The organism is Pelagimonas varians, from assembly GCF_003208435.1.
GTDB classification, from domain to species: Bacteria; Pseudomonadota; Alphaproteobacteria; order Rhodobacterales; family Rhodobacteraceae; genus Pelagimonas; species Pelagimonas varians.
Map to the genome: position 1 here is coordinate 56,464 of NZ_QKMF01000016.1, position 53,107 is coordinate 109,570.

At 55.8% G+C, this 53,107-nt stretch carries 53 protein-coding genes (1 of these 53 cut by a window edge); 35 read left to right on the plus strand and 18 right to left on the minus strand.

Features of this window, described 5'->3' with window-relative positions; translation table 11 throughout:
- Together repB and repA are read right to left on the minus strand one after the other, a co-directional pair.
- Positions 1-656, minus strand: partial view of a plasmid partitioning protein RepB gene (repB, locus tag C8N36_RS18235; RefSeq protein WP_090270676.1) — the 5' portion only. Its footprint begins 340 nt before the window's first position; 656 of the gene's 996 nt are visible here — the first part of the coding sequence; the start codon lies at positions 654-656; the stop codon falls past the left edge of the window.
- Complete coding sequence (gene repA, locus C8N36_RS18240) at positions 656-1,840, minus strand: plasmid partitioning protein RepA (RefSeq protein ID WP_090270675.1); 1,185 nt, start codon at positions 1,838-1,840, stop codon at positions 656-658. Before repA ends, repB begins: the two co-directional genes overlap by 1 nt.
- A 1,122-nt stretch (positions 1,841-2,962) precedes the next feature.
- On the opposite strand from repA, the gene C8N36_RS18245 reads away from it, so the two are divergent.
- From C8N36_RS18245 to C8N36_RS18260, 4 genes are all read left to right on the plus strand, one after another.
- On the plus strand, positions 2,963-4,798 hold the full coding sequence (locus C8N36_RS18245) for a type II toxin-antitoxin system HipA family toxin (protein ID WP_211318259.1): 1,836 nt from the start codon (positions 2,963-2,965) through the stop codon (positions 4,796-4,798).
- 245 nt (positions 4,799-5,043) lie between these two features.
- On the plus strand, positions 5,044-7,464 hold the full coding sequence (locus C8N36_RS18250) for a tellurite resistance TerB family protein (protein WP_255253624.1): 2,421 nt from the start codon (positions 5,044-5,046) through the stop codon (positions 7,462-7,464).
- Positions 7,457-8,764 carry an ATP-binding protein gene (locus tag C8N36_RS18255; protein ID WP_097806225.1) on the plus strand — a complete coding sequence of 436 codons (1,308 nt, stop codon included), beginning with the start codon at positions 7,457-7,459 and terminating at the stop codon, positions 8,762-8,764. The genes C8N36_RS18250 and C8N36_RS18255 overlap by 8 nt, the downstream gene beginning before the upstream one ends.
- A gap of 9 nt (positions 8,765-8,773) precedes the next feature.
- Positions 8,774-10,948: a DEAD/DEAH box helicase gene (locus C8N36_RS18260; RefSeq protein ID WP_097806224.1), complete on the plus strand. Its 2,175-nt coding sequence runs from the start codon at positions 8,774-8,776 to the stop codon at positions 10,946-10,948.
- A gap of 437 nt (positions 10,949-11,385) precedes the next feature.
- Here the strand turns inward: C8N36_RS18260 and C8N36_RS18265 are convergent, their stop codons facing one another.
- Positions 11,386-14,466, minus strand: a complete 3,081-nt coding sequence (locus tag C8N36_RS18265; protein ID WP_097806223.1) for an AAA family ATPase — start codon at positions 14,464-14,466, stop codon at positions 11,386-11,388.
- Positions 14,463-15,599, minus strand: a complete 1,137-nt coding sequence (locus C8N36_RS18270; protein WP_097806222.1) for an exonuclease SbcCD subunit D — start codon at positions 15,597-15,599, stop codon at positions 14,463-14,465. The genes C8N36_RS18265 and C8N36_RS18270 overlap by 4 nt, the downstream gene beginning before the upstream one ends.
- Positions 15,600-15,670: 71 nt before the next feature.
- On the opposite strand from C8N36_RS18270, the gene C8N36_RS18275 reads away from it, so the two are divergent.
- From C8N36_RS18275 to C8N36_RS18290, 4 genes are all read left to right on the plus strand, one after another.
- Positions 15,671-16,489 carry a BrxR family transcriptional regulator gene (locus tag C8N36_RS18275; RefSeq protein WP_097806221.1) on the plus strand — a complete coding sequence of 273 codons (819 nt, stop codon included), beginning with the start codon at positions 15,671-15,673 and terminating at the stop codon, positions 16,487-16,489.
- Complete coding sequence (locus tag C8N36_RS18280; RefSeq protein WP_097806220.1) at positions 16,479-16,733, plus strand: WGR domain-containing protein; 255 nt, start codon at positions 16,479-16,481, stop codon at positions 16,731-16,733. The genes C8N36_RS18275 and C8N36_RS18280 overlap by 11 nt, the downstream gene beginning before the upstream one ends.
- A 302-nt stretch (positions 16,734-17,035) precedes the next feature.
- Entirely contained in the window at positions 17,036-18,058 is a 1,023-nt protein-coding gene (locus C8N36_RS18285) for an SIR2 family protein (protein ID WP_141468189.1), read from the plus strand.
- Between the two features lie 9 nt (positions 18,059-18,067).
- The gene (locus tag C8N36_RS18290; RefSeq protein WP_097806218.1) at positions 18,068-19,810 is read left to right on the plus strand and encodes an ATP-binding protein; all 1,743 of its coding nucleotides are present in this window, start codon (positions 18,068-18,070) and stop codon (positions 19,808-19,810) included.
- A 137-nt stretch (positions 19,811-19,947) separates the two neighbouring features.
- Here C8N36_RS18290 and C8N36_RS18295 read toward each other — a convergent pair whose 3' ends face one another.
- Positions 19,948-20,694 (minus strand): hypothetical protein, encoded by a 747-nt coding sequence (locus C8N36_RS18295; RefSeq protein ID WP_370739167.1) that lies wholly within the window; start codon positions 20,692-20,694, stop codon positions 19,948-19,950.
- A gap of 428 nt (positions 20,695-21,122) precedes the next feature.
- Here C8N36_RS18295 and C8N36_RS18300 point away from each other — a divergent pair, with 428 nt between their 5' ends.
- Positions 21,123-22,061, plus strand: coding sequence for an aldo/keto reductase (locus tag C8N36_RS18300; protein ID WP_245910961.1), 939 nt, complete (start codon positions 21,123-21,125; stop codon positions 22,059-22,061).
- Here the strand turns inward: C8N36_RS18300 and C8N36_RS18305 are convergent.
- Positions 22,058-22,285 carry a hypothetical protein gene (locus C8N36_RS18305; protein WP_141468187.1) on the minus strand — a complete coding sequence of 76 codons (228 nt, stop codon included), beginning with the start codon at positions 22,283-22,285 and terminating at the stop codon, positions 22,058-22,060. The genes C8N36_RS18300 and C8N36_RS18305 overlap by 4 nt on opposite strands.
- A gap of 287 nt (positions 22,286-22,572) precedes the next feature.
- Here C8N36_RS18305 and phnC point away from each other — a divergent pair, with 287 nt between their 5' ends.
- The 7 genes from phnC (at position 22,573) to C8N36_RS18340 (ending at position 28,858) form a co-directional block, all read left to right on the plus strand.
- The gene (phnC, locus tag C8N36_RS18310; RefSeq protein WP_097806214.1) at positions 22,573-23,388 is read left to right on the plus strand and encodes a phosphonate ABC transporter ATP-binding protein; all 816 of its coding nucleotides are present in this window, start codon (positions 22,573-22,575) and stop codon (positions 23,386-23,388) included.
- A 96-nt stretch (positions 23,389-23,484) separates the two neighbouring features.
- Positions 23,485-24,396, plus strand: a complete 912-nt coding sequence (phnD, locus tag C8N36_RS18315) for a phosphonate ABC transporter substrate-binding protein (protein WP_097806213.1) — start codon at positions 23,485-23,487, stop codon at positions 24,394-24,396.
- Between the two features lie 66 nt (positions 24,397-24,462).
- Complete coding sequence (phnE, locus tag C8N36_RS18320) at positions 24,463-25,338, plus strand: phosphonate ABC transporter, permease protein PhnE (protein ID WP_110767957.1); 876 nt, start codon at positions 24,463-24,465, stop codon at positions 25,336-25,338.
- Positions 25,335-26,648 (plus strand): phosphonate ABC transporter, permease protein PhnE, encoded by a 1,314-nt coding sequence (gene phnE, locus C8N36_RS18325; RefSeq protein ID WP_097806294.1) that lies wholly within the window; start codon positions 25,335-25,337, stop codon positions 26,646-26,648. The genes phnE (C8N36_RS18320) and phnE (C8N36_RS18325) overlap by 4 nt, the downstream gene beginning before the upstream one ends.
- On the plus strand, positions 26,648-27,289 hold the full coding sequence (locus C8N36_RS18330) for an SDR family NAD(P)-dependent oxidoreductase (RefSeq protein ID WP_097806293.1): 642 nt from the start codon (positions 26,648-26,650) through the stop codon (positions 27,287-27,289). The genes phnE (C8N36_RS18325) and C8N36_RS18330 overlap by 1 nt, the downstream gene beginning before the upstream one ends.
- On the plus strand, positions 27,286-27,915 hold the full coding sequence (locus tag C8N36_RS18335) for an LbetaH domain-containing protein (protein ID WP_097806292.1): 630 nt from the start codon (positions 27,286-27,288) through the stop codon (positions 27,913-27,915). Before C8N36_RS18330 ends, C8N36_RS18335 begins: the two co-directional genes overlap by 4 nt.
- 70 nt (positions 27,916-27,985) lie before the next feature.
- Entirely contained in the window at positions 27,986-28,858 is an 873-nt protein-coding gene (locus tag C8N36_RS18340; protein ID WP_097806291.1) for a lysophospholipid acyltransferase family protein, read from the plus strand.
- 44 nt (positions 28,859-28,902) lie between these two features.
- On the opposite strand, the gene arsJ is transcribed toward C8N36_RS18340, so the two are convergent.
- Genes arsJ through C8N36_RS18355 form a run of 3 tightly spaced genes read right to left on the minus strand, consistent with a single transcriptional unit; the run spans position 28,903 to position 32,011 of the window.
- Complete coding sequence (gene arsJ / locus C8N36_RS18345) at positions 28,903-30,171, minus strand: organoarsenical effux MFS transporter ArsJ (RefSeq protein WP_097806290.1); 1,269 nt, start codon at positions 30,169-30,171, stop codon at positions 28,903-28,905.
- Positions 30,168-31,166: an ArsJ-associated glyceraldehyde-3-phosphate dehydrogenase gene (locus C8N36_RS18350; protein ID WP_097806289.1), complete on the minus strand. Its 999-nt coding sequence runs from the start codon at positions 31,164-31,166 to the stop codon at positions 30,168-30,170. Before C8N36_RS18350 ends, arsJ begins: the two co-directional genes overlap by 4 nt.
- Complete coding sequence (locus C8N36_RS18355) at positions 31,163-32,011, minus strand: arsenate reductase/protein-tyrosine-phosphatase family protein (RefSeq protein WP_097806288.1); 849 nt, start codon at positions 32,009-32,011, stop codon at positions 31,163-31,165. Before C8N36_RS18355 ends, C8N36_RS18350 begins: the two co-directional genes overlap by 4 nt.
- A gap of 221 nt (positions 32,012-32,232) precedes the next feature.
- Here C8N36_RS18355 and C8N36_RS18360 point away from each other — a divergent pair, with 221 nt between their 5' ends.
- Together C8N36_RS18360 and C8N36_RS18365 are read left to right on the plus strand one after the other, a co-directional pair.
- Positions 32,233-33,450 carry a glycerophosphodiester phosphodiesterase family protein gene (locus C8N36_RS18360; protein ID WP_097806287.1) on the plus strand — a complete coding sequence of 406 codons (1,218 nt, stop codon included), beginning with the start codon at positions 32,233-32,235 and terminating at the stop codon, positions 33,448-33,450.
- Positions 33,451-33,586: 136 nt separating this feature from the next.
- Complete coding sequence (locus C8N36_RS18365) at positions 33,587-34,057, plus strand: GNAT family N-acetyltransferase (protein ID WP_097806286.1); 471 nt, start codon at positions 33,587-33,589, stop codon at positions 34,055-34,057.
- A gap of 64 nt (positions 34,058-34,121) precedes the next feature.
- Here C8N36_RS18365 and phnF read toward each other — a convergent pair whose 3' ends face one another.
- Positions 34,122-34,835 carry a phosphonate metabolism transcriptional regulator PhnF gene (gene phnF, locus C8N36_RS18370; RefSeq protein WP_097806285.1) on the minus strand — a complete coding sequence of 238 codons (714 nt, stop codon included), beginning with the start codon at positions 34,833-34,835 and terminating at the stop codon, positions 34,122-34,124.
- Between the two features lie 81 nt (positions 34,836-34,916).
- Between phnF and phnG the strand changes: the two genes are divergently transcribed.
- From phnG to phnN, 7 genes are read left to right on the plus strand one after another with little or no spacing between them, the layout of a single operon-like run.
- Entirely contained in the window at positions 34,917-35,372 is a 456-nt protein-coding gene (gene phnG, locus C8N36_RS18375) for a phosphonate C-P lyase system protein PhnG (RefSeq protein ID WP_072629759.1), read from the plus strand.
- Positions 35,372-35,974, plus strand: a complete 603-nt coding sequence (phnH, locus tag C8N36_RS18380; RefSeq protein WP_097806284.1) for a phosphonate C-P lyase system protein PhnH — start codon at positions 35,372-35,374, stop codon at positions 35,972-35,974. The genes phnG and phnH overlap by 1 nt, the downstream gene beginning before the upstream one ends.
- 1 nt (position 35,975) lies before the next feature.
- Positions 35,976-37,064 carry a carbon-phosphorus lyase complex subunit gene (locus C8N36_RS18385; RefSeq protein WP_097806283.1) on the plus strand — a complete coding sequence of 363 codons (1,089 nt, stop codon included), beginning with the start codon at positions 35,976-35,978 and terminating at the stop codon, positions 37,062-37,064.
- Positions 37,061-37,912, plus strand: coding sequence for an alpha-D-ribose 1-methylphosphonate 5-phosphate C-P-lyase PhnJ (locus C8N36_RS18390; RefSeq protein ID WP_097806282.1), 852 nt, complete (start codon positions 37,061-37,063; stop codon positions 37,910-37,912). The genes C8N36_RS18385 and C8N36_RS18390 overlap by 4 nt, the downstream gene beginning before the upstream one ends.
- The gene (gene phnK / locus C8N36_RS18395; RefSeq protein WP_097806281.1) at positions 37,909-38,679 is read left to right on the plus strand and encodes a phosphonate C-P lyase system protein PhnK; all 771 of its coding nucleotides are present in this window, start codon (positions 37,909-37,911) and stop codon (positions 38,677-38,679) included. The genes C8N36_RS18390 and phnK overlap by 4 nt, the downstream gene beginning before the upstream one ends.
- Before the next feature lie 3 nt (positions 38,680-38,682).
- Positions 38,683-39,366 (plus strand): phosphonate C-P lyase system protein PhnL, encoded by a 684-nt coding sequence (phnL, locus tag C8N36_RS18400; RefSeq protein WP_097806280.1) that lies wholly within the window; start codon positions 38,683-38,685, stop codon positions 39,364-39,366.
- Positions 39,363-39,923 carry a phosphonate metabolism protein/1,5-bisphosphokinase (PRPP-forming) PhnN gene (gene phnN / locus C8N36_RS18405; protein WP_097806279.1) on the plus strand — a complete coding sequence of 187 codons (561 nt, stop codon included), beginning with the start codon at positions 39,363-39,365 and terminating at the stop codon, positions 39,921-39,923. Before phnL ends, phnN begins: the two co-directional genes overlap by 4 nt.
- Here phnN and C8N36_RS18410 read toward each other — a convergent pair.
- On the minus strand, positions 39,905-40,576 hold the full coding sequence (locus tag C8N36_RS18410) for a DUF1045 domain-containing protein (RefSeq protein ID WP_097806278.1): 672 nt from the start codon (positions 40,574-40,576) through the stop codon (positions 39,905-39,907). The two genes, phnN and C8N36_RS18410, sit on opposite strands and share 19 nt — an antisense overlap.
- Between C8N36_RS18410 and C8N36_RS18415 the strand changes: the two genes are divergently transcribed.
- The 10 genes from C8N36_RS18415 to C8N36_RS18460 all read left to right on the plus strand — a co-directional run bounded on the left by C8N36_RS18415 (position 40,575) and on the right by C8N36_RS18460 (position 49,129).
- Positions 40,575-41,768, plus strand: coding sequence for an alpha-D-ribose 1-methylphosphonate 5-triphosphate diphosphatase (locus C8N36_RS18415; protein ID WP_176527116.1), 1,194 nt, complete (start codon positions 40,575-40,577; stop codon positions 41,766-41,768). The two genes, C8N36_RS18410 and C8N36_RS18415, sit on opposite strands and share 2 nt — an antisense overlap.
- Positions 41,769-41,874: 106 nt before the next feature.
- Positions 41,875-42,744, plus strand: coding sequence for a phosphate/phosphite/phosphonate ABC transporter substrate-binding protein (locus C8N36_RS18420; RefSeq protein WP_097806277.1), 870 nt, complete (start codon positions 41,875-41,877; stop codon positions 42,742-42,744).
- A gap of 31 nt (positions 42,745-42,775) precedes the next feature.
- The gene (locus C8N36_RS18425; RefSeq protein ID WP_245910963.1) at positions 42,776-43,555 is read left to right on the plus strand and encodes a phosphonate ABC transporter ATP-binding protein; all 780 of its coding nucleotides are present in this window, start codon (positions 42,776-42,778) and stop codon (positions 43,553-43,555) included.
- Positions 43,548-44,381: a phosphonate ABC transporter, permease protein PhnE gene (phnE, locus tag C8N36_RS18430; protein WP_097806275.1), complete on the plus strand. Its 834-nt coding sequence runs from the start codon at positions 43,548-43,550 to the stop codon at positions 44,379-44,381. The genes C8N36_RS18425 and phnE (C8N36_RS18430) overlap by 8 nt, the downstream gene beginning before the upstream one ends.
- Positions 44,378-45,022: a class I SAM-dependent methyltransferase gene (locus tag C8N36_RS18435; protein WP_097806274.1), complete on the plus strand. Its 645-nt coding sequence runs from the start codon at positions 44,378-44,380 to the stop codon at positions 45,020-45,022. Before phnE (C8N36_RS18430) ends, C8N36_RS18435 begins: the two co-directional genes overlap by 4 nt.
- A complete protein-coding gene (locus C8N36_RS18440) occupies positions 45,023-46,228 on the plus strand; it encodes an alpha-D-ribose 1-methylphosphonate 5-triphosphate diphosphatase (protein WP_097806273.1) in 1,206 nt (401 codons plus the stop codon).
- Positions 46,183-47,463, plus strand: coding sequence for an MFS transporter (locus C8N36_RS18445; RefSeq protein ID WP_097806272.1), 1,281 nt, complete (start codon positions 46,183-46,185; stop codon positions 47,461-47,463). Before C8N36_RS18440 ends, C8N36_RS18445 begins: the two co-directional genes overlap by 46 nt.
- Complete coding sequence (locus tag C8N36_RS18450; RefSeq protein ID WP_097806271.1) at positions 47,423-48,238, plus strand: sugar phosphate isomerase/epimerase family protein; 816 nt, start codon at positions 47,423-47,425, stop codon at positions 48,236-48,238. Before C8N36_RS18445 ends, C8N36_RS18450 begins: the two co-directional genes overlap by 41 nt.
- Before the next feature lie 34 nt (positions 48,239-48,272).
- A complete protein-coding gene (locus tag C8N36_RS18455; protein ID WP_097806270.1) occupies positions 48,273-48,770 on the plus strand; it encodes a GNAT family N-acetyltransferase in 498 nt (165 codons plus the stop codon).
- 152 nt (positions 48,771-48,922) lie between these two features.
- A complete protein-coding gene (locus C8N36_RS18460; protein ID WP_097806269.1) occupies positions 48,923-49,129 on the plus strand; it encodes a hypothetical protein in 207 nt (68 codons plus the stop codon).
- Positions 49,130-49,136: 7 nt separating this feature from the next.
- Here the strand turns inward: C8N36_RS18460 and C8N36_RS18465 are convergent, their stop codons facing one another.
- The 7 genes from C8N36_RS18465 to C8N36_RS18495 all read right to left on the minus strand — a co-directional run.
- Complete coding sequence (locus C8N36_RS18465; RefSeq protein ID WP_097806268.1) at positions 49,137-49,655, minus strand: GNAT family N-acetyltransferase; 519 nt, start codon at positions 49,653-49,655, stop codon at positions 49,137-49,139.
- 16 nt (positions 49,656-49,671) lie between these two features.
- Entirely contained in the window at positions 49,672-50,250 is a 579-nt protein-coding gene (locus C8N36_RS18470; RefSeq protein WP_211318260.1) for a GNAT family N-acetyltransferase, read from the minus strand.
- Entirely contained in the window at positions 50,240-50,722 is a 483-nt protein-coding gene (locus C8N36_RS18475) for a hypothetical protein (RefSeq protein ID WP_097806267.1), read from the minus strand. Before C8N36_RS18475 ends, C8N36_RS18470 begins: the two co-directional genes overlap by 11 nt.
- Positions 50,719-51,279 carry a hypothetical protein gene (locus tag C8N36_RS18480; RefSeq protein ID WP_097806266.1) on the minus strand — a complete coding sequence of 187 codons (561 nt, stop codon included), beginning with the start codon at positions 51,277-51,279 and terminating at the stop codon, positions 50,719-50,721. The genes C8N36_RS18475 and C8N36_RS18480 overlap by 4 nt, the downstream gene beginning before the upstream one ends.
- Entirely contained in the window at positions 51,251-51,880 is a 630-nt protein-coding gene (locus C8N36_RS18485; protein WP_097806305.1) for a DapH/DapD/GlmU-related protein, read from the minus strand. The genes C8N36_RS18480 and C8N36_RS18485 overlap by 29 nt, the downstream gene beginning before the upstream one ends.
- Positions 51,877-52,734: a phosphonate ABC transporter, permease protein PhnE gene (gene phnE, locus C8N36_RS18490; protein ID WP_097806265.1), complete on the minus strand. Its 858-nt coding sequence runs from the start codon at positions 52,732-52,734 to the stop codon at positions 51,877-51,879. The genes C8N36_RS18485 and phnE (C8N36_RS18490) overlap by 4 nt, the downstream gene beginning before the upstream one ends.
- Positions 52,731-53,107: PhnE/PtxC family ABC transporter permease (locus tag C8N36_RS18495; protein WP_146227665.1), on the minus strand; the 377-nt coding region annotated here is incomplete at its 5' end. The genes C8N36_RS18495 and phnE (C8N36_RS18490), both read right to left, overlap by 4 nt.

Consider the following 53,107-nt stretch of genomic DNA (forward strand, 5'->3'; position numbering starts at 1 on the left):
ATGAAGGCGTCTGCAAGCGCCGTCCACTTCGGACGGCCTGACTTTTGGGCAGCGCCGATGGCGTCGCCGACATCGTCTGGAACATTCTCGGTGACTTTGGTGAGATGGGACAATCCGGGCGCTGACAAGCTCAAGACTTGCCGCACCGTCTTTGTGTTGTGTCCCGCAACCTGAATAACGGCTGCGAAGCGCGCTTTTTCATAAAACGACAGATTGCGGCGTGCAGCATTCTCGAGGCCTTTGGCAAGTAAGGCTGAAGCGTCATCAAGGTCTTCGACATTGGCGCGAACCTTCAGTCCCAACTCACGACAAGCCTTGAGGCGGCGGCGGCCATAAATGACCTCGTATCGTCCGTCGCTACTCGAGCGGCGCACAAGGATGGGCACCTGTTGGCCTCCCTCTTCGATGCTGGTCTTGAGGGCTTCGAACCCGTCCCCCCCTTCATCCGAGTTTACAGCTGTAAACCCGTCAAGACGGTCTTTCGGACCCCATTCATCAATCAGCTTTGGATCAATCTCGCGGATGGCGGATAGAGAGCCTTGGAGAGCACCAAGTGCCGGAGCGCTGGTATTTGGTTTGCGCTCAGAGGTGCGTGGACCGGAATCTGCAATCGTCTTGGCGATGCCGGAGAGACCTTGAAGGGATTTACGGGCCATTAGCTACGCCCCCATGATTGGTGGATCATTGCTTCAACCTCTTTGCCGATCGCATCCATTGAGTTTTTCGCGCGATCATAGGTTGCGCGGGTCATTTCTGATTTCACGACCTCGTAGATCGATTGTTTGAGCATGGTCGCGTCGCTGATCGCAGTGCTTTTGAGGGCTGTCGCGCCCATGACGCGATCTTGAAAGAGCGCGCGCATAAAGGACGTGAGCTGTTGTGATGGGACGTCTGTCGGCTCATCGCGTGTGATCAGGAACTTAAAGTGATCGTATTGCAATTCCGCGCCTGCTTCTTCGATGACGCCCATATAAGCACCCGCCAGTTCCAAGAACTGTGCGGTTGAGGAGACGTCGAGCATGGATGGCGTGAGGGGTACAATCAAAGAGGTCGCTGCGGCCATGCCAGAAATCGTCAGGAAGCCAAGCTGAGGCGGGCTGTCCATTAAGACGACATCATACTGGTCTTCGACTTGAGCGAGCGCACTTCTTATTCGTGTGAAAAACGGCTGATCAGGGCTCGAGTTTACTGCTGATTCCGTTTCAAACTCTGACAGGAGCAGGCGGGAAGGGGCGAGAGACAGCCCTGGAAAATAGGTTTCGACGATTGTGTCGGCAAAGGGCACGGGATCGTCGTACCTAATGGCATCATAGACAGTTAGTCCGTCAAATTCGATCTCTGGGCTGATTCCGCACATGGATGTCAGTGAGCCTTGGGGGTCTAGATCAACAGCCAAGACCTTATAGCCTTGCAGTGCGAGAAAATGGGCCAAATGGATTGTCGTGGTACTCTTACTCGAGCCGCCCTTGAAGTTCATCAACTGCCAGACTTGTAGCTTATCTCCATCCCTCCGGCCGGGAAGATAGCGACCCTTTTTGCGGGAGGTTTGTTCGAGGATCTGGCGGGCATTCCAGATGTCGCGCGCGGTATAGTAGCGACGTCCAGCGCGGATCTCTTGAGGCTCGGGCAGGGTGCCTTCACCGTGCACTTTGCGCATGAATTGACCCGATACACCCAAGAGTTCGGCGGCCTCAGGCGCGCTGAACAGGCGTAGGGATTTCGTGTTGTCGGGCGCGAAGGCCGACAACAAATGTTCGCGGATCGCCGTGGTGAGGCGCTCTGAAATATCGGTTGCCAGCTCCGACGGTCGGTTGGTAACGATTGGTGTCACGGGAATCATGTGGTTGCCCCAAATTGCTCAATATGGCTTTTTTCGCGCCACTTGGGGGTAAAAGCTGCGATTCACAGCCTTAAGTCAATGCTTTTTTGCCTATTTAGTGTCTAATGTGCCGTCATCCGCTATATGGTGCAGCGTAGTGGATCAGTTTACAGCTGTAAACTTTGAGCGTATTTGGCTGGTTTCTCCACTTTTCCGCGGACGAATTTATCGTTGATTTGGGTTGCTGTTGTCCCCGGCTCGCGAAGCTGGGGTAAGTAACTCGTATGATTTAGATGGTCGTATCGGAATAGGGCAGGGGGGCTGCTTCGCATGCCGGTGGTCCGCGAGAGTGAAGAGGTGATGGACCAAATTGCTCCGCTGATGTGCCAGTATCCTTGACTGAAGAGTCTGATCCAATCTCTTGCGGTAGCGGAATCATCAGAGACCTGTTCGCGTTTGGGGTGAAACCGGCTCGGATGAGGAGCCGTTGGGTCCGGAAGCAATCGCTCGGTCCGTGTAGATGCCTTCTCACAATCGGATTGGTCGGCGCAGAAAAGCGTGATCAGTGGGGAAAGCAGATTCGGAATTGGCCTTCCAGATGCCAGAGTTGCACAGGTGCGCACGGATTTTAGATTGAGCCGAATTCTGTTGAGAGTGCTTTTCTGGTCCGGCCCGCGCTCCATTCTATTGCGGCGGGGTAGGGGGCGACTGTGGAGATGTCGGTGGCAGTTGAGCTGATCGACCGGTGCTGCTCCCAGGCACAAGCTCGACACGGCCCTTTGTTTCCGCTTATCAAGTGGTACGCCGTAGCTGATGGTTCGTCAGTTCTGGAAAGCTGCAAGAGACCCAATTTTAATGCAATCACGGCGTTCTCTGCCTCTTTGGTTTGGGACAGTTGGCCTTGATATCTTTTGCCAACTCATTTTTGACGAGCCTTCAGGAAGGTACGTGTACCAAAATTGAACGACCACAACATGGTCTTGGTTGTGGCTTTTGTGCGCGTGGCTACGTGTGAGGCCTCTTCGGAGTGGCGCTTTCGACCTAACTTTCGCGCATGTCATGTGCGGGATAGTTGGAATTTCTTGACGGGTGCCATAAAAAAATCTAACTATCTCGTATCTCAAGTGCGCGAAAGTTAGATTATTGCTCTATCTCATTGGCGAAAACCTCGACAAGGACCGTGCTCACTACCAAGCTGAGACAGGAAAACTTGTTCAACTTATGCGAGGCATCTATGTCGACGCCGACGCAGACATAGATGCAATTGTTCTGCGGAATGCGGTGCGGATTGCGCATTATCTTTATCCAAAGGCGTATCTCTCGGCAGCCAGCGCCACTCTGCTCGCACCTACGCGAGATGGTCGCTTATTCATAAGCGGGAAACGAAATCAGCGTACTCGGATCAGGTCTCTGGAGATCATCCAGAACGTAGCGCCAGATCAGCCAGCGGTCGCGACTGCCATTGTCGATGATGGGGCAGGGGAGTTCAAAGTCGCCGTCTCGTCGATGCGGCAGCGATTTCTTGAAGCTTTTCGGCAACGCAGCGAGCACGCCAGCGCGATTGATGAAGGGATGCGGACCGAGATCGCCGCGCGTCTTATTGAAGAATACGGCAGCCCGTCTGCCGCGGCGGATGCGGTTTGGGCGCTAGCGCGCGAAAACAAATGGTATCGCGAGGGGGAGCATACAGAGCGATATTTGTTGCGTTCTGCTGTTGCGGTGGATGTTCGCAACGAAGCAGCACTGACGTTCTCGGTTGCTTGGCATGGGCAAATCGTCGGTCAGCTGGGTCATGACGGTTTTGAATGGCGATGGCAGCCGCAAGACAATTTCAACTTGCCGCTCGTGCAACAGCGGGTTCCTGGCAGGCTACCCCCCTTCATCCTCTCACTGTTGCCTGAGGGATGGCTCGAGAAGGTTCTCAAAGACAATGACGAGCGTGCGGTTCTGCGCTCGGGCAAACGATATATGTCCAACATTACGATCAGCGAAGACGCAGCCGAGCTCGCATCGCTCCCCGTAGACATGCTATCCGTGTCGTTGTCCCGATATGCCCGCGACGGTTTGTTTACCGGAAACTATGCCGGCCCCGGGCGCGGCAAGCTTGAAGCAGATTTCGAGGCAGGGCTGGCGCGCCTTTATGAGCGGGCGGACACACCGCGCCTGTCTGGCGTTCAGATCAAGGCGCCAATGTATTTGGCGCGGGATGGCCAATTGTCGCCGAGCGCGGGCTTGCCGTTCACTCACATTTTGAAACCGGCGGGAACTAGCGGATTTCAGGCGCTTCCCGTGATTGAGTATCTTGCCATGACTCTTGGCCGTGCTTCAGGGTTGGAGGCACCTGACATCGCTTTGGTAGCAATGCCGGATGACATGCCCCCTGCCTTACTGGTCGAGCGTTTCGATATTCGCACATCGCCAGAGGATGAACGCCGCTTTGCTTTGGAGGATCTGTGTTCGGTCCTCGATCTGCCCCCCGATGCGAAGTATGATGGAACAATCGAGAGGATAACGCGTGCTGTTCGACCGCTGTCGACATCTGCCGGGGAAGATCTTCTGTTGGTCATCAAGCGCGCCTTATTCGCTTGGTTGATCGGCGACGGCGATTTGCACCTGAAGAATTTAGCGCTCCTAAAGATTGCCGGTCCTGTTGCGGATCGCTTCAGCACAATCCGCCTCGCGCCGCTCTATGATGCGGTCACGACGCGGGTGTTCCCGAGTCTTGAACATGATCGCATGGCCCTGAAGCTGAACGGCAAAGATGATCGCTTGCGGCGTCGTGATTTTATGCAGGTGGCGGCGATCGCCGGCTTGGCTGCAACCGGTGTGGGCGAAGAGATTGATCATTTCTTGCAGGGCTTCGCCGAAGCCATAGACGGCGTTTCTCTGCCTGATCTTCCTGGTGTGGACCGTGATATCGAGGAGCGGGCAGAGGCTATGATTGCCCTTTGCAGGGAGCGGGTTGCGGCATTCACCTAAGTATAGCGGCTTTGTACTTCGGTAGAGCAAGGTGAGAGCGCTGAATTTAAAAGGGAAACTGTACTTCTACCTAAGCGATAGTGATTGCATCGCAAATCACGCAATCTAGTGTGTTCCGAAAGAGGGTTTCGTTAATGTCATCAATACTAAAGCTTTTTCGAGTTCTATTTTTTTACGCGCTCTATTTTTTGTTGTGCATGGTTGCCGTAGTGACCGTGTTGCAAGGCTGGCCCGTTGGCGGTCAAATGCTCTTTGCCTTCGGCTTACCTATCGTTTTGGTCTGGTGGCAAGAAAAGAGACGATCCCGAAAAGTGGAAGCCAAAGTGCTTGCAGCGGAAAACACAAACACAAGAGTAACTCAATCCGAGCCAGTGGCCCGCGTAGGTGCCCACGAAAAACGCATCGAACGTGAGCGAGAGAGAACTCGCGAAGCGAAAGCTATTCAATCATCGTCGACAGCGCCGCCCAAACCACCAAAACAGGACTACGCGGAAATCGTGCGTGCCGGCCAGTCTGCGGCACCAGCACTTTCGGCCATTGCGAAGTGGTATGAGAACCCGCGGCCAACAGCACACAAGCCGCAAACTAATTCGCGTAAAAATGGCTGGATACCAGCGGCAGAGACCGCGAGTGTTGCTGCGCGAGATATTGGCGGAATGGTCTATGTCGGCACGCCGCCATTGCTTAATCACCATGGCTATCGCGACAAATGCAGGGCCTACATCGACCCTTCTCTCTCCGTCGCGAGGACAGGGGACGATAGGGCAGGGGAGGGCATGTCATACTGGCCTGGGTATTCTGATATTTCAGCACGAAGCAGGGCGACCTATCTTGAATGGTTGGCAAGTGGCCGTTCTGACCCATCCTATGATCCGGGTTACATGTTCTTGTATTTTTACGGGTTAGAACGGCGATTTTTTGTCGATCAATCCAATGCTGATGCAAAGGATATCATTGCGGAAGTTCGCAGATTGATTTCCGTCTATCCCGAAAACCATTCGGTGAAGCGATACTTGGGAGAATTTCTTGATATCGCGACACTTGCCGAAACTGAGTTTGAGGCGCTGGAGCCGATCTTTGAACGCCAGGGTTGGGAGCTTCCTTTTTCGCTGAAGTATGCGATTGGCGCGCGTCTTGATAAGGGAGAAAACCTGAGCGCGGACTGGGTTCTGAGCTGGTTGATGTGCCATCCAGAAAGCCATTTGCGCACGCCAGCAACGCGGTGCCGTGATGAATTCTTGGCGTTGTTCAAAATCCGATTTGAGGATCGCTTTCCCAGTGGCCTAAAGGTCAGCAAGCCGCGCAAACATCTCAAAGCCACCTATCGCGCAGCCTCAAGCGAGTTTGAAGGAACTCTCAATCCGACAGCCGATGGCAAACCCGTTCCTGATATCTCCGGATTGCGGAAGCCGGTCGAGATTGCGCAGGAAGTTGCAGATGAAGTCATAGACGACCTTGATAAGCTGAGCCGCTATCTTGGTCGGAACCCCGAGGGCAGGGGAAGCATCGAGGCGCACGCCCTTTTGCCACTAGATCTGTGGACCCTGTTCCCGTCGACAGAAATGGAAGCGCTGAAAGAGTGGGCGAGGGGGATCATGCAGAGCGGCGGACTTATTCCGCTGGCCGACGTGATCGAAAAGCTCGAAGGACAGCGCAGTACGAAAATTGGAAAGAGACAGCTAACAGGGGCGGCAGATGCTTTGGCGCGTCTTGGATTTGGGCTCGCACCTGATCCTCGCTTTGCACTGCGTTCACCGAAAGCGGAAGAGCCTGTGGTTTTATTTGATCTTGGTGAGCAGATCGAAAAGCTGGAAGATGTTTCGGCAAGCTATCAGACCGCGTTGATGGAGTTGGCCCTTGCCTCGTTTGTTGCCCATGCTGACGGGCGTATCGCCGAAGCTGAACGCAAAGCGTTGGAGACCCAAGTTGCATCTGTTGAGGGGCTGAATGAGCAGGAAAGGCACCGGCTTCAGGCAAACATGGTTTGGTTCCTTGCCGTGCCGCCTGACATGACGCTGCTGCGCCGCAAACTCAAAGATGTTGGTGTGGAAGACCAAACGGCGATGCGTGCGGCCTTGGTGGGTGCGGCACACGCCGATGGTGTCATCCAATCCGAAGAAGTCGCCAGCATCGAAAAGGTGTACAAGGCATTGGGCCTTGATCCATCACTCGCCTATTCCGACCTTCACGCTGGTGAGATTGCAGACGCGCCACGCACTGTTCGTGCGGCCCAGCCGGGCAATTCTGGAGAGGCCATTCCTGAACTACAAAAGGCAACGGGGCCAGTGCTGGATGCATCACGGATTGCCGCGATCAGATCAGATACGGCGCGGGTGTCTTCTGTCCTTGGGCAGATATTTGAAGCCGAGGAAGAAGCAGAAGAGGGCAGGGACTCCAAGGATGTAACTCTGTTTGCTGGGCTAGATGCAAAACATGGGGCACTGCTGCTGGATTTGGTGGGTCAAGAAAACTGGACCGAGGACGCGTTCGAACAGCTTTGTGGGAAGCATGGATTGATGCCGTCTGGTGCATTGGAGGCCATCAACGAGTGGGCCTTTGAAACTCATGATGAAGCCTTGCTGGACGAGTATGATGGTTACGACGTGTCTCCGGAAATTGCGGATACGGTAAAACAAAAATTAGAAGGGGAGGGGCGTCATGTCTAAATTGAAGCCACGTGAACGCGATGCAATTGTTCAAGCTTTGCGTGCGGGGGTCGTGCCAAAACTGGGCCTGCGTCATATTCAGGTAGGGCGCGTTCGCGAGATCGAAGAACTTGTGAAGGACATGGAACGTATCGCGGACGGCGGCTCCGCCATCCGTTTTGTTATCGGGGAATATGGATCCGGCAAAACCTTCTTTATGAACCTGATCCGTTTAGTGGCTTTGGAAAAAGGGCTGGTGGTGATGTTCGCTGATCTTGCACCCGACCGGCGTATTCACGCGACAGGTGGACAAGCGCGCGGCCTCTACGCAGAGATGGCGCGCAACCTGTCAACGCGCACAAAGCCCGATGGTGGTGCTTTGGCCAGTGTGGTTGAGCGGTTTGTCAGCCAAGCGCACCGAGACGCCGAGGAAAAAGACGTGCCAACGGGCACCATCATACGTGAGCGTCTGAGCCATTTTGAAGAACTTACTGGCGGCTTTGAATTTGCAGAGGTCATTCGCCGGTATTGGGAAGGCCATGAGAACGGGGATGACGAACTTAAGTCCGCTGCTCTGCGTTGGTTGCGGGGAGAATTCGCAACCCGCACGGATGCGCGCAAAGCACTTGGCGTGCGCACGATTGTCGATGATGCGAGCGTTTACGATCATCTCAAGCTGATGTCGGCATTTGTGTGCGAGGCGGGTTACAAAGGGCTGCTTGTCGGCCTTGATGAAATGGTGAACCTGTTCAAGCTGACATCGTCCCAAGCGCGCAATGCGAATTACGAGCAGATTCTTCGGATTCTGAACGACGTACTTCAGGGCAGTGCCGAGAATCTTGGCTTCTTAATGGGGGGCACGCCAGAGTTTTTGATGAACACGCGCCGTGGGCTTTATAGCTATGAAGCCTTGCAATCGCGGCTAGCGGAAAACACCTTCGCCCGCGATGGGCTCGTCGATTTGTCGGGGCCGGTTGTGCGGCTGGCCAGCCTGACGCCGGAAGATCTGTTTGTTCTGTTGGCCAATGTCAGACGCGTGATGCAGGACGATGAAACGGCTTTGCCTGATACAGCGCTTGAAGCCTTTATGAACCATTGCTCGGACCGGATTGGAGAGGCCTATTTCAGGACGCCGCGCAATACCGTCACTGCTTTTGTGAACTTGCTGTCAGTGCTGGAGCAAAACCCAAGTGTTGAATGGAGTGACCTGATCGAAAAGATCGACGTCTCAGAAGATCGAGGCGAAGACATGAGCGACGTGGAGGAAACGACTGGTGCTCAGCCAAGTGGTGACGACGATCTGATAAGCTTCAAACTCTGAGGCGTGAGGATGAGTAGCGCCTTTGACCAACTTGCCCGCCCTGTCCAGAAGTGGATCAGGCAGCAGGGGTGGCGTGAGCTGCGGGACATTCAAGCGCGCGCAATTCGGACTATTTGCGAAAGTGACAAGGATCTCATCGTCGCGGCATCGACGGCCGGTGGTAAAACAGAGGCAGCTTTTTTCCCGTTGATCTCTCAGGTGCTGGATGCGCCAGCAGAGGGTGGCGGGTTCGACGTGCTCTACATCGGGCCACTCAAGGCGCTGATCACTGATCAAGCGGGGCGGCTGGAAGGCATCTGCCAAGAGGTGGAGCTTCCAGTGGTGCCGTGGCACGGCGATGTGTCGCAATCAGTCAAAACGCGCGCGATGAAGAATCCCAAAGGGATTTTGCTCATCACGCCAGAGTCGCTGGAGGCATTGTTCGTCCGTCGGGGCCTGGAAATCGCGCGCCTGTTCGGTGCAACCCGAGCTGTGGTGATTGATGAGTTGCACACTGTGCTCGATAGTGAGCGCGGGGTGCAATTGCGGTCTTTGCTGACACGTCTTGAGTTGGCAATCAAAAGGCCCATCCGCCGGATTGGACTATCTGCGACGCTTGGGGATATGGATCTCGCCCGCGCTTATCTGCGGCCTGACAATGCGGAACACGTTACATTGATCGAAGCAGACGGCGGAGAAGCGGAACTGAAACTTCAGCTGCGTGGATATCTTTCCGGTGGAGAAGACGACAACACCCCGTCTGCAACAGACGCCGTCGCAGCGCACTTATTCGAGCATCTCCGGGGAAGTGACAATCTTGTTTTTGCCGGTGCCCGTCAACGTGTTGAAATTTACGCTGACCGACTGCGTGATCTTTGCGAGCGAGAACATCTTCCCCAAGAGTTTTATCCGCACCATGCTAGCCTTTCACGCGATCACCGCGATTTTGTCGAACGGCGCCTGAAAGATAACGGCAAACCGACCACTGCTGTCTGCACGTCCACACTGGAGCTTGGCATCGACATCGGCGATGTGACCTGTGTCGCCCAAATCGGCGCACCTTTCACTGTCGCAGCCCTGCGGCAGAGATTGGGACGTTCAGGACGTAGGGAGGGCCAGCCAGCGATCCTGCGACAATACGCGGTAGAAACGAGGCTCTCTTCGGATAGCAGCTTTGTGGATCGTCTGAGATTAGGCTTGATCCGGTCTATTGCGATGATTGATCTGTTGCTGGAGGGCTGGTGCGAACCACCAAAGCCGCAAGCGCTGCATCTGTCGACACTTGTGCATCAGATCCTATCCGTAATCGCACAGCGGGGAGGGGCCCCAGCAAATGTTCTTTACAGCGTGCTGTGTCGCGAAGGTCCGTTTCGGCAGATCAGCACAGCAATGTTTACGGATGTGCTGCGCGCGCTCGGTCATCCTGAAACTGGCTTGATAGAGCAAACGGACGGGGGTTTGTTGCTCTTGGGCCAAAACGGAGAGCGGCTAGTCGAGCATTATAGCTTCTATGCGGTGTTCAAGACGCCCGAAGAATACAGGCTGGTTTCAAACGGGCGGGAACTTGGGACATTGCCGGTCGACAACATCCTTTCACCCGGGATGATGCTGATCTTTTCAGGGCGCCGCTGGTTGGTTCAGGAAATCCATGATCGTGAGAAAGTTATCATGGTCAAACCCGCCAAAGCAGGTGTGCCGCCTGTGTTCGGTGGTGACCCGGGCGAGATCCATGACAATGTCATCGCGCGCATGTTCGATGTGTTGAAAGCTGATACCAAGCCCCTCTACATGGACGCGAATGCGCTCGGAATGCTTGAGGAGGCGCGGCTGAACTATGCGCAGATGGGGTTTACTGACGCGTCCCTAGTCAATTTGGGCGAAGAAACCTCAATCATCGCAACACGAGTAGGGACAATGAAAACGACAACCTTGGCGCTTGCGCTGAGAGGGTTTGGGTTTTCTGTCGAACAGTATGATGGCTTCCTTCAGGTGGAAGCCGGTGAAGAAACCCCGCCAATATCTGAAGTTCTCAAGCGAATTGGAGATGGTGAAGATGTTGACCTGTTCGCTGATGCTGGCAATCTGTTGACCGAGAAGTTTCACCCGTATTTGACGCGCGAATTGTTGGAACTTGATGCGATTTCATCCCGCCTGGAACCCCGAGTTCTAGCTGCACTGGTGAGAGTCTTCGCTTCTCAATTCTAGGCAGTCGCGAAAAGGCCAGAACAGCTAGAGAGCGGAATTTCAGACTTGGCCTGACGTACAGCTACAGTTTTCGCGATTTCAGTTCGGGTGCCATGAAAATGGTTTGACCGAGCCATTTTACTGACCGTCAAGAAGCTATTGCAGCGCGCCAAAAAGATCTGGAGTGTCCTCGTCGCGTCTCCTACTAAAGCCCTCACCGAGATGCAGGCAAGGGTGTTTAATGCGCGTCAGGCCTTTACCGCCCTCGAAATGAACCCAGCCCCCTTTAGGCATGCCAACGCTTACGATCAGTGCACCGCATATAGGACAAGTTCGCCTGAGGGATGCGCCCTTCCCAATTCCACGATCGCCCAGAAGAGCCCAGCCGCCGCGGACAAAGATTGTTCGCCCCGTTGATAGTCGGCGGGTGTGGGCTTTCCGATAATACCACCGGTCCGTCATCCCAGACCTCTTCTTTCCTCGACCCGACTGCCGCTTGGGGTCGAACGTACGTAGAAGCCTTGTGGTATGGCCTCCTGCACCAGTCCGACATGCGAGATCAGACCCACGGCCCGACTGCCCTCTGTTAGCGCAGCAAGAACCTGGATCACTTGGTCCAGCGTGCCCGCCCCATTCTCAGTGTCGAGGCTACCGAAGCCTTCGTCGATGAAGATTGTATCCATCCGGATTTTGCCAGACAGGCTCTCGACTACATCGGCGAGCCCAAGCGCCAGGGCCAGTGCCGCGATGAATGTTTCACCACCGGACAGGGTAGCCGTTGGACGCGCCTTGCCGGTGTTGATGTCAAAGACCTCGAATTCGAGCCCGCGCTTGCCGCGCCCACCCAATGCCTCGAGCCCGCGTGCAAGCCGGTAGCGCCCGCGTGTCATAGGGTCGAGCCTCATGTTCGCCGCCTCGAGCACCTGGTCGAACATGGCGCCAATCGCGAAGGTCTCTAGCGTCATCTTGAAATCGTTCTTGCCATTGGCCAAATCGGCCAGCCCCCGAAGTGGACCGGTTTCGGATTCAAGCCGCTCGGTTTCGGCCAAGGCTTCGGCCAGCGACTTCTTGAAGTTGGTCAGGGACGATACATCTGTCCTGGACGAAGAGAGCCCATCGTTGGCGGCGTTCAACTCCTGGGTAGCGTTGTCGAGTGCCAGCTGAAGCGGGGCGAGGTCCGGGCGCTCGCGATCCACGCAAGCAGCCGTAGCGTTCTGCCATGTCGTGCGCGCTGCGATCAGGCCCTCACGATGATCGGACACCGTCTTTCGGTCGCTTTCGAGGGTCGGGAAATGCGCTTTGCAAGCCTCATATCCTGCTTTGTCCAGCCCGACATCGGCCAGCCGAGCGCCAAAATCCCCTAGCGCCTTTTCCACGCGCTGCGCCTGCACGTCGCGCGCCCGCTTTGCTGCTTCAAGTTGCTCTTGCGCACGGGTAAGCGCTTCGCTGGCCGCTCGGTCCTTCTGCGTTGCCAGTTCCAGCGCCTCGGAGAGTTGCTTTTGCTCGCTTTGCAAAGCATCCCGCCGTGCGACAACCGCCTCGGGCGTGCGCAGACCTTCCGGCAGGGCCTCGACCACTGTATCGCGCTTGGCGCGCGCGCCAGCAAGAGTGGTCTCAGCCTGTCCTGAAGTAGTGCGCGCCGTAGCCTCGGCAGCTTCGGCCTCGGTCACTTTCCGTTTGAGATCGGCCAAATGCTGCGACATCGCGTCAAGATCGACGGCTTCTCCAAGCGTGGCGATGGCACCTTCTAGCCGAGTGATTTCAGCTTCGAGTTCCGCCACCGTACGCTCGGGCCGTTCCTGTTCGTCGAGCGCCAGCTTCTTTTCATCAAGCCACGTTCGGCAATTGCCGAGTTCGGTTTCCGCTCGAACCCGGGCCTCGGCTGCAGTTCTCGCCTCAGCCTGCGCGTCGCGAAACGCTTCGGTCAAACCAGATTGTTCGGGCGCGCCATGGGCCGGCGCAGGATGATCGTGGGAACCACAGACAGGGCAGGGCGCTCCTTCGGTCAACTTTTCGGCCAGAATGATCGCCTGCGTGCGCGAAAGCCGTGCTTCTGCATCAGTCAGGGTCGCCTCGGCAGCCTGTGCCGCATCGGTCTTACTCACCAGCTCGCTCGATGCCGCTTCGACCTTTCGTTCCGCATCCGCGACAGCCCCCTGCGCCTTTGCATGCACCGCTGCCTTGACCCTTTCGCGGTCGACCTCGGCCAGCTCACCGGTCAGCTTGCTCCGCGCCGCTTCAGTCTTTCGCGCTTGTTCAAGCGCCAGATCGGTCGCATCACGCTGAGTTTGGAGCTTTTCGCGGGCCTCTAAGGCCTCGGTCATCGCCCTCTTCGCTGAGACTTCTTCCTGCGCAGCCTTATCAAACGCTTTCTGTAGCTCCGCAGCCTGCCCGACCTGCTTCTCAATCGCTTCCAACTTTGTCAGGTCGGCCTGAACCTGCTTCCGTCGCTCCTCGTCAGACTGCACCTCGACCAATTTTTGCGCTGCTTCTTCCTTCGCCCCATTGGCGGTATCGAGCTCCGCTTCAGCGTTGGAAACAGCATCCACCGCAAGTCGTCCGTCGTGTTCCGCATTGTGCCAAGCCGTCTCAAGATCACGTGCTTGCAAGGCATTGCTGACTACCTCTACCCGCCTGGCCAGCGCATCAATCTCACCCGTTTTCGCTTCTAGGCTGTCAAATGCCTTCCGCGCCGTATCGACGGCAGCAAAAGCCTTTTCGATCTGTTCGCCTTCGGTCAGAGCCTTGCGCGCGGCTTCGTTCGCCGTCTCTGCGATCTGCTGAATTCCCTGCTTCTCTGCTACTTTAGCGTCCGCCGCAGAAATTCCTAGCTCCAGTGCCTCAGCGCTCTCGAAACCGCGTTCCTCAAGCCGGGCCACATAGAGTGCACGCTGGTCGCGCAACGCTCGTTCTGCCTCTGAGGCTTCTTCCTTCAGCCGGGCGGCGAGATCGCGATAGATCTTCACGTCGAAGAGATCTCGTAATATCTCGACCCGCGCATCAGTTTTTGCAGCAAGGAACGTCTCGAACTTGCCTTGCGGCAAGAGCACGATCTGTCGAAACTGATCTGCCCCGTAACCCAGCAGCGCCTCGACCTCTTTTCCAACTACCGAGACCTTCTTTTCAGCAATGACACGGCCTGGCTGGCTCGGGCCAAGCGTGTCCACCGGGATCCCGGTGACGTCGAAAAGCGAGGCTTCTGCGGCGTCATCTGTGGTCCCTTCGCCTCGCGCCTTCGGACGCTCTTGCGCCGGACGACGACGGATCAGGTAGGTCTTGGCACCCAGTTCAAAGACAAATTCAACTTCTGTAGGTAGATCAGGCGCAGAGTGATCCGAACGCAGCGAACGTGGCTCCTGATCGGTCTTGGTTGGTGCACCGAAAAGCGCAAAGGACATCGCCGAAAACAACGTCGACTTTCCAGCCCCTGTTTGGCCGTAGATTCCGAACAGCCCTGTCTCCAGCGCGGAGCGGAAATCCACCACCTCGGTTGTTGCGAACGGCCCGAAGGCTTGAAGCGATAGGCGAATGGGTCTCATGCCTGCTCCTCCCCGGAGGCTGTTGCGTGCAGCTTGTCCGCGACGATCGCTACTTCGGCGGTATTTGGCTCCCGGCCGCGAACAACCTTCATGAAATCACCGACCATATCTATCGGCGTGACCGCTGCTCGCCCACCGCTAAGCATTTTGGTCTCTGGGGCGCGACCCTGTCGGTCGTAGGCCAGGTGGCAGGCATTGGGGTAGGTCGCGCGCAACCGCTTCATCGGATCTATCAGAGGGTTTTCATCCGTCAGATTGGCCTGGATGAAGTCTTCAGACGGTGTTCCTGCCAAAAGATCCGAGAATGCTCCGGTCAGCGAGCGCACTTGCCGGATAGGACGGAACGCTACGGTACGGATCTCGACTCCTTCAGCTTTGAGATCGACGACAGTCATGGATTTTTCACTTCCCGCCTCGTCAAAACCGAACGCGAGCGGTGCGCCGGAATACCGAATATGGCTCGCGCCTACTTCCTGCGGCTTGTGCAAATGCCCCAGTGCCACATAATCCGCCCCGTCGAAGACATCAGAAGGCACAGTTTCGATCCCGCCGACCCGTGTCAGGGCGCGCTCGGTCTCACCGACCGCGCCGCCTGCAACGAAGGCATGAGCCACTACGACCCAACGCGCTCCTTCGGGCACCTGACCCCTTGCTGCGGAGATCTGGGCCGCGATGACATCTGCTGGCGTGCTGATACCCTCATCCCCGAACACTTCCCGCGCTGCGTATTCGTAGGAAAAGGGTAGCGCAGAAAAGGCGATCTCGCCATGCTCGTCACTCAGCAAAAGCGGAGTCTCGACCGCGTCGGCGATTCCGCGCACCAGCACCCTCGACGCGGTGGAGAAGACAGACATTGCCTCGATCCGGTCGCCAGAATCGTGGTTTCCAGAGATCATCACCACGGCGGCTTCGGTCTCCTCTGCCACGCGCTTGAGGAAGCGATTGAACTGCCGGATTGACGAATTGGGCGGCGAGGCACGGTCAAAAATGTCCCCGGCGATCACAAGAACATCGGCGCTCTCGACCACAAGCGTCTCAAGGAGTTGGTCGAGGATGACCTCGTGATCCTCCTCGAGGCTCAAGCCCATGAATTGCCGCCCTAAGTGCAGATCTGCCGTATGAAGTATTCTCATTTCGCACCGTCAATTATTACACATGCAAAAACTATATGGACAATAGCGGGGAGTCAAGATATCCTTCCCCCATGCCCTTCGAAGACCTCAAACATGCCCAACGTGCGCGCCTGGAATACCTCGACAGACTGTTTTTCTGGGACGGTGCAGCGACTCGTGCCTCCTTGATCAAGCGCTTTGGTATTTCAAATGCGCAGGCCGCTCTCGATTTTCGCGCTTACCTCGCCGAAGCGTCAAATGATGCACTGCACTATGATGCGTCGTCGCGCCAATACCTTGCCCATGACAGCTTTGAACGGCTCAGTGGCAAGGCGTCCTCGATGGAGCTGGAGCAACTCTTGGCCAGCGCGCCATCTCCCGCATTCGATAAATTGCCAGATTTGCAACGCACTCAGGACCTGCGTGTCCTACGGCCGCTCTACCGTGCCTTCAGGGCGAAGGAGGCAACGAGGATAGTTTATCAATCGATGCGAGATCCAGAACCTATGACTCGCTGGATTGCGCCTGTTCGGTTCGCTTCCGACGGGGTGAGACTACATGTGCGTGCCTGGTGCCTTGAGCGGAAGGCCTTTCGTGATTTCCACCCCGCGCGGATAGATCCAGAGCGTTCATTTGAAGCAACCAAACCGGTTGATTCAGTACCCCGTGATGATGATTGGTTCACTTGGGCCATTCTGAAACTCAAACCGCATTCTAGATTGACTGAGGCGCAACAACGCGTGGTCCGTATTGAATTCGGGTTCACCGCAGATGTGCTTGAGGCCAGAACCCGGAAAGCACTTGAGTTCTACACGGAACGCCGATGGGGTCTTGAGCAAAAGGAACCTCGTCTTGAACGGGTCTCTGTCGACTATGTTCCGATGAGCGAGGAGGAGGTCGATGCAAATTGATATGCGCCGTTTTGATCCCTCCCTTAATATGAACCGGTTCTATTCCGTGGAGCTGACCAAAGACCTCTTCGAACAACACGGCGTCCACCGGCAGTGGGGTCGTTTTGGGACTTGGGGGCGGCATCGCCACGATTGGTACGCGACAAAAACCGAGGCTGAATCTGCCCTTACCGATTTGATCAAACAGAAGCTGGCGCGCGGCTATCTGATCAAACTGCCCGTGTCTAAAGGGCAGGGGGTCTGATATGTCGTCGTTTGGAACGTGGTCTCTACAAGGTGTTCCCCAAAAAAGGCTGGGTTTGCATCGGATTTGAGGATCTCGATGAACCCGCAACCCAATGTCAAATGTGCGAAAGCCAGGACATCCGGTATGTTCGCCAACAACTCTTTAATGATTTTTCTCTCATCTGGCCGGGTCGGGCTCAAATGATAAATTGATCAATCTAAGGTTGAGGCTCTGATATTGTTTCACTTCCTATTTTCGGGCAGACGAATATAGTCAAAGGATATATTTTATTCTTTTCAGCTTTTAGGAATTAGCCTCGCGTGACGGAAGAAGAAATCGCCAAGATATCCCAATCTTGTTTTCATGGCTGCCCTACAATCGTCCTTGGCAGCGGAGCATCAATGCCTCATGGGCTTCCCAGCATGGGGGAGCTGAGCACGTACCTTAGCGAGAACATGAAGACAGAGGGCGACGCTGAAGATGATGCTTGGTTGCTAGTTAAGGTAGCGCTGGCCAACGGCGATCACCTCGAGGCGGCTTTGGAGGGAAAAACACTGCCTGCATCGCTAGTGTCAAAAATTGTAAGTCTAACTTGGCGTTGCGTGAACGAAAAAGACATGCAGCTTTTGGACGCCGCCGCCCAGGATGGTAACTTTGCGTTAGGCGGACTCTTGGCCAACATGTTCAGCAGTACGCATAGCGAGGTACATGTAGTCACGACAAATTATGACCGCGTTGCCGAGTTTGCCTGCAACTCCAGGAATGTGTTGTTTCAGACTGGATTTGCGCCTGGTTATATTCAGACGTGGGAAAGTACGGGCCGTGTAAAATTGGTACGCGGGGCAAAGGCCGCCCGCGTCGTCAAGATTTGGAAGATCCACGGATCTCTTGATTGGTTCCGCACCGCCGACGATAGGACGATAGGGTTACCAGTGTTCGAACTGCCGTCCAAAGATAACTACACGCCGCTTATGGTAACGCCAGGGTTAAACAAATACGAAAAGACCTATGAAGATCCGTTTCGAACAACCATCAATGGAGCTGATGCAGCACTAAAGGCAGCTTCTGCTTTCCTTTGTGTGGGCTTTGGTTTTCGAGACCAGCACATCCACCCCAAGCTAATTGAGCGATGCAGGGAGAGGAACGTCCCAACAGTGGTGCTGGCCCGAACGTTAACGGAAGAAGCAAAAGACTTCCTGAAAAACAAGGCGGGCACGAACTACTTGGGAATCGAACGATCTGGAACCGGTAGCAAAGTATACTCTCATACCTGTCCGGAAGGCGCCGATGTCCCAATGCCAGATCTTTGGTCGCTCGACGGCTTCAACAATTTAGTCCTTTAGGAAGCGTAAATGTCCATTTTCAATTTCTCCGACACCGAATCCCTTGGTAGCGTAATTTCAGTCGATACCGCTGCGGTCACTATTCGCGTTGATGACCTGGATCGTCTCAAACGTCTCCAAGTCAACCGACTGGTGGTTCTCCAAAGCAGCAAACCTGGGCAGCATCTAATAGGTATTGTCGTGAAGATTACCCGGAAGCCTGACACTCGTGAACTTGAAGATGCCGAAATTGACGACGACGATCTTGTTCCCAACGAAAACAACCTGGTGAAAGTCACCCTCATCGGCACACTGCTCGACCGAGTCGGCAATGATCAGAACGTGTTTCGACGTACACTTGAGACTGTGCCGGAAATCGATGCAAACTGCTTTTCACTGGATGGCGAGCAGCTTACCAAATTTATGCAAGTCATTTCCGATGTTAAAACAGACGGACCTAAGCTGTCTCTCGGCCATTTTACATTGGATGATGACGCAATCGCCTACCTCAACGGGAACAAATTTTTTCAGCGCCACGCAGTAATTGTTGGCAGTACAGGCTCTGGGAAGTCTTGGACTACAGCAAGGTTGCTCGATCAGATTGCCGAGTTACCACAGGCAAACGCCGTCTTGTTTGATATCCATGGCGAATATCGTCCATTAAAAAGCGAAGCATTTAAGCACCTTCGGATCGCCGGGCCATCAGACATAGAACATGATCGTGGATTAGCCGATGATGTCCTTCACTTACCATACTGGCTGCTGGGCTATGAGGCTTTGCTTTCGATGTTTGTAGATCGCAGTGACCAGAATGCCCCAAACCAATCAATGATCATGACCCGTGCAATCGTTGAAGCTAAAAAGAGCTCTCTTGACCCAGTTAAGCACAGAGAGCTTCTAGAAAATTTCACAATCGATAGCCCCGTGCCCTTCGATATTAACACTGTTCTCAAAAAGCTTAAGGATCTGGACGAAGAGATGGTCCCAGGAGCAAGGGGCGATAAACAGGGCCCATATCATGGTAAGCTCAGCCGATTGATTGGGCGTCTGGAAGCCAAGAGGCATGATCGCCGTCTGGCCTTCCTGTTCCAACCACCAACCGAATGTATGGACATGGCTTGGCTTGAAAAGATGGTCCACGCCATCTCTGCCGGACGTGGCGCACAAGACAACAACGAAGGCGGTATCAAAATCATCGACTTTTCAGAGGTGCCGTCTGACGTGTTGCCACTGATGGTGAGCCTATTGGCTCAAATCATCTTCTCAACCAGCCTTTGGACAAAGTCCGACAAGCGCCACCCGATCGCTATTATGTGTGACGAGGCCCATCTGTATATCCCTGAGCGCATGCAAGCTGACAGTTCTGACGCCGTTGCTGTTGAGATATTTGAACGGATCGCCAAAGAGGGCCGAAAGTACGGAATTGGCCTTGTTGTGATTAGTCAGCGGCCGTCAGAAGTAAATCGCACTGTACTCAGCCAGTGTAATAATGTGGTTGCAATGCGTCTGACAAACAGTGACGATCAAAGCGTTATCAAGCGTCTCTTACCCGATAGCCTTGGAAGCTTCGGTGATTTGCTGCCTGTTCTGGATATTGGCGAAGCACTCGTCGTTGGTGATGCCAGCCTACTGCCAACGCGAATTCGGGTCGCTGAGCCAAAGATGAAACCAGATAGCCAAACAGTCGCCTTCTGGGATCGTTGGAATGAGGATACTCCAATATCGGACACCCAAATTTCTATTAGTTCTTGGCGGAAGCAAAGCTCGTCGTGAGCTGGTGCATCTTTTGAAACAGTTATGCACTTCCAGCGGATAGAATCATTGTGGTTACGGGAACCTTGATTACGGGTAGCTCTGGGTTGAAACGCATAGCTTACTCAAAATATTAACATAATAAACCTTACAAGCCGTTAGTAATTGACCTGTTCGAAGCCATAATTCCCTTCGTAGTCACGCCAATCAACGAAGACCGACCGATGGTAAATGCTCGGGCAATTGTACCCCCATCTTTCAAGGCCAGTATGTGCCTCGGGTAGAGCTGCTGGAGCAGACCGAGCCCATGAAAAATCACCTTGGGTTCCATAGGTGCCGAGGTAAATGGTTGCAGATCGGTTGCAGTCTCCGTCGCGGCCTGACTCGTTTTGGCGTGCATATCGGACATCATAGACGCGGATTGAGCGTACAAAGTTGAATTCTGGGCCGCTAATGTCGATGTCAGCGCGGTCTTGGACCAACTGGAGCGCAAATCCTTCCGGAAGCAGGTTTGGCTTTGGTCCAGCAAGGTTTAAGACGGCATCTTCAGAAGACAGAGGTTCGGTTGCAGGCGACAAAAGCGGTCGCGGGCGATCCTGATTAGTGAACAAAATATCGTAGAAACGACCTCGATTATCCGACGGAGCAACTGGATCATACGATGCGCCCATTGGGCACCGCCAAATCTGTAATGGTGGTTCAATGGGCCAAGGTGTGATCCGGCGGATAAATTCGGCGCGTGCACGGGCACATGGAACTGATGCTGGCCAGCCGCCAGAGAGGCACAGTAAGATTGCGCAGTCGATCTGGTAAGTTTGAGCCTGAACACGATTGGCAAGGCCTACGGACGAACCAACAAGTGCAAGTACGGCCACAATTGAGTATTTTCGAAATGTGCGAAGCATGTGAAGCATCCTATCGAGTAGGGTGTAAGCAGCATGACTCCGTTAGTATATTATTGCAACTCTAAATATATTATTGATAATAATACGCATAATCTATCTTATGTTAAATATATGCTTAAGCCCCTGGTGGTGGCTTTGATCTCAAGTTTGCACACGTTTTGAACATAGGCGGCGGTTAAGTTTTTCAGAGTTATGGCGAATCCGTCCATTCCTCCATTTGGTAAAGACGCGGGTGAAGGGTTCCAACACAAAACTGCGAAAAATGCTGGCGTCGAGCTCATTTGATGATCCGCCATACGACGCCCAAATTACGGAGGGTCTGTCCTACGGAAATATTTCAATAGACTGACAGCCCTCAAAGACGTCACAAAACAGTCATGCAAACGGTCTAAGGTTTCTGCCTATTACTGCATACTCGGAGCGATCTGTTGAAAGAAATCAATGCGCAAGATGGCTCAAAGACATCTACACTCTGTTTCGGATGCATGCAATTTGGCGGCACGGCCGATGCTGCGGCAAGCCAAGCCATGTTCGAAGCGTGCAAAGAGGCGGGCATTAACTTCTTTGACACCGCCCATACCTACACGGGGGGCTCCTCTGAGCGAATGTTGGGCCAGTTTGCAAAACTGGATCGCGAAAAGCTGATCGTGGCAACCAAGGCTGGCTATACCGGTGGTAGCGGCCGCAACAACATTATTCGGCAATTCGACGAAAGCCGCATACGGCTTGGCCTCGACACAGTCGATATCCTCTATTTGCACCGCTGGGACCCGGAAACACCCTTACAAGAGACCTTCGAGACATTGGAAGCTTTGCAGCGATCAGGCAAAATTCGCTATATCGGCGTGTCGAACTTTGCTGCGTGGCAGGTGATGAAAGCCCAGGCGGCGGCAAATATTGTGGGAACGCGCATCGACATAATCCAGCCAATGTATTCGCTAGTCAAACGTCAGGCAGAGGTTGAACTGTTTCCAATGGCACTCTCAGAAGAGATCGCCGTCGCCCCTTATTCCCCCCTTGGTAGTGGATTGCTGACGGGCAAGTATTTTTCTGGCGGGGCGGGGCGTCTTTCGACGGACAAACGCTATGCCGCCCGCTATGGCCAAAAATGGATGCTTGATGCGGCACGAGCGTTGTCAGAACTGGCTGCTGAACTGAGTATTGACACTGCCACGCTTTCCGTCGCCTGGGCCGCACAGAATGCTGCTGTAACAGCTCCGATCATCAGCGCACGCAATGTTGAGCAATTGAAACCTTCTTTGGACGCTAAAGACGTGATGTTGAGCGCGGCAGTTTATGCGCGCATGGAAGCTTTGTCACCAAGACCTGCTCCAGCGACGGATCGGCTTGAGGAAGCCAGCAGTTAGGCTGGTCCGGGAATTTCGCCTTCCCAGTGTTCGCCCATGGCGACAATGCACGATGTTCCGTTTGTGTAGTTCTGTACGATGATCCAGTCACCGTTTCTTTCGGTAACCCATATTTCAAGCAGAGTTTCAGGGTCCCGCAGGCCCCTCCCCTGACGCTCTGCACCCAGAGCATTCGTCAGCATATGCGCCATGCGCGTGCTGTCATCACAACTAACATCGGTCATTTGCGCGTCCGCAAGTGGAGGAAACGAGAAGCAGATAAACAGAGGTAGCGCATAACGAAGAACCATAAGAAAATCCTAATCGCCTGACTTTCAAAATGTAACAGTTTTATGAAGCCTTGTGGATAACTGTGGCGCCAAGGCAATATGTATCAATCATTGCAAAAGCTTGCGCCTTTAGCGTTCGGAGAGCGTCATGTTTCTTTTACTTTTATGTAACGAAACTGACTTAAAACCGTCATCAAACCGTAGTTTCCGCCGGTTACGCCCTCATCAAACAAGGGGGCGATATGCTGACGATTGATAAGCTGACCAAGCGGTTCGGGGATAAAACGGCTGTAGATGCTGCAAACATCTTGGTGGAAAAACCGTCAATGATTGGGATCATTGGCCGTTCTGGTGCGGGTAAGTCAACGCTTTTGCGGATGGTCAATTGTCTGAGCGATGCGTCCGAGGGCACGATTACCTTTGAGGGTGAAGAGATCACAGGGCTGCGGGGAGCTGCGCGGCGCAATTGGCAATCACGATGCGCCATGATTTTCCAGCAGTTCAACCTCGTCCCCCGCATGGATGTCGTATCAAACGTGCTGCACGGCACCCTGAACAAGCGGTCGACCTTTGCGACAATGTTCAATCTTTACCCCCAATCTGATATCCACCGCGCGATCGAAATCCTTGACCGGCTCGGTATTGCGGAACAGGCCCCAAAGCGGGCCGAGGCACTATCAGGCGGCCAGCAACAGCGCGTAGCGATTGCGCGCGCCTTGATGCAGGACCCGAAAATCATCCTTGCCGATGAACCTATCGCCAGCCTTGATCCGATGAATGCGCAAGTGGTCATGCAAGCCCTGCGCCGCATTCACGAAGAAGACGGGCGCATGGTCATCGCAAACCTGCACACGCTTGATACCGCGCGGCGCTATTGCGACCGCGTTATCGGGATGCGCGATGGGCGGATCGTTTTTGACGGCACGCCAGAGCAGCTGACCACCGGGGTCGCACGTGACATCTACGGGGCGGGCGCGGACTTTTCCGAAGCCGCCACTTCCACCGAAATCGAAACACTGGACAGGGCAGAAGTCCGCGAAGTGAAAGCCTACGCCTGAGCCAGTTTCAGCCTGCGCGTCTGCTGCAGGCCACCTTAATCAACCCCGCCCCCAGATAGCCGCATAGCGGTAGGGCAACAAACCACGGAGATAACAATGAAAAAGACCCTCGCACTGGCGCTTGCCGCCTCCACAGCCCTCAGCACGGGCGCTTTCGCCCAGGAAATCACCGAATTCCGCATCGGCATCCTTGGCGGTGAAAATGCGCAGGACCGGATGAATAGCTACCAGTGTCTGGCGGACTTTACGACGGAAGCGCTCGGCGTCGAAACCAAGCTTTTCGCCCCTGCCGACTATAATGGCGTCATTCAGGGCCTTCTGGGTGGCACCATCGACATGGCATGGCTGGGCGCATCTTCCTATGCCGCAACATTCCTGCAGGATCCGGACGCGGTTGAGCCTGTTTTGATCAAGGTCAACCTTGATGGCTCAGTCGGCTACCATTCTATCGGCTTTGCCCGCGTCGATAGCGGCGTTACATCGCTGGATGACATGCAGGGAAAGGTGTTTGGTTTCGGTGATCCAAACTCCACATCGGGCTACCTTATCCCTTCCATCGAGATCCCGCAGTACAAGGACGGTATCACAATGGAATCCGGCGAATACTTCGGTGAAGTGAAATTCACAGGCGGTCATGAGCAGACCATCGTCGCAGTGAACAACGGCGATATCGACGGCGGTGTGACGTGGGCCGACGGTCAGGGCAACTGGGAAGACGGCTATAACTCCGGCGCGCTGCGCAAGGCGGTTGATGCAGGTCTCGTCGACATGAACGACATGGTTCAAATCTGGAAATCCAATGTGATCCCTGAGGGCCCCGTCGTTCTGCGTCAAGCTCTGCCCGATGATGTCAAAGCCACAATGGTTGCGCTGGTTGATGGCCTTTACGAAGCAGACCCGGAATGCGCCTACGGCGTCGCTGCGGGTGACACGCTGGGTTTTCAGCCCGTCACGCACGCGATGTACGAAAGCATCGTAGCGGCACGCCAGTCCGTCATTGGGAACTAAATTAATTTTTATGACGCATCCGGTAGCCCTTTGGGGCTGCCGGTATTTCTTTGTCCGGGGGTCAGGATGGCAGACATATCACTGAGTGGCGCACCACAGAACGTAGACGGCATTCAAGCCAGCTATATGGCGCAGGTACAGCGCCGCAGGCTTTATGGCGGTCTCACACTTTTGATTTTCGTCGTTCTGATGGTTTCCGGGTTCAATGTCGCAGATGACCGCAACGCTGGCGGTTTCTGGGATGGACTGCATCAGATCGGCGATTACCCCGCCGATGTTCTGTCAGAAGCATGGGAAAAGCGCGCCGATCTGCCCGCCCTGATCGCCAAGTATTTTCCTGCCTTGGTAGAAACCATAAACATCGCCGCTGTCTCGACCCTGATTGGTGCAATTGGCGGCTTGTTCCTGTCGCTGCTCGGCACCCGCGGCTTGGCGAAATGGCCGCGTCTGATCCCCTTGTTCCGCCGCATCTCGGATATCATGCGCGCCGTGCCCGAAATCGTCATCGCACTGGTTCTGATCTTTGTGCTGGGCGGTGGGCCCGTTCCTGCAATGATCGCAATTGCCATCCACACGGCTGGCGCACTGGCCAAGATGTTTTCCGAAGTGTCCGAAAACACCGACTTGAAAGCTGTCGAAGGGCTTGCCTCCACAGGTGCTACATGGTCGCAGCGGATGCTTCTGGGGGTGTTGCCGCAGGTCGCGCCAAACTACGTGAGCTACACGCTGCTGCGCTTCGAGATCAACATCCGTGCCTCTGCCATCCTTGGTTTTGTCGGTGCGGGTGGTCTTGGTTATGAGCTGCGCAATTCCATGGCTTGGGGACCGGGCCGCTTTGACGAAGCCGCCGCGATTTTTATCCTCCTGTTCGGCACGATCGTGTTCTTCGATCAAGTGTCCAGCCGCTACCGCAATCGTTTGACTGAGGGACAAGGCCAATGACCACTATTGATCTGGACGCGACCAAGTTTGAGGCCGAAAAGCTCTTTCAGCGCAAACGCTTGATTGGCTTTGGCATCCCGGCGGTCATCGCAGTTTATTTCGTTTATATCTTCTTCGCGTTTGACCTGCCTGGTCTTGCCGGACGCGCCAATATGGAAAACGCCGTGACGCTGGCTTCCGACAGCTGGTCCCATAAGGTCCATGTCACGCGGGATAATCGGTCAGGAGAGATCACTTATGCCGTCGAAGGAGAGCGCAAGGGTCGCTACCCCGAAGGTCAAAGACCTGATTGGGTGACCGGCGATGATGCTATCATCATTGATCTGGGGCGCGAGCATATTGTGCGCTATCTGCCAGACAACCGGACCGAGATCGAAATACCTGGCTTCCAACTGATCGAGGCGCAGGCCGAGGGGCGCACCGTCACGACCAACCTGCCCGATGATCTGCCGGATTGGATTTCCGCCTCGGACCGCCGCGTGGGCATCACCACACCCGAAGGCCGCATTACCTTGACGGGCGCTCGGACCGAGGTTTTCAATTATTTCCCCGGTTGGGAGCTGTTCTGGTTCACGCTCGACAGCCCCTACTACGGGCAGTCCTTGGCCACGATCCTGTTTGGCGACCAGATCGACCCTGCGCGCGGCAATATCACGGGCGCGATATCCGACTGGTGGAACAACGCCATGTGGCGGCACAAGGATGTGGCTTGGGCCATTGGCGAGACGATCCTGATGGCCTTCCTTGGAACGATGGGGGCAGCCATCATCGCCCTGCCGTTGGGCTTTCTAGCAGCCAAACGGTTCTCGCCCTTCATGCTAGTGCGCGCTGCCACCCGCCGCCTGTTCGATTTTGTGCGTGGTGTCGATGCGCTGATCTGGACGGTGGTCCTGGCCCGCGCCTTTGGCCCCGGCCCGCTTACTGGCGCGTTGGCAATCCTGATCACGGATACCGGCACCTTTGGCAAAATCTTCTCGGAGGCTTTGGAAAACGTCGACCAAAAGCAAATCGAGGGCGTCGCCTCGACCGGAGCCAAGCCGCTCCAACGCTATCGCTTTGGCGTCATACCGCAGATTGTGCCGGTGCTTCTGGCCCAAATCCTTTACTTCCTTGAATCCAACACTCGCTCTGCCACCATCATCGGCGCGATCACGGGCGGTGGCATCGGCCTTATGCTGACCCAAGCAATCCAGACCCAGAAAGACTGGGAAGAAGTCGCTTATTATATCGTCCTGATCATCGCCATGGTGATGTTCATGGACTGGTTCTCGGGCTGGCTGCGCGGCAAACTGATCGGGCGGAAAGACTAATGGCCAGCATCCTGATTACCGGTAGCAACCGGGGGATTGGCGCGGCACTGGCTGCACGTGCAGGGGATCTCGGGCATGACGTGCTGCGCGCCTCGCGTGCGGGACAGGGTGGCGATGTCATATTTGATGTCAGCAATCCCCAGCAAGTCCGGGACGCGATATCAGCTATCAACCATCCGATTGATATTGTCATTAATAATGCAGGTATTATCGGACCGGACAGCCCTACAACCGATATGGATTGGACTGCAATGGCCTATACATTTGCGGTCAATGTCGCGGGTGCTCTGGCCGTAAGCACGGCCTGCCTGGATCATTTGCGGCGTAGCAGCAGGCCCCGTATCCTGACAGTTTCAAGTCAGATGTCATTTATGGGATATGCCAAATCGGATCGTATTGCCTACCGCGCCTCCAAGGCTGCGGTAAATAAGGTCATGCAAGGCCTGGCGACGGACTTGCACCCTGACGGCATTGCCGTCGTGCTTGTCGATCCCGGTTGGGTGCAAACCGATATGGGTGGAGCAGAGGCGGATCTGACCCCGACCGAGGTCGCAGCAGGCCTCATCACCTTGGCGGAAACACTTAAGTTTGAGCAGACCGGCAAGTTCTTTCGGTGGAATGGCGAGGAGCGCGCGTTTTGACTACGACCAGATTGAAACCGGATGTCCCCTTTATTCATCCCGACTGCGAGATCACAGATGCAACATTCGGACAATATGTGGAAATCGGACGCGGCAGCCGCTTGGCGCATTGCGCATTGGATGACTATTCATACTGCGACCGGTTTGCCGACATTGCCAATGCCTCCGTGGGCAAGTTCTCGAACATCGCAGCCTTCGTGCGGATCGGTGCCACAGACCACCCGATGGAAAAAGCGAGCCTGCATCACTTTCACTATCGCTCGGCCGATTATTTTGACGATGCGGATCACGATGACGCTTGGTTCGATCACAGGCGGACTCGGCGCACGGTGATCGGCCATGACACGTGGCTTGGCCATGGCGCGCAGGTCCGGCCCGATGTGGTGGTAGGTCATGGTGCCGTTGTCGCAGGCGGTGCAATTGTCACTAAGGATGTACCGCCGTTCATGATCGTTGCAGGTATTCCGGCTGTCCCACTGCGACCCCGTTTCACCTCCAGTGTTGCTGACAGGCTGATGGCGCTCGCATGGTGGGACTGGCCGCACGCACGCCTGCGCGACGCGCTTGATGATTTTCGCACCCTCAGCGCCGAGGAATTTCTGGAGCGCTATGAGGGCACGATCTGACACCAGATGTCACAAAGTTGTAGCGTTGTGCCGTTAGGCAAAGGCAGGCTTATCATAAGGGTCAAAGCAGATGGATAGACGCGACCGTTCTCAGGTTTCCTATTCCAAGTCCGCACAATCACGCTCGGGCCAAGCAGTGATCAAGCTGATCGAGAATGCAACTGGGCGGCTTCATCTGATCCAGCGGGCGCGAGACTATGATGCCGAAATTGCGCAGGGCCGCAGTTTCTGGGAAGTCATGATCAACCGCTATGGGTTAAGCCTTAATGTGGTTTCGGGAGCTATCGCGGATATCCCTGCGGAGGGTCCATTGGTTGTCGTCGCAAATCATCCTTTTGGTATCCTTGATGGGTTAATCATGGGATACCTCCTGTCCACGCGGCGTGGTGATTTCCGTATTCTGGCGAATAGTGTGTTTCAGGATGCGCCCGATCTTAACCGGATTATTCTGCCCATCAGTTTTGACAACACCAAGGACGCGGTAAAGCTGAACTTGGAGACCCGCGCCAAGGCCTTGGAATTTCTAAAGGCAGGCGGCGCGATAGGCGTCTTTCCCGGTGGGACCGTATCGACCGCGGCAAAACCGTTCCAGCGGCCATTTGATCCCGGTTGGCGCCGGTTCACAGCGCGCATGATTACCAAATCAAATGCGACCGTGGTGCCGGTTTTCTTTGACGGTCAAAACTCGCGATTGTTTCAGCTCGCCAGCCATATCCATTATAATCTGCGCGTGGCGCTCTTGCTCAAGGAGTTTCGTCGCAGGGCCGACAAACCCGTCAAGATCGCAATCGGCGGGCCGATCTCGCCTGCAACGATTGCCACATTCTCCGACGATGCGCAGGGGATGATGAACTTTCTCAGAAACGAGACATATGGACTTTCACCCCGAAGTATTGGCCATTTGGCCTACGGATTCGAGTTTGAAGAAAAACACAAGGTCTGACGTGCCACAGCAATTGTGGGGCAAGGTCAATTTTCGTGGCCCTACTATGTCTGAGTGTTCTCCGGCTTCAAGAAACCCACCGTGATCGCCGACGCTGCAACCATCCCTGCCGCAGTGCCCAACATCAGCGCCAGTCCACCTGCTTGATAGGTCAAACCGGAAAGCAAGGTTCCGGCCAGCCGTCCAGCCGCATTGGCCATGTAGTAAAAGCCCACATCCATCGTGACCCGCTCTGCCTTTGTGAAGGACAAGATCAGGTAGGAATGGAGCGATGAGTTTACCGCGAAGACCGCCCCGAAAATCAACAATCCGATGACAAGCGTAAGGGTGAGCCACATCTGCGGCTCTGTGGCAGTGACAGCCGCGCATGTCAGCATCACCGGAACCGCGGCAAGGCCCCAGCCCCATGTGCGGGCCGCGCCAATCAGGTCCACCTCGGACCGTTGGCTTGCCCGCAGGATGCGTGGCGCGTTGGCCTGAACAAGGCCATAGAGAATGACCCAAACGGCCATGAACGTCCCGATCATGAAGAATGCGGCGCGGTTGCCTTCGGTTGTGCCATCCGACAGCACAGCGTAGAAATAGATCGGAATGCCGACAACGAACCAGACGTCCCGCGCCCCGAACAAGAACACCCGTGCCGCACTAAGCCTGTTCACGTTAGGAGATTTTGAAAACACCTCTGAAAATTTCGTGTCCTTGCGTCCCTTAGGCAGCCCCGGCGGCATGGCAATCAAAACGGCCAGCAGAATTGTGGCAAGGATCGCGGCCATGCCCAATACCGCCCAGGCGAATCCAAGCGTTGCCAGCAAAACCGCGCCTAGCAGAAACCCTGCGCCCTTCACCATGTTCTTGGACCCTGTCAGAATGGCCACCCAGCGAAAGAGAGCACCGTCCTGAGATGGTGCAAGCAATTTGACGGAGGATTTGGACGACATCTTGGCAAGGTCCTTGGCCACGCCGCTTGCACCCTGCACAAGCATGACAAAGGCGACCGATGTGCCAATCGCCCAACCCGGATCAAGCTGCGCCAAGGCCAGAAGCGCCAGCACTTGCAACCCTAGCCCTGCATAAAGCGTCGACGTCAGGCCGAACCGCGCGGCAATCCAGCCTGCGCACAAATTGGTGATGACGCCCGCGATTTCATACAGGACAAACAGATAGGCCAGCTGTACCGGAGAGAAGCCCAGCGTATGAAAGTGCAACAGCACCAGCATACGCAATGCACCGTCTGTCAGCATGAACGCCCAGTAGGCCGCCGTGACCGCGATATAGGCCGAAAGGCCTTCGGGGCGCGTGGCGCTTTCGGTCACAGACTGTCCCCGACTAAGCAGGCCACATCCACCAGCCGGTGCGCATAGCCCATCTCGTTGTCATACCACGCGTAGACCTTCACCTGCGTGCCATTGATCACCATGGTAGAAGGCGCATCGATAATGCTCGATCTTTCATCATTGGTGTAATCAGTGGAAACGAGCGGGCGTTCTTCATAGCCCAAGATGCCGTTCAACGGCCCCTCGGCTGCGGCCTTGAACAGGGCATTGACCTCTTCAGCAGTGGTCTCCCGCTCGACCTCGAAGACGCAATCGGTCAGCGACGCGTTAAGTAGTGGCACACGAACGGCATGACCGTTCAGGCGACCCGTCAGTTCCGGATAGATTAACGTGATGGCGGTCGCACTGCCAGTGGTTGTCGGAATCAGGGAATTCAGGGCAGAGCGCGCACGGCGCAGGTCTTTTGCCGGACGGTCCACAATGGTCTGTGTGTTGGTCACATTATGGATCGTTGTGATAGAACCGTGTTTGATCACCAGGTTTTCGTGAATGACCTTTACAACTGGCGCAAGGCAATTGGTCGTGCAACTTGCTGCGGTCACAATGCGGTGGCGGTCCGGTTCGTAGATGTCGTGATTCACCCCGTATACGATATTGGCGGCGTCACCGTCCTTGACCGGCGCAGATATAACCACCTTCTTTACGCCTGCGTCAAAGTAGGGGGCGAGCTTTGCCTCTGTCTTGAAAACACCAGTGCAGTCGATCACCACGTCAACACCCTCCAGCGGCAGCGCGGCGATGTCGCGGGTGCCAATGAACGGCAGACGCTGGCCGTCAATTGTCACGCTACCCTCATCATGGGCGAAATTGGCCTTCCAGCGGCCGTGGACCGTGTCGAACTCAAACAGATGGGCATGCATCTCGGGATCACCCACCGCGTCATTGATCCATGCAATTTTTGCCCCCCGTTCCAGCAGCGGCTTCAAGGCCAGCTTGCCGATACGGCCTAGGCCGTTGAGTGCGTAAACAGTCATATCTGTGGTCCTTTGTCAGTAGATTGGCCAATCGCGTCGACAGCTATTTGCAAGGACAACCGGTCCAACGAAGCAAGGGGCAAAGCTAAAAAAGCAATCATGCGGTTCCGTAGCGCGCCGTATGTCTGGTGGAAGGCGAGACTCTTTTCTGCATCAGAACCATCAACCTTCACCGGATCAGGTAGCCCCCAATGCCCGCTGATGGGCTGACCGGACCACGAGGGGCATTCTTCATTGGCCGCCTGATTGCAGACGGTGAAGACGAAATCGAAATTTGGGGCATCCGCCCCTTGGAACTCAGAAATGTTCTTGGAACGAAGGACTGATACATCATGCCCCTTCTGTTCCAGCACCTCGAGTGCAAACGAATTCAGTTCCGAGCGAGGCTTGGTGCCTGCCGAGTAAGCAATAAAACGATCACCGGCGAGGTCGCGCAAGATGGACTCGGCAAAGATGGACCGTGCAGAGTTGCCTGTGCAAATGAACAGGACGTTGAATTTTCGGTCGGCCATTTGTATGTCTCCGTGAATGGCGGAATAGGCACTTGGGGCGCAAATCTCAGGCCTCCCCCTGCAACAGTCGTGAAGAAGGTAATCGACGGTCTCGCGGGCGGCATCCATGTCGATTGCATAGCGCAAGGACGTGCCAATACGCTCTTGGCTGATCAAACCGGCTTGCATCAGCGCGTTCACATAGGTCGACAGAGTATTCGGCTTTAGCCCAAGCGCCTGCGCCAATTCTGTCGCCGGAACGCAATCGGGATAGCGTCGCATCAGCAGCCGAAACAGCGCCAGCCGTTGGGGATGGCCAAGTGTCGAAAGGCGGTTGGGAATCACTATTTCCATATTTCATGAATATATGAAGTATGATCATTCCAAAAGTGAAGGTTTTGTAAAACTGCGGTTGGATCTTAACCGGCAAACTGCCGCAGACGTGCTTACCGGCGGGTTGTGAGGGATCAGGCCTGCGAATTCCGGCAGATGAAATAATAATTCTTTCACAGAACTATTACGGCCCTGTCACGTTCGTCCCAGTAGATCGCCATAGCGTGATTATGGAGAAGAAAATGCGAAATACTGCTGCTTTTGTTTTGGCGTGCTGTGCGGCTCTGCCCGCCGCGGCGCAAACTGTTGAAAATGTGGAGTATGGTCCGCGCCCTTACTACCTGATTGACCAGATGGAAGAGGGTGCCCTCAAGGACCAGCTGACCCAATGCATGGGGCAGGAAGGGCAAACGTCGTTGTTTTCAATCGGGCACCGTGGCGCGCCTTTGCAATTTCCCGAACATACGGTCGAATCCAATGTTGCCGCTGCACGGATGGGCGCTGGCATACTGGAATGTGACGTAACCTTTACGGAAGACCTGGAATTGGTGTGTCGTCATGCGCAAAATGATTTGCACACCACCACGAACATTCTAACAAGCCCCTTGGCGGATACTTGCGTGCAACCCTTTACACCTGCCAACGGTGATACCTCGGCCTCAGCAGAATGCCGCACGTCCGAGATAACGTTGGCCGAGTTCCGGACACTGACCCCGAAAATGGATGCGGCTGACGCAGCTGCGACGACGCCAGAAGCTTATTTGCAAGGAACAGCAGATTGGCGCACGGATCTCTATTCAGCAGAGCCCGCAACGCTAATGACCCATGCCGAATCGATCACACTTTTCCAGTCTCTCGGTGCGAAGTTTACGCCAGAGCTTAAAGCACCTTCCGTCGAAATGCCGTTCAACGGGTTTAACCAAGCCGACTATGCGCAAAAACTGGTCGATGAATACAGGGCAGCAGATATTCCACCGTCCGATGTCTGGCTGCAGTCCTTCAATCTGGAAGACGTGCTGTATTGGATCGAAGCGGAGCCGGAATTTGGCGTTCAGGCTGTTTATCTGATGGATGAGTACGACACCGAAGGCTATTCCCCGATGGATGCTGGCACGTGGCCGAACACCATGGAAGAGCTGAAATCGATGGGTGTGAACTACATCGCACCTCCGACATGGATGTTGGTCACCACATCTGCGGACGGCGAAATCATCCCGTCCGAGCTGGCTGTTCAAGCCAAAGCAGCAGGGCTTGAGATCATCACATGGACTATCGAGCGATCTGGCCCACTCAAGGACGGTGGCGGATGGTACTACCAGTCAATCTCGGATCTGACAGACAGCGATGGTGTCATGTACGAATACATCGACGCCTTGGCGCAGGATGTAGGCGTTGTCGGTATATTCTCTGATTGGCCTGCAACGGTAACCTACTACGCAAACTGCATGGGGCTTGAATAGGCTGATTGCCCGCTCACTACTTGTATAGCACAGCGCTGGTGCCCCCGTAATGTTAAGTGGGGGCACCTCTTGCCTCTATTCGACTTCCGATATCAGCGTTACGCGCATCACCCTGTAAACCGATTTGAAACGTGAAATGAAAAACTCTGTTACTCCCGATGCTATTATAATGCGAAGCGCTGCACGATCCGACGTGGAACGAATTCTATCTATGGTGCGGGCACTGGCCCATCATCATGGGGATATTCCAGACGTCAGCGCAAAGACCCTGGAGCGTGATATCTTTGGAGAAATTCCTTGGATTTATGCCCTGATTGCAGAAGTTGATGGGAGAGTTGTGGGCTATGCTGCTCTCTGCCCGATGATAAAATTGGAGATGGGTGAGCGTGGCATTGATATGCACCACTTGTTTGTTGAAGCCGAGTTTCGGGGATCAGGCATTGGAAGGCGGTTGATCAATGCATCGATGGCCAAAGCACGCGAGCTAAATTGCGAATCTATGACGGTCGGAACACATCCCGACAATGCAAATGCCCAAGCCGTATATTTGGCCTGCGGCTTTGAACAAAGGCATAGTTTGACCCCGAGGTTCCGTATCTACCTTTAGGCATGGGCCCCTTCTGCCAAAATGGCGCGCAAAACCCGTAAAAGCATGAATAGCGGCAAGGGGATCAAAGCGTCAGTGTGACCCGGTCCCCTGCAAACCAGGTGCGACCGTATTCTACTGGCTTACCGATCGCACATGTATTGACACTTGACGATCTCAGCAAAGGATCGCCTTCGCCAACATTCAAAAGCAGCGCATGTGTTGCGGTAGCGCGAACTGCCGTCAGGCGGGTTGAGGCACGCGTATAGTCGTCGATACCGGCAATACTCAGCGCTCGGGTGACGCTACTTGTTTCTGTCAATGCCGCGGTAATTCCTGGGAGCCTCAAGATCGGGAACAGGCTTTCAAATACGGCAATTGGCTGACCATCTGCTAATGAAAGCCCATGATAAGCACAGACTGGATCGCCCGCCTCGATCTGCAACGCCTGAGCCTCGCCAATCGTCGCAGCGCGCTCGTCCAACGCGAGCATGCGCTTTTCGGGTCTGCGGCCTGCGGCAATCAGATTTTCGTGGAACCGCACCCGATTGCCAATAGGATAGTCGGTCGGCGTGGCCGCGACAAAGGCCCCTGCACCGCGACGGGTGCGCACCAGCCCTTCCTCAACCAATACCGAAATCCCGTGGCGCACCGTGTGGCGGTTCACGCCAAAGCGGTCTGCCAGCGCAGCCTCGGTCGGCAACTTGTCCCCCGGCGCATAACGTCCTTCAGCCAAGTCACTGCGCAATGCATTGGCGATGGCCTTCCAGATCGGGGTTTTGTCAGAACTGTCACGCAAATTTCACAAAACTCTTCTGTCATGAGGACATCAATATGATAAGATATGTATAGTTGTATAGGAAAGAGACAAGTTGTCGAGATGAAAGACACTGTGAGCGAAAATAATCCCCGTAAGGCGTGGATGGGTCTGCTGGCTAAAGCGCCCGAAGGCCGTGTGGCCGCACTGTTGGATGCTGAAATATCGCGCCCTGCTTTTACGTGGCTACGTGCACCAGAGATTGGCAGCACGATGGTCCGCGCACGCGCTGGTGCCACCGGCGCACCCTTCAATCTGGGCGAGATGACTATAACCCGCTGCGCTTTGACGTTGGAAACCGGCGAAGTCGGGCACAGCTATATTCAAGGGCGTAGCAAAGCAGATGCCGAGGTCGCCGCTCTCGTCGATGCGCTTATGCAGACCGCAATGGCAAGCAGGCTGCGCGAGACGGTCCTTGAGCCTCTGGAGGCAGGGATGGCCACCATGAAAGCCGCCCGCGCGGCCAAGGCAGCCGCGACAAAGGTTGATTTCTTTACCATGACCCGAGGAGAAGACTGATGCAGGCAAACACCCTGTCCGGCGGCTTTGCCGATCCAGCCGTCGGGTCAGCCCACGCCTTTCGCAGTGTGATGGAGGCCATGGCGCGTCCGGGTACCATTCAGGATATCGAAGGGGCAGCACCCCCTGCCCCGCTGTCGCCCGCGATGGGTGCCGTTCTGCTGACGCTCTGCGATACGGAAACACCGATTTATCTGGCTGGCGATATGGACTGCGATGCGGCGCGGGCGTGGCTGGCCTTTCACACAGGTGCCCCTTTTGTTGGCCCCGCGCATTGTATGTTTGCGGTTGGCAAGTGGGACGCGCTCGCGCCGCTCGCGGTCTACCCGATCGGCACGTCCGAGTATCCTGACCGCTCGGCTACGCTCATCGTCGAATGTTCCGAGCTTGCCGCCTCAAGTGCAACATTGACGGGTCCCGGTATCAAGGACCAGGCAACGCTTTCCTTGCCGGAAGTGGAAGCGTTTCAGGCCAACCGAACCCTGTTCCCGTTGGGGCTGGATTTCATTTTCACTTGTGGCGAACGCCTCGCGGCTTTGCCCCGGTCAACCGAAGTCTCGCGCTCAAGTAGCGAAGCGATAGCGCAAGTAGGAGCATCCTGACATGTATGTAGCAGTCAAAGGCGGAGAGCGGGCAATCGAGAATGCCCATGCCTGGCTCGCCGAAGAACGCCGCGGTAACACGGATATCGCGGAGCTCAGCATTGCGCAAATCCGCGAGCAACTAAGTCTTGCCGTCAATCGCGTCATGGCCGAAGGGTCGCTTTATGATCCGGACCTTGCGGCACTTGCAATCAAGCAGGCGCGTGGCGATCTGATCGAAGCGATCTTCCTCATTCGCGCCTATCGCACCACTCTGCCGCGCTTTGGTGCGTCCGAGCCTGTCGATACCGGCATTATGGCCTGCGATCGACGCATCTCGGCCACGTTCAAGGACTTGCCCGGCGGGCAGGTCCTGGGCCCAACATTTGACTACACGCACCGTTTGCTTGATTTCAAACTGGCCGCTGATGGCGAGGTGCCCAAGGCTCCATCTCGTGACGCCGAGACAGGCAATGTCCCGCATGTCACCGAATTCCTGAACCGCGAAGGGCTGATCGAAGAGGCCCCCCATGACGATACGCCGCCCCCCGACCTGACCCGCGAACCATTGGAAATGCCCGCCGACCGCGCCCTGCGCCTGCAAGCGCTGACCCGAGCGGACGAAGGTTTTACCCTTGGCCTCGCCTACTCCACGCAGCGCGGCTACGGGCGCAACCATGCCTTTGTGGGCGAGCTGCGGATCGGGTCAGTTCCGGTTGAGATGGACATCCCCGAACTGGGATTTGCCGTTGAGATCGGAGAAGTGATCCTGACCGAATGCGAAACCGTCAACCAATTCACCGGCTCGAAAACCGAGCCGCCACAGTTTACCCGCGGGTACGGGCTGGTCTTTGGCCAGACCGAGCGCAAGGCGATCTCTATGGCCTTGGTCGATCGCGCGCTACGCTGGGAAGAATTGGGCGAGGATAACGTTGGTGCACCCGCACAGGACGCAGAATTCGTTTTGTATCACGCCGACAACATTCAGGCGACGGGGTTCCTAGAACATATCAAACTGCCCCATTACGTCGATTTTCAGTCTGAATTGGAACTGGTGCGCAAGCTCCGTCGCGAAGCGGGTGCGCAACAGGTGCAGGAGGCAGCGGAATGACCGAGTACAACTTCGCCTATTTGGACGAACAAACCAAGCGCATGATCCGCCGTGCAATCCTTAAGGGGCTTGCCATTCCCGGCTATCAGGTCCCTTTCGCCTCTCGCGAGATGCCAATGCCCTATGGCTGGGGAACAGGCGGCGTGCAGGTGTCGGCTGCGGTGCTGACGCCCAAGGACACGTTCAAGGTGATCGACCAAGGGGCCGATGACACCACAAACGCGGTTTCAATACGGACTTTCTTTCAACGCACTGCTGGAGTTGCGACGACCACTGCGACAAGTGATGCCACTGTGATCCAGACCCGGCACCGCATCCCTGAAGAGCCGCTGCACGAGGGTCAGATCCTTGTCTATCAGGTGCCGATCCCCGAACCGCTGCGTTTTCTTGAACCCCGTGAAAGCGAGACACGTAAGATGCACAGCCTTGAAGAATACGGACTGATGCATGTGAAACTTTACGAAGATATCAGCCGCCACGGTCATATCGCCACCTCTTACGCCTATCCGGTCAAGGTCGAAGGACGCTATGTGATGGATCCCTCGCCGATCCCCAAATTCGATAATCCCAAGCTGGGTGATATGGCCGCAATCCAGCTTTTTGGCGCAGGTCGCGAGCAACGTATTTATGCGCTGCCCCCATATACCCAAGTGGTCAGCCTCGACTTTGAGGATCATCCGTTTGAGGCGTCCAAGGCCGATCACCCCTGCGGGATGTGCGGTGCGACAGACAGCTATCTGGATGAGTTGATCATTGATGACTTAGGTGGGCGGATGTTTGTCTGCTCTGACTCCGATTATTGCGAAGCGCGCCAGGCAACGGGCCATAAAGGAAAGGACGCAGCATGACACCTTTGCTTTCCGTTCAGGGCATCACCAAGCGATATGGTGCGCATATCGGTTGCGCCGATGTGTCTTTTGACCTGTATCCCGGTGAGGTTATGGGGATCGTTGGCGAAAGCGGGTCAGGTAAATCCACCTTGCTCAATTGCATGGCAGGGCATCTGACCCCCGATGCGGGACAGGTGGTGTTCGACACCCGCACGGACGGCCCCCGCGACACAATTACGATGTCGGAGCCGGAGCGGCGGATGCTCGGTCGCACCGATTGGGCCTTTGTCCACCAACACGCCCGTGACGGGCTGCGCATGGGCGTCAGCGCTGGCGGCAATGTAGGCGAGCGGTTGATGGCTGTGGGAGAGCGCAACTACGGCGACATCCGCGACAAGGCCACGGACTGGCTGGGGCGGGTCGAGATTGATGCGTCCCGTGTAGATGATAGACCCACAACCTTCTCTGGCGGGATGCAGCAACGCTTGCAGATAGCGCGCAACCTCGTGACGGGCCCGCGTCTTGTGTTCATGGATGAACCCACAGGCGGTCTTGATGTGTCGGTGCAAGCGCGACTGCTGGATCTGCTGCGCGGTCTCGTGCGCGACATGGGACTGTCAGCGATCATCGTAACCCATGACCTGGCTGTAGTTCGCCTGCTGGCGGACCGCCTGCTGGTCATGAAATCAGGCCGCGTGGTCGAGGCGGGCCTGACAGATCAGGTGCTGGATGATCCGCAGCATGCCTATAGCCAGCTTCTTGTCAGTTCAGTTTTACAGGTATGAGCCATGATAGACCTTAGCAACGTTTCCAAAACCTTTACCCTGCACAATCAGGGAAGTGCCGTGATCGAGGTGATCAGCAATGTGTCCTTCGCGGTTGCCCCTGGCGAATGCGTAGCGCTCACTGGGGCCTCTGGTGCTGGTAAATCCACGCTAATGCGGATGATCTACGGCAATTACCTGACGCAGGCAGGTGAAATTCGCATTGGCGGTTTGGACATCGTGCGGTCTGAGCCGCGCGACATCATAAAATTGCGCCGTGATGTGCTGGGCTATGTTAGCCAGTTCCTGCGTGTGGTGCCGCGAGTCCCAACGCTCGATGTGGTTGCAGAGCCTCTGCGCGCTTTGGGAGTACCGGCAGACGAAGCGCAGGACCGCGCATCGGCGCTTCTGACCCAATTAAACATCCCCGAGAGGCTGTGGTCCTTGTCCCCCACAACCTTCTCGGGCGGCGAGCAACAGCGCGTGAACATTGCCCGTGGTTTTGCCCATACCTACCCTGCGATGTTGCTTGATGAACCTACCGCGAGCCTCGACGCTGCGAACCGCGAGGTGGTGCTCTCCTTGATCGAGGACGCCAAAGCGCGCGGCGCGGCCATCATCGGTATTTTTCATGATGAAGCGGCCCGTACTCACGTCTGTGATCGCGAAATTGATGTCGGCCGCTTTACTCCCGGAATGGCTGCATGACGCTTGCCTCAAAGTCTGGGGGACGCCTCATCGCGGTTGTCGGCCCATCGGGTGTTGGCAAGGACAGCGTGATGGCGGGCCTACACGGCGCAATACCCGATTTGCATCTGGTGCGCCGCGTCATCACACGTGCGCCCGACTTGGGCGGCGAGGATTACGATGCGGTGTCTGTGTCACAATTTGAAGCCTTGGTTGAAGATGGGGCTTTTGCCGTGCATTGGCGCGCGCACGGGCTGCACTACGGCATTCCGATCACCGTCAAATACCAACTTGGCAAGGGCACCGATTGCCTTGTCAACTTCTCTCGCAAGGCTCTGGCCCAAGCGGCCGAGATTTTCCCACGCCTCGTAGTTCTCAACATCACCGCGAAACCGGAAACGCTTTCGCACCGTCTGGCCGCGCGGGCCCGTGAGACAGAGGAGGAGATCAGCAAACGCCTTGCCCAGGCTGACAAGCCCTTGCCGGCTGGGCTCAAGGTGATCAACCTCGCAAACGATGGTCCGCTGTCCCAGACCATCGCCCGGGGCGCGGCACTGCTTCAGCCAGTGAGTTTGTAGCGATGGATCACCTCGAACCGGCCATCTTCCCGCTCACCGCACAAAGCGATCTGGTCAAGGACAAAGGGCGTGGGCAAATCGGGCAGAAACCGGCGTACATTCTCGGTCCAAGTTGGGATCGCAGCGTCGGGCAAACGCCCCGACAGGGTCAAGTGAAACCTGAACTCTTCCATCACGTAAGGGTACCCCCACTCAACAAGCAATGCGTCCTGACGTGCACTCAGTCCTGCTGCGCGGCGACGCGCCATCTCCTGCTCCTCGACTGGTGCGCGGAAACCGTCAAGATCACGAACGCAAGTCTGCGCAACCTGCTGTACGGCCTCTGCTCCGCCCTGCGGCGTCAACGCCAGAAACCGACCCATCGTCGTCAGCTGCAAACAATCGCAGATCGCGGGGGCAAGCGATGCCGCCATCTCCGAGGTGGCCTGCTCCAATTCCGCAATTGCGCGCGTTTGGATCAAGCGAAACGGCGGCTTCAACGTTCCGTGAAACCCGTATTTACGCGGTGTCATCGTGATGTCACGCAAACCGCTCAAACTTGGCTGACGCGTCTCACAGCCCTGCACAACATCCCAGCCCAGCCAAGATGCTCCAAAATCGGCCAAGGGCCCATTCGGCGGCACATAGTAAATTGCAAATCGAGAGTATGACATGAATTCCCCTTTTCCCACGTCCTCTTTGACAAAGGCTTGTGACAACGATGTGTCAAGCGACCTATGTCTCGCCAATGCGCAGCTAGTGTTGGAAGATCAGGTATTCACTGGTGCGGTGACAATCGAACAAGGCGTCATTTGTGACATTACTGAAGGGGATCATGTCCCAACCGGTGCCCTGGATTGTGCCGGTGATCTTGTTATTCCCGGCCTTGTCGAACTGCATACAGACAATGTCGAACGCCATATCGAACCGCGCCCAGAGGTGGACTGGCCACATTTGCCCGCCCTGATCGCTCACGATGCAGAGCTGGCGTCCACTGGCATCACGACGGTGTTTGACGCCATGCGGGTGGGGTCCATCCATAGCGGCAAGGGACGCTACATCGACTACGCTCGAAAGCTGGCGGATGAACTCTTGGCAGCCCGCGCCAAAGGGTATTTCAAGATCAGTCATTTCCTCCATCTGCGGGCCGAAATCTGTTCAGAGACGCTGCTTGAGGAATTGGCGGCGTTCGGATCATCAGACCGGGTCGGCATCGTCAGCCTGATGGATCACACCCCGGGCCAGCGCCAATTCCGTGACCTGACCGCGCTGAAAACATACGTCGCAAAGAAGCGCGGGATGAACGACGCAGAGTTTGCCGAACATGTTGAGACCCTGTTGGGTCTGCAAAAACGCCTCGGGGCAAAGCACGAGGTGGGTGCAGTGAAAGAAGCCCGCCGTCTGGGTGCAGTTCTGGCCAGCCATGATGATACCACGGCCGATCATGTTGGAACCTCTGCGGTGAACGGCGTGGGTTTTGCCGAGTTTCCCACAACGGTTGAAGCCGCAGCCGCCTGTCGCGTGCACGGAATTGCCGTGATGATGGGCGCACCCAACCTGATCCGTGGCGGATCTCACTCCGGCAATGTTGCGGCAGAGGCCCTCGCAAAAGCCGATCTTCTCGACATTGTCTCGTCAGACTACGTGCCCTCAGCGCTGCTATTGTCGGCCTTCCGCCTTGCAGATACTTGGAATGATCTTCCCCGCGCTATTGCTACCGTGACCATCAACCCTGCGAGTGCCGTGCGGTTGCATGACCGTGGTGCTTTGAAAACAGGATTGCGCGGTGATGTTCTGCGCGTGCGCAAAATCGGCGAAACGCCTCTGCTCCGCGGCGTCTGGAGCCAAGGCAACAAAGTTGGTTAAGGCTTTTGGAGTCTCGACCGCATACGTCACAAAGGTTTCATGAAACTGTAGCGCCATTGATACGCAGCCCCACTATTCATCGGAATGAATAAACCTGGAGGGTGCTATGAAACTGAAATCTCTTTTGCTGGGTGTAAGCCTTGCCGCTGTGTCTGCCTTTGCAGCGACAGCTGAAACCTGGAAACTTGCCGTCACAGATGTTGAAGGTATGGAACGCCTGCAACTGGAATGGGGCCCGTTTAAGGAGGCGCTTGAAGTGGCCACCGGCGACACATTCGAATTCTATGCAGTAAACTCGCGCACGGCTGCAGCCGAGGCGCTGCGCGGTGAGACCGTGGATTTCGTAGTCTCTGGACCTGCAGAATATGTGGTTATCAACAAGCTGACCAATGCCACGCCGCTGATCGGCCTCGGTCGCCCTGATTATCACTGCGCCATTATCGTGCGCGCTGACAGCGGCATCAACGTGCCTGCTGATCTGGTCGGCAAGTCGGTCGCCTTTGGCGATATCGGTTCGACTTCAAACATGCTTTGCCCCATGCAGGTACTCGCTGATCACGGCGTCGATCCGGTTAATGACATTGAGAAAATCCACACCTCGCGCAACATCGCCTTTGAGGCGTTGAACAACGGCGATATTGACGCGCTCGGCATGAATGCAGGCACTTTCATCGGCGTCCGCAATGGCCAAACGGAGCTGCCTTACGGTTTTTACAAGATGATTGCGCGCTCGGGCGACCTGCCCAATGACATGATCATGGTGGGTGCACATGTGCCAACCGAGGCTGCCGAAGCAGTGCGCGACGCGGTCCTTGGGAACAAGGCGCAGGTCATCGCAGGCATCACGGCTCACGAAGAAAACGACAAGTATGTCGGCATGGACCTCGTTGCGATTGAAGACAGCGCGTATGACTACGTCCGTTCGATGTACACGAATGCGGGATACCCTCAGTTCGACAATTTCATCGGTGACTGATCTTTTGCTGAGAAGTCCAGCAGCACCGGATGTGCTGACTGAGCAAACCGGGGCGGCCTTCGCCCCGGTTTCGCCCGTTGAAATCGAAGCCCGCGCCGTTTCCAAAACATTTGGGGCAACGCCGATCTTTTCCGACGTGAGTTTCCGCCTCGCCCGCGGAGAGGCAACAGCACTTGTTGGTGCCAACGGCACTGGGAAATCGACCCTGCTGCGCTGCCTGATGGGGTTGATCCCAACCTCAGGTGGCACTGTGCATTTGCTGGGACAGCAGACGAATGAAATAGCCGGGCGAGAAATGCGCAACATTCGCGCGCAGGTCGGGCTGGTCTCTCAGAAGCACAACCTGGTGCCCCGACTGTCTGTGCTTTCGAATGTCTTGCACGGTCTTCTAGGCAAGCATCCCGGCATACGCCATTGGAGCCATTCGCTGGCCCCCCAATCCTCTCGGGAAACTGCCATGCAGGCTTTGGAACGCGTTGGCCTTGCTGATTTCGCGCACCGGCGCGCGGATCGGCTGTCGGGCGGGCAATCGCAACGCGTGGCCATTGCCCGCGCCATCGTTGGCGCGCCCAAGGTTCTCTTTGCGGATGAGCCGTGCGCGTCACTTGATCCAAGTGCAGGCGAAGACGTGATGGAGCTGTTCTTCCGGCTTGTCCGCGACGAGAACGTCACGGTCGTTTTTACCTCACACAACATTGAACATGCATTGAAGTACGGCGACCGCGTACTTGGCCTTGCGCAGGGGCGTATTCAGCTTGATGCGACAGCAGCCTCGCTGAGTTCCGCCGACTTGAGAGGTCTTTATGACTGATACCGCGCCTTCCCGGAATGAACGGACCCGATTTGAGCTGGCGCGGTTTGAGCGGCCCTCTGCCATCAGTTTTTTGGGCTATGTGCTTGGACTTGTTATCATCTTCTGGTGCCTCGCCGGTGCCGGCTTCTCGCTTGAAAAAGTAGCCAGCTCCCCACCCCGCTTTGCCGATTTCGCCGCGCGGGCCTTCCCGCCGAACCTTGACCCACAAGTGCTCTCGCGGCTGAGCTGGAAAATGGTCGAGACACTGCAAATTGCTGTTGCCGGTGCTGTCATCGGCGTAATCCTATCTGTTCCTGTCGCACTCTTGACCGCAAAGGGGCTGATCGCCGGCCCATGGGTGAACCAAATTGTACGCACCGGGCTGAGTTTCATCCGTGCTGTACCGGACATCGCCTGGGCACTGGTTTTCGTTGTGGCCGTGGGCCTTGGTCCCTTCGCAGGCATGCTGGCCATCGTGATCGACACAATCGGCTTTTGCGGTCGCTTTTTCGCCGACGACATGGAAGCAACCGACAAAGGCCCCGCCGAGAGCCTAACAGCCACTGGTGCGCGGAAACTCGATGTTGTGGCCTGTGCCACGATCCCCGGCAGCCTGCCTGCTTTCATTTCCACCTCTCTCTTTGCCTTAGAGAAAGCCGTCCGGTCGTCGACTATCCTTGGCCTTGTCGGTGCGGGTGGGATCGGGATCGAGCTTAAAGTTGGATTTGACCTTTTCGATTACCCCACAGCGATGACCGTGATCTTGATGATCGCAGTTGTTGTGATCGGGATCGAGCTCGTCAGCGGCTGGGCCCGCACCAAAATTATCGGAGAACAACGGTGAAATCGGATACAGCAGACCAGCATTGGGATGACCAATGGAAATCCATCGAAGAAGATAGCAAGTGGCTGACGCCCGAGAAGGACGTGCAGGAATGGGCGGCTGGTCTGGCACAAGGCGCACGCATTCTTGATCTGGGGGCGGGCGTGGGGCGTCACGCGCTTTGGCTAACAACCCAGGGCTTTGACGTGATCGCGTTGGATGCCGCACCCGGCGGGTTGGCAGAGATTGAAAAGGCCGGTGGCGTAGAAACAGTTCTTGCCCGCATGGATGCGCTGCCGTTCAAGGATCACACCTTTGACCACGTGCTCAGCTGGAACGTGATCTACCATGGCGATGAAGACATCCTGCTGCGCACCATTGCCGAAATTCGTCGCGTGCTGAAGCCCGGCGGCAGTTATATGGGCACCATGCTGTCCAAACGCCGCCTGCCGCATGAGCAGGCAAAATACGCAGGTCGTGAAATCAGCCGCAACGCATGGGTTTTTGATGCGCCCGGTACCGACAAAATGCACCCGCACTACTTTTGCGCCTCGGCAGATCTGTTGGCCCTGTTTTCGGGCTTTGAATGCCTGAGGCTTGAGGACCGTGAACACGAAAAGCCGGGGTCTTTCCACTGGCACCTGACAATGGAACGATTTTGAATGATTACCTTTGAAGGCGCACAGGTCTACCTGCCCGGCGAGATCACCGAAACGAATGTTTGCATCAGCAATGGCAAGATCGTCGAATTAGGTGGCCCCGCGCAAGGCGAGGTGATCGACGCACGTGGATTGATATTGGCCCCTGCCCTGATCGACGTACATGGCGATGCGTTCGAACGCCAGCTGATGCCCCGTCCAGGAGTTTTCTTCCCAACCGAAACGGCGCTCATCGACACTGACCGTCAACTTGCAACCAACGGGATCGCTACTGCTTATCACGCCATCACGCTGGGATGGGAGCCGGGGCTGCGCGATGTGGCACGCGGCCGCGAACTCATGCAAGCCATGTGCGATCTGGCAGCGCGGCTGACCGTGGAAAACCGTGTACAGCTTCGGTGGGAAACCTTCGCGTTCGAGGCTTTGGACGTGGTCGAATGGGCGCTTGCTGGGCCACTATTGCCTTCCGTGGCATTCAATGACCACACGTCCATGACCATGCGGGCCTATGACGTCCCAATCCAAGACCGCGCTTTTGAGCTGTCCCCGGATTTTTCAATCGCGTCTCTAGACGACGCGCGCATGAAAAAGCGCACCGCTTCCAAAGCCCACCGCGCAGGGCTGAGCGAAGAAGACTATATCGCGCTCCTGGGCCGCGTCTGGGATCGGCGCAGCGAGGTGCCGGACGCGATCGCATCGGTTGCACAGATGGCCCGTACAGCGGGAGCGCCCATGCTAAGCCACGATGATACACGGGCGGAAACCCGCGCCTATTTCCGCGCGCTTGGCGCAGGAGTGGCGGAATTTCCGATGGTGATTGAGGCGGCAGAAGCGGCCCGCAAAGGTGGTGATCCGATCATCTTTGGCGCGCCGAATGCCGCCCGTGGAGGGAGCCATATAGGCTCGCTTGGTGCGGGTGACATGGTGGAGGCCGGTCTGTGCGATGCGCTCGCTTCCGATTATTTCTACCCCGCCATGCTGGCCGCAATTGCCAAGCTTGACGCAGAGCGCCGCGCAGATCGGCTTGCGCTTTGGTCGCTCGTCTCAACTGGCCCCGCACGGGCAATGGGTTTGCCCGACCGGGGCTGCATCACTGTTGGTAAGCGCGCGGACCTTGTTCTGGTGGATTGGCCCGACGGCTCTGTCCCGGCCATTCAGGGAACATGGGTTGCGGGCCGTTGCGCCTATCGCGGTATACCGGCTGGATGAACCTGCCAAGACTGAACCGCGATTATATTCCTGCCATTGGACTCGGCGTAACCCAGATCATGGGCTACGGGACGTTGATGTACGCCTACGCCGTGCTCTTGCCAGAAATGGCCAATGATCTTGGACTGACTCTGTCAGAGGTATTCGGCATTCTGTCGCTGGGCCTTTTCTTTGGCGGCCTGGTCTCACCCATTGCCGGAAAACTGGTGGACCACTGTGGCGGTCGCTGGGTGATGACACTGGGGTCAATCGTAGCCAGCCTTGCGCTGATAGCGATGAGCCAAATTGAAGGGCGGATCGGGTTGTTTGTGCTGATCCTGGTGGCCGAAGGCGCGGGCATGTTCGTGCTGTATAATGTAGCTTTTGCCAGTGTGGCGCGACTGGATCTAGGCGTTCTGCCGCAACGCTCAATTTCTGTCATCACGCTGTTTGGCGGGGTCGCCTCGACTATTTTCTGGCCGCTGACTCTCGCGCTGTTTAACCGGTACGGTTGGGAAACAACATGGGTGATCCTCGGCTTCAGTGCCTTGCTGATCTGCACACCGATCCACTTCTTTGTCTTACGCGGGCCTGAACGCGAAGCCGATGCACCCAAGCCTGACAATGCGCCGGACTGGCCCGAACTGACCGGACACCTGCGCAAGCAGGCAATGCTGTGGATGGTCGTTTCTTTCATTTTTTCAGGCTACCTGATGGGCGCTGTTATGACACTTTGGGTGACCAATGTTCAGGACTTGGGCCATACGGCAGCCATGGCAGCCTTCGCCGGTGCCGTCATCGGCCCGTTCAAAACCGTGGGCCGGTTTTTTGAGATGTTGGTCAGTCGCAGCATGTACCCATTGGTGACCTATGCGCTTAGCCTCGGCCTGATGTTTTCTGGCTTTGTCGTCCTGTTGATCTTCGGATTTACGTTAACTGGACTACTGCTTGCGGCCGCACTTTACGGAATGGGCGACGGGATCAAAACCATCGCGCGCGGTACCCTTCCTTTGGCGCTCTTCGGTGCCAAAGGTTACGGCGCACGACTTGGGTGGATCTCCTTCGTGCAAATGGGGATCAACGCCTCCGCCCCTTTTGCTTTTGCATGGACCACACAAACCTACGGCGGCTGGTGGTCTTTTGCTGTCATGGCCCTGTGTCTTTGCTGTGCCATCGCTACCTATATGTTTATTCCCGACCCAAGGACCCACAGACATGACCCCGCTCAAAATAGGCGCCTGCCTGAAAACATCTGAGATTGCAGACCACCGCGATTGGCTGTTTGATGCCGCCCGCGATATCGAACTACAGGATTTCATGTCCCATGTCGCGCTAACCACCGGATTCGACGATCGCATTGCCGCCGCCAAGACGGCGCTTGATGGGCATACTGGACGCCTTGGCATTCATGGGCCCTTTGAAGGTCTGGATATCGACAACAAAGACTCGGAACTGCGCCCGATCATTACTGCGCGGTTCCTCAAAGCTCTCGAGGCCGCGGATCGGATCGGCGCGCGCCAGATGGTCCTGCATTCCCCTTACACGGCTTGGTATCAGAACAACATCTTCAGCTTTCCGGGCTACGCCGAAAGCAAGATTGGCCGCATCCATCAAATTCTAGACCCCGTCGTGCGCGCAGCCGAAGACATGGGCATCACTCTTGTGATCGAAAACATTCAGGACGTTCGCCCAGAAACACGTCGCGAGATGGTGGATAGCTTTGGCTCACAAGCAATCGCACTTTCCATCGACACCGGGCACGCTCAGTTAGCCCGTCGCATGTCTGGTGCCCCGCCCGTCGCCGACTTTATCACTGATGCCGGTGCGCAGCTTGCCCATGTCCATCTGCAAGACGTCGATGGCCATGCCGACCGCCACTGGGCCCCGGGGGAAGGGGAAATCGAATGGACTGCCGTTTTTCGCGCACTAGCGACAATCGAGAGCGCCCCGAATCTGGTGCTTGAACTGCGCAACAAGGCCGACATCCCTAATGGCTTCAAATCCCTGAGTGATCTTGGTCTGGCAGTTTGAGAAGGGCCAATCCGAAAATAGAAACGTATTGTACATGACAGAGATCCCACTTCTTCACACCAGCCGCCTGAAGTTGCGTCGAATGACGTTTGAAGATTGGCTGCCTTATGCCACTTGCATGCAATCCGAGCGCGCAAAATACATGGGCGGCCCGTTTACGACCACAGCCGCTTGGGGAGTGTTTTGCTCCGATCATGCGCAATGGGATTTTTGCGGCTGCGGTGCCCTGATGATTGAAGATCGGCAAACGGGTCTATGCCTTGGACAGGTCGGGATTAATTCCGGGCCACTTTTCCCAGAACATGAACTGGGCTGGCTGGTTTTCCCCAAAGTCGAAGGACAAGGCATCGCCTTCGAAGCCGCCACAGCATTGCGCAACTGGGCACAACAGGCGGGGGCATTTCGTTCTCTCGTAAGTTATGTCGACCCTCAAAATGAACGCTCGCGCAGACTAGCTGAGCGTTTAGGCGCGACTCAAGATGACACTGCTGCAAAGCCGGACCCAACAGACATCGTCTATCGACACTTCTGACGAAATTCGATTTTAACCAAGCTGCATAGGTTGCCTTTAGGACATCTCGGTGACCAGCAAGGCTCGCTCAATGCTCATCTTCAACGCTTGCAGAATCATATGACACCGAAATATCGTCATCCTAGTGTTACAAACTATGGCTGGGGGGCCCTATGGCGGATTACATTGCTGAACTCGACGAAATGCAAAATATCGCTGCTGTTTGGATCAAAGAGAAGTCGGCGCGGGGGCCAAGTGTTTTTGACCCAAAAAAACATATCTTTGATGCCAACAGGCCATCGGGATATTTTGGCGCTCCTAGAGAAAAAATCATGAACTGGATCGCTGACACTCAAGAGCAGAATCGACTGTTGCGTTGACGCAAGCCTACCCATTGTTCGTAACTCTGAGGCGCAACGTAACGGCTGTCGGCATCCAATGCGGCGCAACCTCAATTTCGTCTCGTGTTGCGCCTATGCGATCGGCAAGTCGCAGAGAACGTTGATTTTTGTTCTCTATGCGGATCAGCATTTCAGCAAAAGGGTCAACCTTGGGGACATGCGCAAGGTAGGCAGTTACGGCTTCAATAGCATAACCCTTTCCTTCATATGCATCCTCCCAGATCGTCCACGTCATTTCGGGCGGCTCGGCCGTATCAATCTGAAGCGCACCAACATGACCAATAGGCTGACCAGTTGATTTGAGCGTCATGACATAGCGTCCGAACCCCCGCAGTCGCCAGTGCCCGACCATGGCGCAAAGCTTCTCAAAGGCTTTTGCAGAGTCGAAGGGGCCACCCACGAACTGACTGCGCAGGCCACCACAATACGCAACATAAGCAGGCAAATGGTCCGTACAAGGAAGCACCAGGTTCATACGTTCTGTTTGGATGATGGGTCCTGTCATGGCGTGCTCCCGTCGCTCATAAGTCTATCCGGTAGAGGGCGTCTGTATGTCCGCCGATCTGTTCTGGCGTGATAAAGGTCTTCACATATCGTCCCCCCGCCGCTTTGATCACACCAATCGACGCCGTGTTGTCGGGATCTACCGCTAGATCGACCCGTTGCAATCCAACCTCGCGTGCGATTGGCAGCATCTCCTTCAGCGCAGCATTTGCCAACCCTTCGCGGCGCCGCCACGGCACGACCGCATAGCCAACATGCCCCAGGCATGTCGGTGGCAGATCATCAGTGTCGGATTGCCAACGCAGGGCAATGCTTCCGCAAAAGCCGTTTGCCCATATCCATCTTTTCAAGCTTGGTAACCGAGGCACCGACGACCCATCAGGCAGGATCACAGGCGGGCCTTGCCCTTGAAGGTCTTCCAGCCTGCTCAGAAACGTCCTAGGACATTTGGTAATTTCGGCCAGTTCCTCCTGCGCGGCGTCTGGGCGCAGATTGTCTGGAGACCATCCCATGGACAGGGCCGCACAATACACATCAAGGTGTTCCATCGCAGGCCGGACAAGACAGCCCATCTTACGAGTTGCCTCACCAAGCATAAGACAGACCTGATATGACAAATGGAACCGGCAGACTAACCAGAATTCGCAACAGGGTCGCACGCCGCCCCATAAAGGATAACTCATATGCAAAAATCTTAGTCGTAGAGAACAACGACCATGAAGTGACATAGGCGATGGCGGCAACAGGTGAGGCCCCGGTTTTCAAAGCGGCAGCCGCGATTGCAAAACTGACAAAGGCTCCGCCGGGTGTCAGAGGACCTAGGACAACGGCCAGCAGAACGGCGGCGATACCGGCCTCCTCCCCCAGCAATTGCCTCACCTCGTTCTCAGGCAGAAGTTCTGCAAAAAAGCCTGCGCCCAACAGGGCAATCAGCACACGCGGCGCGGTAAAGAGGAACGTGTCAATCGACGCCAGATATGACGCCAACCGCCACTCTCCATTGGGAAGTTTCAACCACAACAAAACCGCAGCAGCGCCGATGACAAAGGTCCCGATGATGATGTTCATTTGCGCACCTGCAAGAATGTTCGGACGGCCAGTCCCAGCAGGATCGGAACTGGAAGGCTGAGAAGGTAGCGGGTCCAGACCAGATCAGCGGGAAGGAACGAAAATTCCCAGATCAGGGTGCGGTTCAGGCCCAGAAGGCTCCACCCGGAAATGAATGCGATCATAGCACCCAGGTCTGCCCCGGCGACACCCAGGCCTGCGGCGATGGGAAAGGTCATCATTGGTCCGCCGAGTATCGCGGCACCGCAAAAAGCCGCAATCAACAGCCCACGCAAACCGCTTTCCCTGCCGATGAGTCGGCCGACGTGTTCTTTTGGCAGCATCAAGGGCAGCGTTGCCGCGATAAAGATCCCTGCTGCGATTTTGGGCGACAAGACAGCGAGAAAGGTAAAGGTATCGGCGACAATCTCAAGTGCGCGTCCTGCCCCCGACGAGAGAAAAACGGCGATCCCTGCAAGAGCCGTAAAGGCAGACAAAACCAGAAGACTGCCGTCAATGATCTGTCGTTTCTTTCGGATTGGTGGCGGATCAGCCTCGGTATTTTTCAATGAAGGCATCAATGTCGAGTGTCCTGATATCGGGCAGCGCCTCTTTATACGTCTTGTGGGACCAGTCCCAAACCGCAATCTCCATCAGGGCATCTGCTTGCTCTTGCGTGAACCGTCGTTTGATTTCCCGCGCGGGCACACCGCCCACGACCGTATAGGGCGCTACGTTCCTCGTGACCACAGCGCCCGCGCCAATCACGGCGCCGGTGCCTATGGTCACGCCTGCGGTCACGGTCACGCCGTGGCCGATCCAGACATCATCCCCGATGGTGACCCAATCGGCCTTGCGCCACTCAAAGAATTCATGGTCGTCCTCGCCAAGACCATAAGCCTCGGCCCGATAGACGCTGTGATGCTGCACTGCACGCCATGTGGGGTGATTGCCCGGATTGATCCGCGCCGCGTTGGCAATCGAACACATCTTGCCAATTGAGGTCCAAACCACGTGGCAGTTCTGGGTAATATAGGACCAGTCCCCCATAGATCCTGACTTTAGCGTCGTTCCGCGGCCCACCTCGGTCCAGGCACCCAGTTTGAAATTCACAACACTTGCGCCGTCGTCAATACTCGGCGTCTCGCTAAGGGGGTGTTTCGATCCAGAACCGCTCATTTCGCGCCATCCCATTTGCCGATCACTTTGCTGCGGATCAAACCTGATAGCCAATCAATGATATAAACCATAACAATAATCAGGAAGATAATTGACCATGCTTCGTCCCATTTGTAGGCGGCGATCCGGTCTGACAACAAAAATCCGATGCCACCCGCACCCACAATGCCAAGTATCGTGCCCGATCTGACGTTGGATTCGAAGTTGTAAAGCAGGATTGAGAGGATCACCGGATTGACCTGTGGCGCGACAGCGAAGCGGATTTGCTGCAGCCGCGATCCTCCAGAGGCTTTGACACCTTCCACAGGCTTTTCCGAGGTGTTCTCAATCGCTTCCGAGAATAGCTTTGCAAAGGTGCCAATCTCGCTCACGGCGATAGCCAAAATACCGGGCAACGGCCCAAGCCCGAAGGCGCGAATGAAAATCAACGCAAGGATCAGAGTCTCGAACGCGCGGATCACATCGAAACCGCGCCGCACCGTTAGGCGCAGAATGCTTTTCTTAATTATATTCTTTGCCCCGAGCAGCGACAACGGCACGGCAAAGATCGCCCCTAGCACCGTCCCGAGAAAGGCAATTGCAAGGGTTTCCCCCAATCCGTTCAATATCTCGGCAAAGTCCGCCCAATTGTCCCACACATGCGGTGGGAACATAAACGACAGCACGCGGCCGAAACGCCCTAGCCCTTCCCATATCCGAAGAGGCGACATGTCAAAGTCATAGAGGCACCAGCAGAATAGACCGATGAGAAACGTCCAAAGCGCGTAGCGGCGAATGCGCACTGGCAGCGGCGCCTGAAACGCCAATGGCACTTGCGCGCGGGCAGCTTCGATCTGAGATTGCGTCAAATTCATGATGTCCGTTCCTCCATGCCGATCACGCGGTGGCGCAGTTTTTCTGACCCGTAGTCAATGATCATCACGGTCACAAAAATGATGACAAACAAAGCGGACAGGTCTGTGTATTCCTGAAAACTCATGGCGATACGGAATTCCTGGCCTAGACCACCCGCGCCCACATAACCGATAATCGACGAGGCACGGACGTTGATCTCGAACCGAAGCAGGGTATAGCTGATGATGTTCGGCAGAACCTGCGGAACAGCGCCGTAGCGAATCTGGTCGAACCATGACCCACCTGCCGCCTTCACCCCTTCCAGCGGGCGCATGTCGATGTTTTCGTTCACCTCAGAGTAAAGTTTCCCCAAAGCACCGGTTGCATGCAACC

What these genes read in the sequence shown, in the direction of transcription:
- repA (WP_090270675.1), bottom strand. Translation starts at nt 1,840, where the DNA reads ATGATTCCCGTGACACCAATCGTTACCAACCGACCGTCGGAGCTGGCA.
- C8N36_RS18250 (WP_255253624.1), top strand. Translation starts at nt 5,044, where the DNA reads ATGCTCTTTGCCTTCGGCTTACCTATCGTTTTGGTCTGGTGGCAAGAA.
- C8N36_RS18255 (WP_097806225.1), top strand. Translation starts at nt 7,457, where the DNA reads ATGTCTAAATTGAAGCCACGTGAACGCGATGCAATTGTTCAAGCTTTG.
- C8N36_RS18260 (WP_097806224.1), top strand. Translation starts at nt 8,774, where the DNA reads ATGAGTAGCGCCTTTGACCAACTTGCCCGCCCTGTCCAGAAGTGGATC.
- C8N36_RS18265 (WP_097806223.1), bottom strand. Translation starts at nt 14,466, where the DNA reads ATGAGACCCATTCGCCTATCGCTTCAAGCCTTCGGGCCGTTCGCAACA.
- C8N36_RS18270 (WP_097806222.1), bottom strand. Translation starts at nt 15,599, where the DNA reads ATGAGAATACTTCATACGGCAGATCTGCACTTAGGGCGGCAATTCATG.
- C8N36_RS18275 (WP_097806221.1), top strand. Translation starts at nt 15,671, where the DNA reads ATGCCCTTCGAAGACCTCAAACATGCCCAACGTGCGCGCCTGGAATAC.
- C8N36_RS18280 (WP_097806220.1), top strand. Translation starts at nt 16,479, where the DNA reads ATGCAAATTGATATGCGCCGTTTTGATCCCTCCCTTAATATGAACCGG.
- C8N36_RS18290 (WP_097806218.1), top strand. Translation starts at nt 18,068, where the DNA reads ATGTCCATTTTCAATTTCTCCGACACCGAATCCCTTGGTAGCGTAATT.
- C8N36_RS18295 (WP_370739167.1), bottom strand. Translation starts at nt 20,694, where the DNA reads ATGCTTCGCACATTTCGAAAATACTCAATTGTGGCCGTACTTGCACTT.
- C8N36_RS18305 (WP_141468187.1), bottom strand. Translation starts at nt 22,285, where the DNA reads ATGACCGATGTTAGTTGTGATGACAGCACGCGCATGGCGCATATGCTG.
- phnC (WP_097806214.1), top strand. Translation starts at nt 22,573, where the DNA reads ATGCTGACGATTGATAAGCTGACCAAGCGGTTCGGGGATAAAACGGCT.
- phnD (WP_097806213.1), top strand. Translation starts at nt 23,485, where the DNA reads ATGAAAAAGACCCTCGCACTGGCGCTTGCCGCCTCCACAGCCCTCAGC.
- phnE (WP_110767957.1), top strand. Translation starts at nt 24,463, where the DNA reads ATGGCAGACATATCACTGAGTGGCGCACCACAGAACGTAGACGGCATT.
- phnE (WP_097806294.1), top strand. Translation starts at nt 25,335, where the DNA reads ATGACCACTATTGATCTGGACGCGACCAAGTTTGAGGCCGAAAAGCTC.
- C8N36_RS18330 (WP_097806293.1), top strand. Translation starts at nt 26,648, where the DNA reads ATGGCCAGCATCCTGATTACCGGTAGCAACCGGGGGATTGGCGCGGCA.
- C8N36_RS18340 (WP_097806291.1), top strand. Translation starts at nt 27,986, where the DNA reads ATGGATAGACGCGACCGTTCTCAGGTTTCCTATTCCAAGTCCGCACAA.
- C8N36_RS18350 (WP_097806289.1), bottom strand. Translation starts at nt 31,166, where the DNA reads ATGACTGTTTACGCACTCAACGGCCTAGGCCGTATCGGCAAGCTGGCC.
- C8N36_RS18355 (WP_097806288.1), bottom strand. Translation starts at nt 32,011, where the DNA reads ATGGAAATAGTGATTCCCAACCGCCTTTCGACACTTGGCCATCCCCAA.
- C8N36_RS18360 (WP_097806287.1), top strand. Translation starts at nt 32,233, where the DNA reads ATGCGAAATACTGCTGCTTTTGTTTTGGCGTGCTGTGCGGCTCTGCCC.
- C8N36_RS18365 (WP_097806286.1), top strand. Translation starts at nt 33,587, where the DNA reads ATGAAAAACTCTGTTACTCCCGATGCTATTATAATGCGAAGCGCTGCA.
- phnG (WP_072629759.1), top strand. Translation starts at nt 34,917, where the DNA reads ATGAAAGACACTGTGAGCGAAAATAATCCCCGTAAGGCGTGGATGGGT.
- phnH (WP_097806284.1), top strand. Translation starts at nt 35,372, where the DNA reads ATGCAGGCAAACACCCTGTCCGGCGGCTTTGCCGATCCAGCCGTCGGG.
- C8N36_RS18385 (WP_097806283.1), top strand. Translation starts at nt 35,976, where the DNA reads ATGTATGTAGCAGTCAAAGGCGGAGAGCGGGCAATCGAGAATGCCCAT.
- C8N36_RS18390 (WP_097806282.1), top strand. Translation starts at nt 37,061, where the DNA reads ATGACCGAGTACAACTTCGCCTATTTGGACGAACAAACCAAGCGCATG.
- phnK (WP_097806281.1), top strand. Translation starts at nt 37,909, where the DNA reads ATGACACCTTTGCTTTCCGTTCAGGGCATCACCAAGCGATATGGTGCG.
- phnL (WP_097806280.1), top strand. Translation starts at nt 38,683, where the DNA reads ATGATAGACCTTAGCAACGTTTCCAAAACCTTTACCCTGCACAATCAG.
- phnN (WP_097806279.1), top strand. Translation starts at nt 39,363, where the DNA reads ATGACGCTTGCCTCAAAGTCTGGGGGACGCCTCATCGCGGTTGTCGGC.
- C8N36_RS18415 (WP_176527116.1), top strand. Translation starts at nt 40,575, where the DNA reads ATGAATTCCCCTTTTCCCACGTCCTCTTTGACAAAGGCTTGTGACAAC.
- C8N36_RS18410 (WP_097806278.1), bottom strand. Translation starts at nt 40,576, where the DNA reads ATGTCATACTCTCGATTTGCAATTTACTATGTGCCGCCGAATGGGCCC.
- C8N36_RS18420 (WP_097806277.1), top strand. Translation starts at nt 41,875, where the DNA reads ATGAAACTGAAATCTCTTTTGCTGGGTGTAAGCCTTGCCGCTGTGTCT.
- phnE (WP_097806275.1), top strand. Translation starts at nt 43,548, where the DNA reads ATGACTGATACCGCGCCTTCCCGGAATGAACGGACCCGATTTGAGCTG.
- C8N36_RS18440 (WP_097806273.1), top strand. Translation starts at nt 45,023, where the DNA reads ATGATTACCTTTGAAGGCGCACAGGTCTACCTGCCCGGCGAGATCACC.
- C8N36_RS18445 (WP_097806272.1), top strand. Translation starts at nt 46,183, where the DNA reads ATGGGTTGCGGGCCGTTGCGCCTATCGCGGTATACCGGCTGGATGAAC.
- C8N36_RS18450 (WP_097806271.1), top strand. Translation starts at nt 47,423, where the DNA reads ATGACCCCGCTCAAAATAGGCGCCTGCCTGAAAACATCTGAGATTGCA.
- C8N36_RS18455 (WP_097806270.1), top strand. Translation starts at nt 48,273, where the DNA reads ATGACAGAGATCCCACTTCTTCACACCAGCCGCCTGAAGTTGCGTCGA.
- C8N36_RS18460 (WP_097806269.1), top strand. Translation starts at nt 48,923, where the DNA reads ATGGCGGATTACATTGCTGAACTCGACGAAATGCAAAATATCGCTGCT.
- C8N36_RS18465 (WP_097806268.1), bottom strand. Translation starts at nt 49,655, where the DNA reads ATGACAGGACCCATCATCCAAACAGAACGTATGAACCTGGTGCTTCCT.
- C8N36_RS18470 (WP_211318260.1), bottom strand. Translation starts at nt 50,250, where the DNA reads ATGCTTGGTGAGGCAACTCGTAAGATGGGCTGTCTTGTCCGGCCTGCG.
- C8N36_RS18475 (WP_097806267.1), bottom strand. Translation starts at nt 50,722, where the DNA reads ATGAACATCATCATCGGGACCTTTGTCATCGGCGCTGCTGCGGTTTTG.
- C8N36_RS18480 (WP_097806266.1), bottom strand. Translation starts at nt 51,279, where the DNA reads ATGCCTTCATTGAAAAATACCGAGGCTGATCCGCCACCAATCCGAAAG.
- C8N36_RS18485 (WP_097806305.1), bottom strand. Translation starts at nt 51,880, where the DNA reads ATGAGCGGTTCTGGATCGAAACACCCCCTTAGCGAGACGCCGAGTATT.
- phnE (WP_097806265.1), bottom strand. Translation starts at nt 52,734, where the DNA reads ATGAATTTGACGCAATCTCAGATCGAAGCTGCCCGCGCGCAAGTGCCA.